Below are 57,671 nucleotides of genomic sequence, written 5' to 3'. Positions count from 1 at the left end.
TTAAAGAAATCGACTTTGGAGTCTTCGTTGACAGCGCATGGGATGAAGGAATCAACTGTTCTTGGCTAAGAACAGAGAGTTTGCTCAAGAAAGTAAAAGAAAGAATTGCTGAATATAACGAAAGAACAGGACAAAACCTTGGATGCCCTCTAAACCGTGAAGCCCTTGAAGCTGCGGGAGAGAAATACAAGGACTTACCAATACAAATTATAAACTATGAAGGTCATCAGGCCTTAAATTCACAAGAAGACTAGGGCCAGTTAAGGCCCTTCTTTTTTTCATGGTGCCAATCGGCCATCACTATTTCAGTAACTTACATTCTTATTTATTGGCACAAGTCTTGTAGTAAAAGCCCTATCACCCATTGTTTAAAGGAGTAAAACAATGAGACAGAGTAACTACAGAATTAAGACCAAGGCAAATATCATCAACTCGAAGCTTCCTGCGGCAGTAATCTCTTTAAAATTATTTACTTACTGGGCCCTCGTCATGGGAGACTGGCTCATGAAAATAAGCTAGAGATGTTTGACTAAGGTTGCCAATGTCACCCCAAAACGTATAGCATAGTCAAAGGAATGACACTTGAAAGACAATAAAGGAACGGCCATTTTGATGGAAGAAAATATTAGAAACCTATTAACCAGTGAATTGCACTGCGCTTGGTCTTATTTTGAAAGACTAACTCACGCAATTACCGATCTTTCAAAGATTGCTCAACTACCAGAGTCTAAAGATCTCACTCAGAAAATGAATTTTGATATCGTTGAGCTTCTTGAAGTTCACGTTTTTTCAAAAGAATTCATCAGTGAAAGTGTTCGAAATATCTCACTGAGAGAATTGAAATATAAATGTAAAGATACGACTGAACTTATAGAGAGAATGATACGTCTAGAATTAAATAGCGAACAAACTCTTGAGACGACAGTCAGCTTTATCAATCTTCTCTACGAATATGCCTATGAATGGCACCACCTCGTTTCCGACTTCACAGAATTAAGTATTCAACTTCCAAGAGTAAACTTAGTAGAGGCCATTGTCTCATCACCTAAGCACCTTCTTAAATTAGAAGAAGATATTAATAACTCACTAAAGGAAGAAACTGAAGATCTCCTCATTGATTCAGAACCAAGACTTCATAGTAGCGGCTTTTCCATTATCGATGGAGGAGCGCAGCTCGATGTTGAATTTATGGATGAAGAAGACTTTGACGATGAAGAGGAAGACGAAGAGGCCCAAGAAGATAGAATTATTCCTCTCTTTAAATTAGATAAGGAAAATATTATTCGCTTCCAAGGTGCTGGACTTGGCTCAATAGGAAGCCTTGAATGGCAGAGAGATAAGAAGTACGATAAACTTCTTCATGAAGGTCATGAGGCCGTTTTCGATAAAGACTTCGCTCTTGCACTCGACAAATTTAGCAAAGCTTTAAACTATAAAGAAACCGCAGAGGTACTAACTTTAATTGGTTGGGTACACTCTCTCGAAGGTCGTTTAGATAAAGCAAAATCATACTGTCTTAAGGCCATTCAAAATGATGCCGATTACGGACCTCCATACAACGATCTAGGAACATACCTTCTCAGTGAAGGCCAAGTTGAAGAGAGTTTCAAGTGGTTTGAAATGGCAAAGAAGGCCATAAACTATCAAAATAGAGAATATCCTTATATCAACTCTGGAAGAGCTTATATGACTATTAAGAACCTTCCTAAGGCCCTAGAAGAGTTCTCTAAAGCACTAACTCTAGCTCCGTATCATGAAGAATTACACGCTACTGTTGAGAGGCTCAAAAAATCGATCCATTCAAGTTCTAATGTAGATGACTTCAAAGTAAATTGGCAGAGTTCATCGGAAATAGAAACTACAGAAACAGACGACTCTCCACTTAATTAGTGCTACAATTACTGACATAATTAATTTTTTAAAAGGTTAAATATGTCAGTAGTTAAAAGAAAAGATCTCGAAAAATTTCTCAATAATCTCCTAAATATTTATGAATTCCAGGACTATGGACCGAATGGTCTTCAGATCGAAGGTGCCGAAGAGATAAGGAAAGTCGCCTTTGCCGTGTCTGCCACAAAACACTCAGTAAATGAAGCGGTTAAAGCAGGAGCTGACGCTCTCATTGTTCACCATGGACTCTTTTGGAAGTTTCATGGAACAAGACCCCTAAAAGGTCCATTTGCAAAGAGAGTCTTTCCACTTATAAAAAATGATATCAGCCTCTTTGGTTATCACCTGCCACTAGATGCTCATCTAGAAGTTGGAAATGCCGCCGGAATCTCTAAGCAATTAGAACTCACTGATATTAAACCTTTTGGTGACTACAAAGGCTCACCTACTGGACTAAAAGGAAAGCTTCCAAGGAAGTTAAAGAGAGAAGAATTAGCTAAAACTTTAGAAGGTATTCTAAATCATCAAGTTATTTTCTCCACACCAGAAGATCAAGAGACTATCAACTCCCTTGCCATTATTACTGGAGGCGCTAATAGTGAATGGTCCCAGGCCATGCGTGAAGGTGTTGACGCTTACTTAACGGGAGAAATGAGTGAGCACGATTGGCATGAAAGTGCAGAAGCAGGAGTGACGATGTTCGCAGGAGGACATAATGCCACAGAACAATTTGGTGTTCAGCAGCTCATGGAAAGCGTGCAAAAGAAGTTTTCTCTAGATTGTTTATATATCGAAAGTAAAAACCCTGCTTAGCTTATCACTGATTAGCAAAGTCTATTGGAAGAGCTCCCATATGATGGAGCTTATCCATATTCTTTGGAGTAATTCCAGTACTCACAAGTTTTCCATCTTCATGAGTAGCAATGGTTTGAGAGAGAATATTACTTCCTTCCATTCCTGTAATTTCTTGAATAGTTTTTAAAATACGATTCCCCTCTCTATCTCTTGAGAGTTGAAAAATTAAATCCACTGCCGTACTCATCTGTCTTCTCACTACATGGTAGGGAACATCGTATCCAGACATGAGAAATAGAGTTTCCATTCTATTGATACACTCTGCGGCTGAATTAGCGTGAAGAGAAGTCATACTACCGTCGTGACCAGTATTCATCGCCTGGAGAAGATCAAAGAGTTCTCCTCCTCTAATTTCTCCAAGAATAATTCTATCAGGCCTCATTCTTAAAGTATTTTTCACAAGATCTCTAACTGAAATATCACTCGCTTCAACCTTACTTCCCGCTTCTAATCTTACAAGATTTGGTGTCGAAAGATTTAGCTCCAGTGTATCTTCAATGGTAATTATTCTTTCAGCAGGACTCACCTCTTTAAGTAAGAGATTCATAAAAGTTGTCTTACCTACTCCCGTCCCTCCAGAGATAATGATATTCATTCGCGCCGACACTGCGGCCTTTATAAACTCAACCCATTTTGGATCGACACTAAATATTCCGGGTGAACTATCAAAGTCTGTAATTGTTCTTATATACTTTCTAATCGAAATAGATGGAAAGCCACTGACAAAAGGCTCCACTATCACATTTATTCTTGATCCATCAGGGAGGCTTCCATCCATGATTGGACTCTGTTGATTACATACTTTCTTATTGTAGTCAGCAATTTCTTCGATGAATTTATAAATATCCTGCTTTGTTAAAGAAACATTTAACTGAATAAATTGCCCCGCCCTTTCAACAAAGACATTTTTAGGACCATTAATAACAATTTCAGTGATACCTTTCTTAGTATTTAAATCATTGATTAATTTCCAAACTGAGTTTTCATTTGTCATAAATATCCTATACGTGATCCATTACAAAAATTTCTTTTTCATTTATTGAGCTACCATAAGCTAAGAAGTTATTTACCATCAAAAGTTTTTGCTCTTCGCTCAACTTCTCGTAAATTTGTTCGTACTTCTCCCCATTGGCAATATGTCCTTTAAGAACATCTAGTCCGAGAAAATAAATTAAGTGCTTAATTAGAATAACTAATAAATCAATTTTTACTGTACGAGCAGAAGAGAGTCTAAGAATTTCTAAAACATCATCAATATAAAAGTTACTAGAAGATGTCGATTTACCCAGAAGGTTTTGTTCAATAGAAGACATCTTTAAATAGAAGCCTAGCAGGAACCCCCTAGAATAACCTCCAATAGCAAAAGGCTTTAAGAGATCTTCGAATCCTAGAATACCATAGCAATTTCCAGTCTTCACCGAACTTGGGTACTCTCCATTAATTAAGTTTTCTATATAGAGACAAGAGAAGCGGTCACGTATTCCATGCCAGCCTGCTGACTTTAATACCTTTTCTACATTTCCAGATGTATCAACATCTTTAAAAATTTGCCTAAACAGAAGATACATTCCTCTACGTTCAATAATATGACCTGAAAGTTCCGAAAAGTTCTTGCCAGAACTTTGCATATTTACTTTAAGTAGATGAGTAAAGTCATCTGGTAAATTTGCGAAAAAATATTCCAATGATTACCTCTTATAAACTTTTCTTATATTCTAACTCGTTAAAATTTGGGCAACAAGTGACGACTTTGTTTCCCTGTTAAAAGTGCTATAATTAATTGAGGTCTTATGAGAATTCCAATTTATGAAGAACTAGTACTTGATCATTTTTCAACAGATTATCTTAAAGAAAAGATAAAGGCTTCAAAAGTAGGCTCTCTTCCCATGTATACGAGTCTACATAATGTTTCTGAAGCTGAAAGGGCCAATGTTGTCTCTAATATTGAACAAGCTCTAAAAGAGTTGCATAAGAACCCACTCTTTCCTTATCCCTACTATATTGTTAGTGAGACTCCGATTAAAGGAACTCTCATGAGCGTTTTTCAATCTGTGGATGAGCTCCCTAGTCATTATTTTAAGAAATCAAAGAGGCTAAAGAATAAAGAATTGATGCTTTTAAATAAAGTTGGTGTTCTAAATGAGAAAGTTATTAATATGAACCTCTACGAGAACCAGAAAATTATTCAAGAATCTGCAGTTGATCAACGAAGCTTATACAAACAAACAAAAGAGCTAAATTTCTATGAAGAAATTGCTTACTTAATTCAAGAGAACGAGAATTAGATATGGTAAAGAAGAAAATAATTACAAAAGAAAAACTTGATGAAATGAAGGGCTTTGAAGAGATTATGGATCTCGTAGTCAATGAGCATGAGAAAATAGAAGTCGAAAAAAAACAAAGAGAGTCAGATAAAATCAACGACTCCTATCACTTGTATAATTTTCTTGAGGATGAAGCCTCTAGATTAGAGAAGCTATCAAAGTTCTTTGGGACAAAGATTAATAATTTCAAAAATTTCAATCAAACAAAGCATATTCTAAAAAAGCAAAGCCAACAAAAGACTCTCACTAAGAGTGATCTCGCTGAATATGAAATGAAAAAAAATAGTCCACTAAATATTCAGCTTGGAAAATTATTCAACTCTCTCTTTTAAAGGTACTAACTCAAGAGTCGATCTTAGAAACTTATCTTGGCAGGCAAGTACAATATAACTCCCCTTCTCGAACTCACTTACATCTAGATACTTACAATTCGAAGGAATAGTAAAACTAGAATAGATAGGCGATGCGAACTCTCCATCATTAAAGACCATTGAATAAAGGCGATCTCCGTAAATAAGAGAAGAATCAACTAGAATACCTCTCGCTTTAGAGTCTCTCGTTTCAATATTTACCTTCTTAAAGGTTTCAGAAAAACTCACTCCCGGAAAGCTACTTTCTCGGTTAATTGGAAGCTTCTGGGACGGGCCATCGTTGTCAATTGCATGGATATAGTATCTAGACTCAAGCAAAACAAGGCTTTCATTACCACTTTTTTTGAAGTCAAAAATATCTATAATCAAATCCCCCCAACTCTCAGTTTTAAAGTTTTGAACTGATCTTTCACCACTCAAATCCCAAAAAACTGTTCGAAGTTCTTGTCTAGAGTTAAGCGCAAACGAAGCATTATACTGAGTAGAGTCCTTTCTTGAGATAAGAGTTCTATTGGAATCTAGGCTTAAACCATAGAAGAATATCTCATCTACTGAATAAGTCCCCTTTTCCAAGTAATTAATATGGAAGTACCTCTTTGAGAACTCATTCCCTGAAATAATAATTGCTTCAAGAGAGTTCGATAATTTATCTTGATCAAAGAGGTGGTCAAAGGCCAAGCTCTCTCTAGCTCCAATTGAAAACTTCTCTCTAAAATCATTTAAAAATGAAAGCGATGCTAAAGTTCTAACTTCCAAACTTACTTCACCGTTTAAAATAATAGGATTTAAAAAGTATGGTTTATTTGAAGCAACTCCATCAGGAATACGATCTATCGGGTCTCTTGTATTATCCGCTTCTGGCATGAGCCAACTCTTCATAAAAACAGGAACTTTAACTTTTCCAAATGTTAGAAAATCGACATTTAAGAATTCAAAACGAATTTCACCATTAAAGAATGGTAGTCCTTCAAAAGTTGAAATCTCTAAGAACCACTGAGAATGATCCCCGTATAAAGGCTTTCCTTCAAAGTTTACAAAACTTAAAACGAGGTGCCTCTCTTCTTTAGAAAGAGAGTAAATCATATAATCTTCAGCACCATCATTGTTAAAATCATTTTTGATGATATTAATGAGTTTTCCAATCTCAGCAATTTCGATCCTAATTCTCTTAATGCTATCCGTATGAATTTTTGCCAACTCCACAAGCGATGTTCCAGCTGTCGTTGCCTTTCTTTGAACAAAGTAATCAAGACTATGACTGTCAAATTTATTTGATACAACTTTTCTAAGTCCTGACGACATTCTTCCATTTTCAATTGAGAGAACTTCAGAGTCTTTAAAAGGTAATTTCTTAGTTTTCTTATCAGCAACCTTGAGCATATCTCTAACCAGAGCGATCTCATGGCCAAAAGTAATTCCATTCCACTTAACATCTAAACTTAAATGAGACGAAGTTCTAAAGTCAGAAATATTGGCCTTCACAAGAACACTAGAATTTTCAGTTTGAGAAACTTCTTCTTTAGAAAATTTCTTACTTAAAATAACTCTCTGCCCATCTCTGATAATTACTTCAAAATCTAATTTTGAAATATCTTTCCCAAGAGATCTAAATGAAAGATTAAAATCAAAAGTTCCATCTTCTAGAACTCTAACTTCCGAGAGAGCTTTAAATTTAAAAAGTGGGTATCCATTAGTAATATCTGTATCGAGAATTTTACTAAAGTTAACTTTTCCGTACTTCACACGCTTATTAGAGTCACTAATTGTAGCGCTCTTAAAAAGTCTATATTTAATCTCATCAAAACTCATTTCTAAATTATTTGACTTAAGTAAGGCCACAAGACCCGAAACAAAAGGAGCTGCCTGTGATGAACCTTGCTTAATTTCATAACCTGGAATTCTTAAGATTCTAGACTCTAAATTTCTCGGATAAGTACTGAGAATACTCTCTCCTGGAGCTGTTAGGTCAACTTTTCCTCCAAAATTAGAAAATTCAGGAATCTCCCCTTTATTGTCCATAGCTCCAACACAAATGACTTCATCGTATGAACAAGGGTAGACTGGTAACTTCTTATTATTATTTCCTGCAGCAACAATAATCGCAACGTTTCTCTTGATTGCAGTATCAATAGCATAGCGAACTTTCTTCGTATGAATGAGAGCTGGCCAACCAAGACTTAGATTAATGACTGAAGCTCCATTTGTTACCGCGTAGGCAATTGCATCTGCGATAATATTAGTAATGACCTGCTTCCCATAAACAAAGGTCTTCACTTTTGAGTTTAAGATTTTAAGAGGCATAATTTCAACATTCTTTGAAGCTATTCCCTTAATACCAATTCCATTATTCTCAGCTGCTGCAATAATTCCAGCAACGTGTGTTCCGTGACCAATATCATCTGTCACATCAGGATTTCCATCTAGGAAATTCCAACCGTGACAATCTTCCTTGGCCATTTCTTCTTCGCTCATACCTTTGCACTTAGGATTTAGCCAGATATTCTCTTTTAAATCAGGATGGAAAATATCCACACCTGAATCAATGACGGCCACAACAACTTTCTTCTTAGATGCTACATAATTTTCAGGTAGTCCAATATCCTGCCCTGGAACTCCTCTTACAAGCTCTCTAGTAAGTTCACCTGTTGCACGAAAAATAGGTTGCCCAATATTCTTAATTCCCCACTGCATACTCGAGAGAGGATCATTAGCAAATGAGTTTAAAGATAAAAAGAGAGAAAATAGTATTAACTTATTCACTAGATACTCTCCCTTAACCATGAGCCGTCGAACTCATTTGACTGCATCTCCATACTTGACCTAACTTCTTCTACTGGTCCGTTCCAGTACTTACCGCTAACCTTTCCAATAGAGTTACCATTGATAGGGCTTGTGAGAATATCACTCTCTTCTCTAAAACCAGTGATTTTCCCATAAATATAGATATTGTCTTTACCTATGATTTCTTTAAAGTCTTTAAATTCAAGGTAACTCTCATAGAGAATAGCAAGATCCACTAAGCATGAAACAGCAGAGTCTTTATTATTTTTAAACTTATCTTCACACTTAGCTCTCTTATCAATGAAGACTTGAAAGTTTCCACATTTAATTTTCGTGGCAATAGGAGCTCCATTTAATCGAGTTGTTGAACAATGTCTTCTGTCGTAATTCAAACGTCTATACTTCCGACCAAGTTCTGTGATTTGTTTTTCACTATAATTTAAAATATTCCATACACCTTTTTCATAGATGTTTAAGTTAACAAAAATTGAATAAAGCTTAAGAGTAGTTGCATCGTTGGCATCATCATCAGAAAAAATATCTGCACCAAATTGATCATTCAATTCTTTAATTACCTTTTTGAGTTTCTTTTCTTTAATTTTCCAACCTTCTTTTCTCACTTCCATCGCGAGAAAAGCGTCTTTATACTTCTTAGTTCCACTAGTCTCTTCAGAAAATCTAGATTCAAATCTAAAGCCTTCAGTTGAACTCACACCAGTAAAAGTTCTAGCAGGATTCTTCCACGGCTCATTCCTAAGAGTAATATGTTCAGTAATTTGATTTAAATAGTAATTAACGACATCACGACCAAATGCCCAGTTATTAGCACCTATTTGTTTTTCATGTGTATACTTATAGAAGTTTGCTTCAAACTTATCAGGAGTAAGGACACTTATCTTTCCTCTCTTTTTTAATTTCTTAAGTCTCCAATTTAAAAAAGAGTACTTAGTACTTGTGTCTCTAAAGTCATTCTCGACTCTATAAGGAGACTGATAATTTTCCAGAAGCTCTTTTTCACCTTTTTGCAAGAGTGCATTTAAAGCTGTTGCTCCCTTAAATAGGTTTGGATTCTCAACTAGATCAGGATTAATATTTACATTATACATTTCAATATTGTACTTCCCCTTAGCGCGGCTGAAATCAATACGAGTAATTGGTATATGATTGTCAACACCAAGTATAAATCCTAGCTCTCCAAGCTCTCCATTATCGATATAAACTTGAATAGTATCAGCAGTACTTCTATAGATATGAATTCTCTTAACAAGAATAGAGTTTGAATTGAGTGTAAGAGAAATTTTTGTGTTCGCCCATGAGTAACCACCTCTGCCCATAAAGCTCGGAGTTAATCTGTCAGTCATAACCAATGACTCTCCAACTCCAATCTTCTTACTTAAACTATCTACAATTATTTTCGCTTTCTCTTCTCTAATCTCTTCATCAGTGACACTTTCTAAATTCGTAAGATTTCTAAGCTCTGCTTCAACATCTCTCTTAAAAAGAGAAACTACCATATTCTTGTAAGGCTCCTTAAGAGATGCTTTTAGAGAACTTACTGGTTTTAAATGTGTATAAGTCTTAACGTAACTAACTTGACCTCTCATAGCAGCGGAGTAGCCAACAGGTAATCCTTCAAAACCAATATTTGCACCAAGTGAGACAGCAAATCCAAAAGTGTCAGCAGTTTGAACAAGGTGATCACTTCCCTGGTGATTTCCAACAACAACATCACGAGAAAGAATAAGGCTTCCGTTAACAATTGGAGAGACCCAAGCTCCTACTTGCTGCTCTAGAAACTCTCCCGTTTCAACATAGTGATCAAGACCTTCTTGAAATTCTTCTTTATAGTAATCAAGACGAGCATCATTAATATCAAAGGCCTGAAGTTCAGTATTTACTCTTCCAACTAAGTTTTCAATAACATCAGATTGAAGTTTACTTAGAAGAGAGTACTTAAACTCCTTAAAAGGAGACTCTGGATCACCGTAAGCAAAGCGTGAACCATAACCTTCAAACTTCTCTTGAAGTAATCTTCCTTCTTTAAGATTTTCTCCTGAGCTAATTTTAGAATTAAATGCAATATCATCAATATCAATTGCGAAGACCTTCATTAAACTATTTCTTCTAGAAATTAATTTTTCAATTAGTAAGTCCCCTACAACTTTAGGGTAGTGAGATTTTTGAACAATCTCCTCAAAGTCTTTTCTTTCAAATAGTTTTATTTTATTTAATATCCACTTAGCATCATCAATAGTTGGATTCATATCAGCGAGAGTAAAGTGTTTTAACTCTACTGCATTTTCTTCTATTCTTCCCGCTTTCCAGCTTAGTACATTAACACTCTCATCTAAATTTAAAAGAGCGTATGGAACAACTAGAGATCTAAGAGTTCTAGTTCTTAATGTTTTAGGTGGTACTCCAAAGGCTAAATTGTAATGATCATTAAATGTAGGAAGCATAACCATTACATCCTGGAGATCTATTGAGAATTCGGTGTCCGCAACGAGCCACCTAGAAGGAGCTCCAAAAGTATTTTCTGGGACAACCCTATTTAGAAAATTTTCTTTTTCTTCATTAGAATTAAATCTGATATTTAATTTCTTTTCATACTTCATCGAAGGAATGATAAAGCCTAGCTTTCTAAGTAAATTTCTTCTAAGAAAGAAAGTATGAAGGTTCTTATCGATTGCAATAGTGAGAACATTCCCAGTTCCTTCATCTAAAACACTGAATCTAAGAGTTCCCGATTGAGAGGCAATCGTTCCTAGAAAAACTAATCCATCTTGAGTCACAGGAAAATTATCTATCTCTGTATTTAAAATAAAATCTTCTTTATGTTTCCAAACAGCACTCTCTTCTGGGTCTAATTTAGATAAATCAAGTGGATTATAAGAATCATTTTGCAACTGCCAAGCTGTCTCAGAAGAAATTTTACCAAGCTCAGGATGAATTAAATCGTTACTTGGAATTCTTGAACTATCCAGTGGAATCAGCTCTGTTGCGGCGAAAGTACTCACACTTAGAAATGCAGTAAATAGAATGACTTTTAATAAATCCGACATTTGATAAATTCCTTCAAGTAAAATGATTTACAAGTAATAACACGCCAAGTCATCAGATTGTAGCAAGTATGTAAAATGTAATGGGTGTGTCAGAAGGTAAGTACTTAAAAAAACAGGGCCCCAAAAGGCCCTGTCGATCATTTTCTTAATTAAAGGTCAATTCCAAAGACTTCTGGAAGTAATCTATTCTCTAGGTTGTCAGCTGTTGTTCCTAGCTTCTTAGCGATATCTTCGATAAGAACTTCTTTAACTTCTGGGTTATTAGCCGCTTCGTTAAACTTAGCAAAACTTGCACCTGTTACTTTCTCAATATCACTTACTAGTGCTAACTCGTCTTCTTGAGTTAATTTTTCGCCATTTGATCTATCGATCATTTTCTCAACCTTACTTCCAAGAGTTACAAGAGAAAGTGAAGTTTTCATATCAATTGAGTAAGCAAAAGATACATCTGCTGCTTTTTTGAAGAATGCTTCTCCTTCTTTGTCAGATGCCATTAGAGAAACATCTGTTGTCTCTTCTGCATCTTCATAAAGGTAATCTGAATCAAATCCACGGTAGTAGTCTTCACCCCATGCATCAGTATACTCATAATCAACGATTTCATAATCATCACCGTAACCATCACCGATTAGGCCATTATAAAAATCATGATCACTTTCAATATCTCTAAACTCATCCGCTAGACTATAGTTTGAAGAGTAGTAATCATAATAAGTAATTGTTCTAATATATTGTAGAGAAACAGCTACATACTCACCATATTCAGCATCGTAAATAACAAACCAATCTTCACCATCATGAGAGCTTCTAACTGTATCCCACTCATCTTTTACTAATTCATTGTCGTTATAACCATCAACATCATTTAAAGAGTTAACAAAGCTTTGTGCTGAAATATAAGGACTATTCTTTGCACCGTAAGTAGAAGTGCTTCCGCCACCTCCGCCGCCACCGCCACCGCCTCCTCCTCCGCCACAGCTGGCGAGAACAGTAAGAGCTGTAAGTGCTAATAGTGATTTCTTCGTTGATTCTAATAGTGTACGCTTCATTATTTCTCCCTCTTCTTTATAAATATTGCTTTGTTAATTCCAAAGCAATTAAACTTACTTTTTTTTATTTAGTCTTGTACCCAGCATGTCGCTAGATGTTAAGATTGATTTTCATTCATTGAAAATTTTTCATTTAAAATTGATATTGCATTTAACATGCCAAGAATTAGAAGAGATTTTGGTGCTTAACTGACACTTTTACTTGGTTAGAATGTCATTAAGCACCTTGCGACGCAAAAGAAAGGTCCTAATTGTCCCTGTTATTTAGAAGGAGTGGCCCACCAACATGGCGAAACTCTTCATCTGATAAATTATTTATATCATAACCGCTTAAATGATATGTAATGAGTGCTTTGAAGTACTCATTGATTTGATGAACTTGATTTAGACCAAATGAAGAAGTGAATTCATCAATCTTAGTAGTAAGCTCTAAAGGGCTTGCCATCACATTTTTAGAGAAGTTCTTAAGTTCAGTAACGCTTAGACCAATTTTTCCAGACTCTCCGTCTAAGACAACCCCGTTAGCGAAATTGATAAAGGTACTTAATAGGAGGGCTTCAAAGTCAATATCGGAAACTCCAAAGTTTAAATAGTAATCATCCATTATCTTTCCAGAATTTTCTAATTCCTTAAAAGTTGTAAAAAATCCTTTTGCAAATGGAAGAAGACCGACCATTAAAGAGATATCTCCCTGAACTGATAGGAGATTCTCAAATGAATTCACATTAACTTTCTTATTATCTACTTTATTAGAAATAAACATTGGAGGCTCGCTGAAGATTTCATCCAAAATATTCCCTAACACCTCCCCTAAGAAAGTTTCATTTTCAGAATTAAAATCTGTCGAGGCGAGGGCCTTCTTCACTCTCTTTTGCTCAAAGAGAATAAGCGAATGACCAATATTAAAAACCTCTACAAAATCAAAAGAATTAAAAAGACCTTGCTCATTAAACTTTTCAATCCCTTCAGTCTTTGTAAATTCTCTAAGGTAACTAAAACCTAATTGAAGATTATTTAAAGTCTTCTTACCTATTCTTGTCATGGCAAGTGCGCCGTCTTTAAGAGCATCTTCTATCGTTAAGCTAGAATTAATTAAGCGTGTAAAGTTAAATTGAAGATAGGATAATCTCTCCTTAGAATCAATTTTAGCAATCTCTTCGCTTAAGTCATCAACCTGATCTTTAAAAGCAATAAGAGCATTCTTATCAAGACATTGATTGCGACTCTCTAAATCTAACTCAGGAGTAGTCGACTCTTTCTTATTAAGAAATAAATTAATATGAGAAAGACTTGGGAAAGGATTACAAAGTTCTAGTGCATCATAGTAATCCACAAATCCAAGATCGTTGAGTCTATGTTTTTTAAAGCGGTACTCTTCTTCCTGCATAGATAAGAAGCCTTCAGCAATAACTTTAAATAAGAATTGATAAGCTCCCTCTACTCCGTGTTCAGTATAAAGATCTGCAATAAATTGTCTGACTTCAGGAATATAAGGATAATCTTCCTCAAACTCAAAGAGGAGTAAATTATCTTCTGTTAGGAAATAGTAATCATGATCAGGATACTCTGGATCTTCAACATCGAAAGTCCACATACTCATCCTTCCTTTTAAGAAGAGCGAGAATTCTGCACTATTTAAAAATTCACTTTTAATTGTATCGTCAGTACATTTTGAATAGACATCAATCCAAAAAGAAAAAGAGTCTGGATCAATATCATCCTTTCTCCAAAGATCTAAATCTAAGAAAACTTGTCTCTGCTTTGGACTGAATTTCTCAAGAGCGTTCGCCACTGTTTCAGTTGGTAGTGATTTAATCGCAACATATAAAGGTTGAACCGGAAGATTAGAGAGGTCTTGCCCCGCTTCTATATAACTTTCAATAATATCAAAAGAAGTATAAGACTCAGCTTCTTTTAAAATATTTGTAATTAGGTTAGAACCATTCTTACTCATTTATTCTCCAACATATTAGATTTAGGCGGTTTTATAACAGAGATTGTCACCCATGGCCATGAGTTCTTATCCTTCCTTCTAGACTTCCCCAAGGAAAGTATTGGTAAATTTGATTTTCTACGATTCTTCCCTCATTTGGAGGAATTTCTATAAACCCACTACTAAACACAAGTTTTGAGAAATCTCCTGAGTTATTGCCGGTAGACGGTGTAGCGAAGATTATCCCCTCACAAATATTTAAAGAAACGGGAATAAAGTGAGTAAAATTCGATCCAATTTCCCAATCAGAAGAGGCCTTGACTTCAAAGGAGGTTTTGAGTCTCTTATCAACAAATTTCTCTAATAAAGGAATAATATGTCTTCTTGTATTTACAAGTGAGGAGACAGGATTTCCAGGAAGGCCAAAGATAACTTGCTCACTTTCACCAACGCCAAACCATAGGGGTTTTCCTGGTCTCTGCCTTACATGATGAAAGACTTCTCTCACTCCTAAAGACTTTAAGCTTTCGGGAATAAAATCATACTTCCCCTTTGAAACTCCCCCCGAAATAATAATAATTTTATACGAAGAGAGAATACTTGTAAGTCCCTCTAGAACTTCCTTTTCGTCATCATTGAAATGAAAGAGATTCACAGTTGCTCTAGGAAAGAAAGAAAGTATTTCTGCGCGAATGGCATGGGGATTTGATTTATAAATTTGATGATCAAGAACTTCCTTTCCCCCATCAATCAATTCGTCGCCAGTACTAATAACTGCAATATTCTTTAACTCGAGAATCTTTACCGTTTCTCTTCCAATAGAACTTAAGAGAGAAATAATTGTTGAATTTATAGAGGCTCCCTTCTCTAGAAGCTTATCTCCTTTTAGATAGTCGATTCCTTCACAGTGAATAAATTGACCGAGCTTTGGAGTGTAGTCCTTTGAAAGAAAACTAAAGCTCTCTCCACTTCCTACAACCTCTTCGTAGGGAATCACACAATCACAGCCCACAGGAACAGGAGCTCCAGTCATAACCTCAATACAATGAGTTTTATTCTCTAAAGTAAGTCTTTCAAAGCCGGCCCTGGCGATACTTTCTCTTTGAAACTTCTTTTGAGAAAAAGATGAATGAGAGATGGCAATTCCATCCATCATTGATCTATCAAAGGGAGGTTGATTTCGATTAGCAAAAATATCTTCCGCCAGAAAAAGTCCTGTCGCTTCTTCAATACTAACTTCACTAATAGCAAAGACTTCACTTGAAATTTTCGTTGATTGAATAAGCTCATGAGCTTCTTGTGCCGAGATCATTTCTACTCCGAAAGAAATTTAGTCAAACAAAAGAGCTATCTTACTCCATAATCTCACTCTTTCAAGAACACAAGAGTCACTAAAAGCTATTTAAACTCCCGAAATAGCGTTCAAAAAATGACTAATACTAGAATTTATAACTAATAAACCTGATACAGATCATACTTAATAAACTAATCTATGTTAGATTAACCCTATGCTCTAATTTAAATGAGGAAAATTGGTATGAAAACGCCAACAAAGTGTGAAAACTGCCCTTCAAATTCTAATGGAATTTTCTGTGAACTAAGCAGTCTTGAGCACGAAGATGTTGATAAGCATAAAGTCATAAATAAGTATAAGAAAGGACAAACTCTCTTTGTTCAAGGCAATCATCCATTTGGTATCTTTTGCATTTCAAAAGGAAATATAAAAGTAACCAAAGTCGGTGCTGATGGAAAAGAATCTATCGTTCGACTTTGTCATGGTGGCGATATCTTAGGACATAGATCACTTTTTACAGAAGAGCACTACACTGCAACAGCTACGGCCATTGAGGACTCTGAAGTTTGTTTTATTGATAAGAATTTCATTTTAAAGATGATTAATGAAAAACCATCAGTTTCTTTAAGTATTATTAATAAGCTCTCCACAGATATGGGGAAAGCGGAATCAAAGCTAAGCTCACTTCATCAAAAGAATGTCAGAGAGAGACTGGCTGAACTCCTACTCGTCCTTTCGAACTCCCATGGAGAGAAAATGAGCAATGGTAGCATTCGATTAAACTTAAAGCTTACTAGAGAGGAAATGGCGACGATGATTGGTACGGCCAATGAGACGTTAATTAGATTTATTTCTGAGTTCAAAGAAGAGAATCTCATCGAACAAGATGGAAAAAATATCATTATACTAGATGAAGAAAAGCTCACCGAATGGGCAAAACTTCCTTATTAATACTAGGAAAAAGTATGACCCAGAACATATTCTTATAAGCTAAACTAGAATAGAGTCTACTCATGAATAAGAAAAATGAACTTTTAAAAATTCCGGAGCCGCTGATCGATGTGATCTCAACCATCAGTAGGCCCCTTAAATATTCAAGTTCTTCTAATCTCTTCTACGCAGGCCAAATTCCTATTGTTGCTTATCTTCTTCTAGGTGGCCTTGTACACTTTACAGAAGATGGAAAAGTAACAAATACATTTACCCGCGGAAATATTATTGGACTCAAGGAATTAATGACTAATAAGCCAATAGGTGTAGATGCTCAAATACAGCCAGGAACAGAGGTCTGTTTCATAGATAGAAGTACAATTCTAGGAATTTTGGCCCAAGAAAAGTTAACTCCTTTAAAAGAGTTGGTTAATAATTTGATTAGAGTGGATACTGCGCTTCGGTAAACACTAAGTATTTAATTTTACACTAGACTTAGTCCGAGTTATTTCACATTATATTAGTATATATTATGTAAAATAATAGCTGTTTCCAGGAGGAATCATATGAAAAACGTCGTAATTTGTTGTTCACTAGAAGATGAAAACATTGAACTTCTAAAGGCCCTCAAAGGTAAATCAGCTCTAGAAGATGCTACATTGCACTTTGTTCATATCTTTGAAATTCATGTCTACACCTCAGACTTCTCTCCTTATATTTTTCCTTCAGAGGATAAATATCCAGAGATAGAAGAAGCATCTAAGAAAGTTATGAGAACTGTTGCGGAGAATGTTTGCACTCCATCAGAGCTAGAGAAGTCTCAAATTGAGTGCTACTTTGCTTATAGTCCAAAACAGAAAATCACTGAGTATCTGCAAGATGTAAATGCCGATCTAGTTATTGTCGCTTCAAAGCAAAAGCATGGAATTGAAGGACTCTTCTCAAGCTCTTTCACTGAACACTTAGTAAAGTACTCTCCATGTGATGTACATATTCTAAGAGCAAAAGAAGATCAAAAGTAAATGGAAGCGGGTTCTCTAAACACAAGTATTTCCCCTAGCGAATCCGTTCAATGTCTTCACTGTAATGAGAAAACAGATTTTCCAATCTATAGTGAAGGCAAAGTCTTCTGTTGTCACGGCTGTCAAACAATTCACTTCGCTCTACAGGCCGGTGGTCTGCTAGAGTATTATCAAGTAAGAGAAAGACTAGGGATCTCTAAAAACCTAACTCCTACGACTAAGGCCAAAGTGGACTTTAGTTACATGAATGAGCCTCAATTTAAGAATGAGTTCATTACTTCTGGAGAGAGTTCAAATCATATTAAATTCTATATTGAAGGTATTCACTGTTTGGCCTGTATCTGGTTATTAGAAAAGCTTCCCAGTATAAATGGCGAAGTGATTAGTGCTAGAATTAATTTTAGTAATTCCATTCTCGACTTAACAATTAAAAAAAATTGTAATTTAGAAACTGTAGGAAATCAAATTTCAGACCTAGGCTATAGACCACACGTTATTAAAAGTAATAGTGAGGCTCAGAAGCTACAGCAATCAGAAGAGCATAGTAAATTAATTAAAATAGGTGTAGCAGGAGCCTGTAGTGCAAATATTATGCTCTACTCTATTGCAATTTACGCCGGAGCTGGTGTTGAGTTCTCAGCTCTCTTCGGTTGGGTTAGCTTTATTTTAACACTCCCTGTGATTATTTATAGCGCAACACCATTCTACGAAAATTCATTAGCAGCACTAAAATCTAGAACGCTCAATATAGATATACCTATCTCTTTTGCCATTATTATTGGAACGGTCTTTGGTTTCTACAATCTTCTAATTGGAAGTTCTCACTACTACTTTGACTCTCTTTCCATTCTGGTTTTTCTCTTACTATCTTCGAGATTACTTGTTCAAAAATCAATTCAAAAAGGATTGAATTCCGACGGCCTTGCCACTCTCTTTGAACAAAGTTCTGTAAAGAGATGGAATAGTATAAAGAAAGAGTATGAATCAATTCACACTAAATTCATTCAACTTGGAGATCAGCTTCTCATTGAAGAAGCAAAGACAATTCCCTCTGATGGAATAAATCTAAGTGAGCTCTCTTACTTAAATAATTCACTCATCACAGGAGAGAGTCGTCCTGCAAAAGTGTCTAAAGATGAAAATCTCTTTGCAGGCTCCGTCAATCTTGGAGATAAGATTGAGATGAGAGTTGAAAAGCTCTTTGAAGACTCAACTCTTGGGAAAATAATTAGTGAGGTTGAACAAGGCCCTGAAACAAAACAAAGGATACAATCTGTCACAGATAAGATTAGTCGCTACTTTATAGCTGCTGTTTTTTCAACGTCATTTATGGCCTTCTTCTACTTTCTCTACACTCTAGGAGTAGACCCCGCCATTGAAAGAACATTGGCAATTATTATAGTGTCCTGCCCTTGCGCCCTAGGATTAGCGGCACCTCTCGCCATTGCAAGAGCAATGAATAAGGCCAGAGAAAAAGGGATTATTATAAAGAATGATTCGAGTCTAGAGGATATTGCTAGAATTAAAGATGTCTTCTTTGATAAGACAGGTACTCTCACCGATGGAAATTTTAGTGTTGTTGCCGTGACTAATGAAGCGGCCTTATCCCCTTTTCTAGAGATTATCTACTCTCTAGAGGAGAGATCAAATCACCCTATTGCTCACGCAATTCAGAAATGGACTAAGAAAAGCTCCTTGGTAGACTTCTTAGACTTTCAGGAGATTCCTGGAAGAGGAGTTTCAGGAAAGATAAATGACATGACCTACTCCCTCTTAAAGAGTTCTAATATTAGAGAGGGGAATACTGCGGTCGACTTTCTTATTGACGAAGAAATCATTTCAACAATTCACTTAAGTGATAGTTTGAAAAAAGATTCCTTACCCCTTATTTCTTATTTAAGTAATACTGCTCATAAGTCACATATACTTTCTGGCGATAACTCCCAAACAGTTAAGCAAGTAGCGAGCGCACTTAATATCGAAGAAGCTAATAGCTACTCTAATCAAACACCTGAATCAAAAGCTGATCTCATTTCTCAACATAAACAAAGTATCATGGTTGGCGATGGAGCTAACGATGCGATAGCCATGAAGAAGGCCACTGTCTCAATTGCTGTTTCAGGGGCCATGGATATCGGACTAAGGGCCTCAGACATTTACTTAACTCAAGATCCTCTAAAGAATATGATTTTTCTCATGAAACTAGCAAAATTAACCAATACTTCTATCAAGATTAATCTTATAATATCTCTTATATATAATTTAATTGGTGTAACACTTTCCATACTAGGATTTATAAGTCCATTGGGCGCAGCAATCTTAATGCCCCTTAGCTCTCTTAGTGTGGTAATTGCAACTTTAGTGAAGATAAAAGGATTAGAAAGAGCGTGAATATACTCTACGTACTTATTCCCTTAGCACTTCTACTTGGAATTTTCTTTGTAGTCGCTTTTATCTGGGCAACGAAGAAGGGTCAATTTGACGATCTAGATACACCTGCCGCCAGAATAGTTTTAGATGATGAATATAGAATAAATGATAAACAGGAAGGAAAGAAGAATGAATGAAGTAAAAATGGAGAAGTTCACTTATGATGATGTGCTCCCAAAGCTCTTTGTCTTTGCTACACTCTTATGGGGTTTTGTAGCACTACTACTTGGAGTAACAGTGGCCTTTCAGCTTGCAAGCTGGAAAGTAAATATGGGAATGGAGTGGACTACTTTTGGTAGACTGCGCCCCCTTCATACAAATGCTGCTATTTTCGCTTTTGTTGGAAATGCCATGTTTGCGGGGATTTACTACTCGACACAAAGACTGGTAAAAGCGAGACTCTTTAGCGACTTCCTAGGAAGGGTTCACTTCTGGGGCTGGCAATTAATTATTGTTGCTGCGGCCATCACACTTCCCCTTGGAATTTCTCAGGCGAAAGAATACGCTGAGCTAGAATGGCCTATTGATATAGCCATTGCCGTTGTGTGGGTTATCTTTGCTGTAAACTTCTTTGGAACACTTTATAGAAGAAGAGAGAGACATATCTACGTTTCGCTTTGGTTTTATATTGCAACAATTGTAACTGTTGCACTTCTTCACATTGTAAATGCGATTTCTCTACCAGTAGATTTGATGAAATCCTATCCTGTCTACGCAGGTGTTCAAGATGCCCTCGTCCAGTGGTGGTACGGACATAATGCTGTTGCCTTCTTCCTAACAACACCATTTCTTGGACTCATGTACTACTTTATACCAAAAGCAGTTAATAGACCTGTCTATTCATATAGACTTTCTATTATTCATTACTGGTCATTAGTATTCATTTACATTTGGGCGGGACCTCATCACCTCTTAAACACATCAGTGCCAGACTGGGTACAAACAACGGGAATGGTCTTCTCTATTATGCTATGGATGCCTAGTTGGGGTGGAATGATCAATGGACTTCTCACGCTTAGAGGGGCGTGGGATCAAGTAAGAATTGATCCTGTTTTAAAATTTCTTGCCACTTCTCTAACGTTCTACGGGATGGCCACATTTGAAGGGCCACTACTTGCAATTAAATCTGTAAGTGCCATGGCCCATTATACAGACTGGATCGTAGGACACGTTCACTCTGGAACAATTGGTTGGAACTATATGATGATCTCAGGGATCCTCTACTACCTCGTTCCAAAGATGTACGACACTAAACTTCATTCAGTAAAACTAGCAAACGCTCAGTTCTGGCTCGCAGCAGTTGGACTACTTCTTTATATGATGTCTATGTGGACAGCAGGTATTACTCAATCACTTATGTGGAGTGCAATTGATAGTACTGGAAAACTAGTTTATCCAAACTTTATTGAAACAGTAGTAAGAATCGTTCCTATGTATTGGGTAAGGGCAATTGGAGGCGTACTCGTTCTAGGTGGGTTCATTCTCATGATCTACAACCTATGGATGACAATTAAAAAATCTAAAGGAATTCAAGAGCAAGAGTTCTTAGCACCGTCCATTGCAAATGATCATGAAGAAGAGGGAGCGGCTCCTCACAGAAAGTTAGAGGGATTACCTACTCTCTTTACAGTGCTTTCAATTGTTGCAGTTTCCGTTGGTGGTGCAGTTGAAATTATTCCGTCTCTAATAAGCGATAAATTTGTAGAGAGAGACGCCGAAATAAAACCTTACTCTCCACTAGAATTAATTGGTAGAGACATTTTTATCAAAGAAGGTTGTTACACTTGTCACTCACAACAAGTAAGACCAATGGCCGATGAAGTTCTCCGCTATGGTCCTCCATCACGAGCATCTGAGTCAGTTTACGATAGACCATTCCAGTGGGGTTCTAGAAGGATTGGACCTGATATCGCAAGAGTTGGCGGTAAGTACAACGATATGTGGCACTATAGACATATGCTTAACCCACGAGAAGTGACTCCTAAGTCAATCATGCCTGTCTATCCATGGCTCTTTAAAAAGAAGTATGACCTAAAGTCACTTCCAAAGAAGTTAAAAGTCATGAAAGCACTTGGAGTGCCATACTCTGATGAGCAAATAGCTTCATCAATAGATCATGCCAGTAAGCAGGCTTTTGATATTACCAAAGGGTTAAGCGTTGACGGTGTCGATATGAGTATGCAGTCTAAAGAAATTATTCCACTCATCGCCTATCTACAGAGACTAGGTGTTGACGGAGCTAGAAGTTTAAAACTTAAGAAAGAAGCAGAGGAGAAAGAAAATGATTAAAGAAACATTAATGAATTTTGATTATTCTCTGGCACAAACGATTGTAACAATTCTATTTGTAACACTCTTTGTAGGAATGCTAATTTGGATTAATAGAAAAGGTTCTGATCGTTACTATGAAAAAGCACAGAACCTAGCTCTTGAAGAAGGAGTTAAAAGTGAAAGAAAATAATAAAGATCACTCATCTGAAGAATTACAAGTACTAGAAGGAGAGAGAGAACTTCTCCTAGATCATAACTACGATGGTATCCATGAGCTCAACTACCCTCTTCCAAGCTGGTGGATGAAAACGTGGGCCCTAACAATTGTTTTCAGTATCGCCTATGTGATGTTCTACCACTTTGCAGGGGGACCTAGTTCATCGGAAGAGCTAGCAAGAGATATGGTTAAGATCAATGAGCAAAAGGCCATTGCCGCTGCTGATGTATCAAACTTTGATATTGCTCACTATAACGAATGGAAGACTAAGAACGATGCCACCAAGATCGGCAATGAAGTCTATGAGACTAATTGCTTTAGTTGTCACGCAACTGGTGGTGGTGGAGACATTGGTCCTAACTTAACAGATGGGTATTGGATTCACTTGAAGAGTAGAACTCCAGAAGAGCTCTTTCCATTTATTAGAGATGGATTTGAAGATAAGGGAATGCCTGCATGGGGAGAAATTCTAAGTAAAGAAGAAATCTACGCGGCCATCAACCATATTATGGAGTTAAAAGGGACAACACCACCTAAGTCAAAAGAGCCACAAGGTGAAAAAGTAGAAGAGTAATAAAGGTTAGGACATGGGAAATAATAACCCAAATGAACTACATGAAGAGAGACTAGCAACTACCGATGCAGATGGGCATAGAGTCTATCTCTATCCCGAAGATGTAAAAGGGAAATGGAGAACGAGAAGAACCTGGGTATACTACTCCTTGATTTTTCTCTACCTCTTTCTTCCTTGGATAAATATTGATGGGAAGCAGTCAATTCTCTTAGATATTTCAAAAAGAGAATTTACTTTCTTTGGTATGACTCTATTAGGTCACAACGCTCCTCTACTTTTATTCGTACTACTAGCATTTGTCTTCCTCATTGGTTTTGTGACTAGCATTTGGGGAAGAGTATGGTGTGGCTGGGCCTGTCCGCAAACAGTCTTCATCGATGCTATTTTTAATAAGATTGAATTACTAGTTGAAGGTAATGCCAGAAAAAGAAAGAAGCTCGACGATTCCCCACTTAGTGTAGGCAAAGCGATTAAAAAACTTATTAAGTGGTCTCTATTTATATTTGCTTCCATGCATATCGCCCACTCCTTTATCGGCTACTTTGTCGGAGTAAGATCTCTTGTTCAAATTACTTTGAATTCACCTTTTGACAATATTGCTCTCTTTGGAGCCACCTGGACCGCCGTTGGAATTATCCTCTTTGACTTCGCTTGGTTTAAAGAACAATTCTGTCTCATTGCTTGCCCGTATGGAAGATTTCAATCAGTCATGATGGATGAGAACTCCCTTGTCATTGCCTATGACTATAACCGCGGTGAACCTAGAAGAGAGAAAGGACAAAATAAAGACGAACACGCAGACTGCGTTGATTGCTACGCCTGTGTAAAAGCTTGTCCTACAGGAATTGATATTAGACGGGGAACTCAGCTCGAATGTATCGCTTGTACAAATTGTATTGATGCCTGTGATGAAATCATGCTTAAAGTTGGAAAGCCTGAGGGTCTTATTCGCTTTGAAACTGAACAAGGATTAAAGGGACTTCCTACTAAGAGATTTTCACTCAGAAATATTTCCTACCTCGCTGTAGTTGTCCTTCTCTTTCTTGGTTTCTTCATTCAAATAGAGGGAACTAAAGAACTTGATATAGTAATGCTACGTGGAAGCAAGACTCCCTTTACAATTCTAAATACAGGAAATGATAAATTGGTGGCCAATCACTTTAAAATAAATCTCTCCTATAAAGGCAGTGGCCTAGAGAGTGTTCTTCTAAAGCAGGACAATAAAGATATTAAACTCATCGTTCCTAGAAACCCTGTCGAACTTAAAGAAGTAATGAGTCACACAAATATCTTTTTTAGATTTCCTCCTTCAATTCTTGAAAATGGAACGAAGAAAGTAAATTTAAATTTTATAAATCCTAAGAATAATAAATTGATAAAAGCTGTGGAGGTTCAACTTGTTGGACCAATTAACTAAAATTCAGTCGGCCCTACCGGTCTTTGCTCCTATGCTTGCCTTCATGATTGGACTCACAGGAAGTATCCACTGCATAGGAATGTGTGGTGGACTTGTAATGACAGTTGGCAAAGGAGCTAAGAGCAATGCTGCCTACCAATTTGGAAGACTAAGCGCCTACCTCTTTATGGCCTTTATAGCAATGCTCACTTCAACCCTTATTCAAAAAACTGGAATCACTCACTACATCCCTCTTTTAGGAGGAGTATTTCTAGGCCTTCTCTTTGTTTTCTGGGGAGCACAAAGTATTAGGGGAAAGAAATTTGAAGTTAAACTTCCCCTCTTTATTACTAAATTCTATCAGATACTCTTTAGTAAATTTAACACTAAGGATAGATCGCAAACTCTTCGCGGCTTTTCCATTGGTGCCCTCTCACTCATGCTTCCATGTGGATTTCTCTATGGAGTTCTAATCACTCTCATGACTTTCCAATCTCCACTTGTTGGATTTTTAGGAGTCATAGGTTTTTGGCTCGGAACACTTCCAGCAATGGTCTTTGCTCCGGGCTTGATGATGAAAGTCTTAGGACCAATTCAAAACTTTGCCCCCAAGGCCAGTGGCTTCTTTCTCATCTGCCTAGGAACATCAACTGTAAGTTATCGCCTATGGATGTTCTATTCCACATCCGCCGCGCACTGTCATTAGGAACGTATATGAATAAAATAAAGAAGAAATTAAGCTTTGAAGAAAGAATGTTTGATATAGTCTTCTGGACTTTTCTCGCAGTTCTACCTTTGTTAAGCGCAGGCCTAACACTCTACTTCTCATATAAGTGATTTAGCAGTACTATTTACTCTCACAAGTGAGTAATTATGACTGAAATGACGTATCGAAGACTTGGAAACTCAGGTCTCTTCCTAAGTAGCTTCTCGCTAGGCTCTTGGGTAACTTTTAAAAATCAAGTAAATGTAAAATCAGCAATTGAAATGATGTCCTATGCCTATGATCAAGGGGTCAACTTCTTTGACAACGCCGAAATATACGCGGACGGAGAATCAGAAGAAATAATGGGTGACGCTTTAAAGAAAATGAATTGGTCTCGCGACAGCTACCTCGTATCTTCAAAAGTATTTTGGGGAGGAGAAAAGCCAACCCAGAGAGGACTTTCTAGAAAACACGTTATTGAAGGATGCGACAACGCCCTTAAGAGGTTTAAGCTAGATTACCTAGACCTCTACTATTGTCACCGACCTGATGTAGATACTCCAATTATTGAAACTCTTCGAGCGATGCATACCCTTATCATGCAAGGAAAGATTCTTTACTGGGGAACGAGTGAATGGTCAGCAGAACAAATTACTGAGGCCTACACTCTCGCGGAGAGATATCACCTCACTCCACCGACAGTAGAGCAACCTCAATATAATCTTCTTCACCGTGAAAGAGTGGAAAAAGAATATAGCGGGCTCTATGAGAAATATGGAATGGGTACAACCACTTGGTCTCCATTAAGTTCAGGAATACTCACAGGGAAGTATGGCAACGGAATTCCAGAGGGCTCAAGACTCTCTCTCGATAAGTTTTCATGGCTAAAGGAAATGTACGAAACTCCTGAAGGAAAGATGAAGCTTAAGATTGCTAATGAACTACAAGATCTCGCTGTAAAGAGAGGTATTTCTCTAGCGCAACTCTCTCTCGCTTGGTGTTTAAAGAACCCTAATGTTAGTTCTGTTATTCTAGGAGCATCTAGACTTGAGCAACTTGAAGATAATTTAAAATCTTTAGATGTTTTACATCTATTAGATACAGAATTGATGGAAGAAATTGAGGTCATCACAAATAATAGACCTGAGCCACATATTGATTGGAAGAAGCACTAAATATGAAGAAAGTAGATAGCGAAAATTTCGATACAATTGTTAATACGACAAGGGGGCCATACTTATTAAAGTTTGGCTCAACCACTTGCGGACCTTGCCAAATGATGATTCCAGTCCTTGAAAAACTTGCGGCGGAAAATCCAGACTTTCCTATCTATGATATCGACACACATGAATCTCCCGAACTAGCTGAACATTTTAATATTCGCTCTGTCCCGACTATGTTCTTCTGTGAAGATAGACAAGTGATTATGGATCTAAATGGTCTCACTCCATATAAAGATCTACAATATATTATAGATAATATTAATGATCCTCACTTAAGAGAGTATGGAGAATTTAAAGTAGATAAGAAGAAGGATAACTTCATCCCCTTTCTTATCTTAGGTATTATTGTCTTCGTTCTACTTCTAATTCTTATCTAATGAAGCTTCTTATTTTTGGGGCCACAGGCCTTGTCGGCGGCTCACTATTAGAACAATTAAAGACTGCTCACGAAGTCACCATTGCCGTTAGAGACTCATCAAGAATAAAGGCCGATAACTTTAATATTAGAGTAATTAACTTTAATGACTTTGAAAGCTTTAACCTACAAGAATACGACGGAGTCTATTGTTGTCTTGGAACTACAATCGCAAAGGCCGGTTCCAAAGAGAACTTTAAGAAAGTAGACTTAGAGTTTGTGAATTTATGTTTTCAATACAGTATAAAAACAAAAGCCAATTTCTTCTGTGTCATTAGTGCTCTAGGGGCCAATAGTAAGTCTAGAGTATTTTACAATCGCATAAAGGGAGAGATGGAAGATTCTCTAATAGGAAATCAAAAGGTCATCATCGTTCGACCTTCACTCCTCTTAGGAGATAGAAGTGAATCAAGACCTTTAGAGGGGCTATCCATTGCTCTCACCAGACCTTTCTCAAAGCCCCTGAAGTTTATTTTAGGAAAGTATGCTCCTATTGAAGCAAGCACAGTGGCCAAGAGTATGATTGATCTAAGCTTAACAGGAAGAACTCAAGCTAAGATCGAGTTCTTGATTAAGCTGCCAAGTGGAACTCAGTATTAAGTTTAGAGGCCTTTAAATTATAAAAGAGCGCAATATTCTCATGTCCAAGTTTTTCATAAATATGAAAGAGAACATTATAAATATTTCTATCGTTCATCTCTCTTCCAAGTTTTACTAATTCACTTACCGCCATTGACATATTATCCATAGCAACGTGTATGAGTACTAAGTGTAATCTAGTAAGTAAGCAATCTTCCTTTACGGAAATAGCTTCATCGATATAGTGCTTGGCCAGTCGAATGACTTTTACTTGCTTAGACCTATCAGTTATTTGTAGAGAATTTCGAAAGTAGAAGATTCCCATAGCAAGACTATAGTGCTTTCTATCTTCTCCTGCTTCCTTAAAGTTTTTAAGCGCTAGATCAAACATCTCGTGAGCATCGTGATCCTTAAAACCACAAACCTCATCATGACTATTCATAATTTTAATACCAAGAACGAGGGCCTCTCTAGAGCTTAAGTAGCTCGGATGAATATTCTTCCACTTGTGTGAGATAGAGCTTTCAAGAATAGAGTCGAACTTATTAAAGTCGGACTTTGGAATGAAACCAAAGTACTTTCCAATATTTTCTGTATAGAATTTATTCACTGAATTTTCACGCATAGAATCCCCCACCTAAGCCTATTATGACAACTTAGGAGATGGGCTCAAGACTATTATTTGATAGGGGTTTTAAAGGAAATACGTCTAGGATATGAGGCAGTGATATTAAATCTACTGCCATTTAATTTTGACACTTCCTAATTTCTTCAAGTAATGAAGCATCATTTTCAGAGATAAGAGACTTAACCTTTTCTACAACGAAGCGGCTCTTTCTCATAATATTGACGAGACGGCAAAAGTTTTCACTTCCAGACTTTCTAACAATAGACCACGCGGTTACATCATACTTCGTTCCATAGATCACTTTATAAAGTAGTTCTCTATATTCGAGTTTAACAAATTGTCCTGCTTGCTTTTCTAGCTGTTCACCAATTTCTTTATTATGAATTGAAAAGTCCCAAGTTAGCTGATCTCCAGAACCTAAGTCAATTGTTCCTTCGTATGTTTTTAAAAAGGCACCTTTCTTAGTGATCTTAACCAGAACTCCTGATCTAAAACCTGTTGAATAATTGTAGCTTAATAATCCCCAGCTAATTCCCGCTAAAACTAATACAATTACTGTTACAACTAGAAAGATTTTCTTCTTCATATTTCCTCAAATTTAAAATGTAGCTCTACTATACTAAGCAATTAAAAACTCATGGTAAATAGATCCCTTACATATTATTTAAATAATATTCCTTGCGAAAGAGTGCTAGACAAAAGCACTAAGCTACTTAAATTACGTAATAATAACTCCTCAAAATTTGCTGTTATTAGAAAGTACTTATATAATTAAGCATTATTTACAGCCAATAGGAATTCGAAATGCAAACAACTGAAGTCGCCGCGGCCATTGTCGAAAGTAAAATTCCTATTCTAGGTTTAGCGCTCATCTCTGCTCTAGTTCTTGGGAAATTCTCCAAGAAAATAAAAATACCGAAAGTTACAGGCTTTATCTTTGCTGGTATTATTATTGGTCCAACTGGCTTCAACCTAATGACCACAGAGATTGCCCATAGTGTTCACTTTCTCTCAGATATTGCCATGGGATTAATTCTTTTTAATATTGGAGGAGACTTTGATAGAAACCTTATCCAAAAAATTGGGTGGAAGAATTTCAAAGAAGTTGGTGTCGCGGGTCTCTTCAATCTCCTGATTGTCTTTACACTAACATTTCTAGCTTATTCAAAAATAACAGGAGATATAAAGCTCGCTTTAATTGTTGCAAGTTTTCTCTCCTTTGTGGCCCTCGAATGTGCTCCTCCTACAACACTTCTAGTAATGAAAGAGTATAATGCAAATGGCCCACTTCAAAGATCTATTCTAACCTACCTCGCTCTTGCAACAGTAGTAGCATTAGTTGGAACTCAAGTGATAGAAGTGATTTTAAAGATTTTAAATATTTGGCCAACAGATGCTGGAATCACTCCACTTATGCAACTTGGTCTTCTTGTGTGGTCACTAGTTGGCTCCGTTATTCTAGGATTTATACTAGGATTCTTTCTCTCCTACTGGGAACAGAAAGAAAAGAAGTCTTCAGAATTTCTCATGCTCGTGGGTTCAACAATTCTCTTTGGACAAACTCTTTCCTACTTTTTAAAAACAGATCCACTTATAATATCTACCGTCATAGGCTTTACTGTTGTGAATTCAACCAATTCAGGAAAAGAGATTCATAAAGGCATTAACGAGATGGGCCTATCTATCTATGCTATTTTCTTTGTCCTGGCCGGGGCCCATATAAACCTTAGAGAGTTTACTCCCGCCGTTTTCCTAATGGCAATCGTCTATGTCATCAGTAGAACATTTGCTTTCTATTTTGGCTCGATTCTGACAGGGAAAATTATTACTTCCTTTGCTGATAAGTCTAACTACTTTGGTCTCTCAACTCTCTCACATGCAGGTATTGCTCTCGCGATAGTAAGTAAGATCATGCCAATCGACACAGAGAGCTCTAACCTACTCGTCACAATTATTATGAGTTCAATTTTTGTTTTTGAAATCCTAGGTCCTCTTCTTTTAAAGTATAGCCTCTTTGCTTCTGGGGAAGTTAAAGGTGGAAAAGGAGATGATAAGAATTTCACCAAGAAAACATCAGTGAGTGTTGGCCAGTTGATGGATAACCTACAGGAAAATTTAAATATTAAAAAAGAAGTAAGCGAAGATATTAAAAGAGATATAAAACATTATATAAAAACAGATATTATCTCTGTTAAAGAAAATGCCAGCATAGTGAACGTTCAAAAATTTATTTATCAACATAGTTATCCCTACTACCCTGTTATAAATAAAGAACAGGAATTTCTAGGAGTGATTGATCTTACTCAATTAATGGAACTTTCTAAAGAAGATGAGAACAGCTTTATCACTGCAAAATCGATAATAGCTCAATACCCGACTATTTCAAATGAGTCGAGAATCGAAGAAATTGTCGCAATATTTGAAAATAGCAAATACCATACCCTTCCAGTCACCCACTCATCTAGTGGAAAGCTCCTCGGGTCTATTAGTCAGAAAGATATTATGCAATTAATTACAGAAGAGCGCCCTAAATCAATAATAGAGTAAAAACTCAATTCCATTAAAATTCTATATGGAAATTCCGATAAATAATGAAAGGAATTAATTGTGAGTAAAGAAAAGACAACATCTCTAGAAGAAGTACAAGAAGCTAGTGAACAAAAGCAACAAGAGGCCCCTACTTCCACCAGACATGATCTACAATTTCCAAGACGCTTCTTCCATATGACCATGGGAACTGCTGCTGGGATTATTTACTATAGCTTCTTAAGTCATCAGCTTGCGGTATCTATTCTAGGAACTGCAGCCTGTATTGTTTATATTGTCGAACAAATCAGAATAAATTATCCAGAGTATGCTGCGACATTTAAAATTGTAAATAAGTACTTACTTCGGGCCGAAGAGCAACTGAAAGAATCAGCAGGAATGCCTTTTGTGATGGGTCTTCTATTGACTCTTCTAAGTTTTCCAAAAGTTGTTGCCCTTTGTGCAATCTTCACTCTAGCAATCGCTGATCCAATGTCTGCAATTATAGGAATTCGCTTCGGGAAGAATAAAATATTTAAGCGTAAAAGTCTTGAAGGTTCAGCAGCATTCTTTATCTCTACATTTTGTATCATAGTATTTGTTTTTAACACGCTCTATCTACATGATTTCTTCATGGTGGCCGTTCTAGGTTTAATTGTTTCGATTGTAATGACAGGATTAGAATTAATTCCACTTAGAATTGATGATAACCTCACCATTCCTATTGCAACGGGACTTATTACTTGGCTATTTGTAACTATTTTAGGAATCCCAATAGTTTAGAGAGAAGACTTTTCTTTGGGTAAATTCGTATCCATGTCTTTGACTTCTCTACACCTGAAGACTTTATTTTCTTTTGATCTTCAAGATTTCTTAGACACTCCATGAGATCATCATAGGTATATTTCTTATGCTCAAGAAGAAAGTCTTCATCAAAGTCTAAGTAGATTTGCTCCAATGTCATAGCATTAAAAAAAGATAATGTTTCTAAGACTTTTTCTTCTAAACTCAATTAATACCTACTCATCTAGTTACTCTTGAACTAATATTGTCCCATGAAAAACGAAACAATGAAATTAGAAATAGAGTTTCCTGCAAACTATCAATTAATAAAGAGAAAATCGAAGAAATTACTTATTTTATTGCACGGATTCGCTCAGAGTAATCAAGCCGTTCTAGAGAAATTTAAAGATGCAGTTAGTGATGAATATGACATTTTCGCTCCTAATGGACCATTTCCGATTCCAAAGATCAGGAAAGATTATATTGAAAGAAGATATGCATGGTACTTCTTTGATCGTCACACTAACACCTATGATATTGACTATAATTTTCCCGCGCAAATGATTAGTAAAATGGTTACGGAACTCGGCTATGAGAGCACTCCTAAAACAATCCTAGGCTATTCTCAGGGCGGATACCTTAGTCCCTTTGCCGCTCTTGAACTAAGAGAAGTTGAATCTATCATAGGCCTTTCTTGTACTTTCAAATGGCAATATCTTCCCGAAAAAATACCTTTTAATATTTACGCAATCCATGGAACCTCCGATGAAATGGTTGATTACAAGAACTCTAGGGAACATTTCGATATTTTAAAAGAGAGAGCAAAAGCTCAAAGTAATTATATTTCACTTCAAAATGAAACTCATGAATTAACGAACTCCTTTGTTGAGAAAGCTATAAATCTACTATAAACAATAAGTTTCCTATCTCTAGCAATAATATGTGGCGAATTTCAGAATAAAACGAGATCAATAAAATTTCACATTTTTTGCCATTTTTGCCTATCTAAAGTATTGATTATAAAGAAAAAAGAATAAAATTATACATTCACAAATTTACTCCATTTCCCATTTTGTTAATCTAACCCTAAGAAAAGGGAACAAAAACTTCTTCGATTTTGTTTGTTGTACGTCCGCTAAAAAAGTATGTAAGCCGTCACAAAATCTCAGAAAAGCCGGAATTGCTAGATCATTATTTCTAAGAGATAGATCTTGCTACCGTTATGGAGACGGTAATGGTTTTAAAAACTTCAAGGATACGAGATACCTTTCTATTACTAACGCTTTTAATTAATCTCACCTCTTGTAATGAACAAGAGTTCTATGAAAAGAAATTTTTAAATGGAGCTGGTGTTGCTGATAACGATATCCCTACAGAGATTGAAATACCTACATCAAATCCAGATAAACCTGTTGTAGATATTCCAACTGCACCAGAAGTTGAAGAGCCGATAGATCCTGTAGTTACAACTCCTACAGAACCTACGGAACCTACGGAACCAACTGATCCTGTTGTAACTGATCCAGCAGAACCAACTGATCCTGTAGTTACTGACCCAACAGATCCTACTGATCCAGTTGTTGTAGTTCCAGAAGTACCTGTGGAACCAGAAGTTCCTGTTGAGCCAACAGATCCTGTAATTTCTCTAAAGTCTGTTGTCGAAAACTTTACTCAGGCCCAAGCAAAAGAAGGAAAAGTTGATATCCTTTGGGTTATTGATGACTCTGGTTCAATGGGAGATGAGCAAAAAGCTCTTGCCTACAATTTCGATGTCTTTATTCATGAATTTCTAGAAAAGAATATAGATTTCAAAATGGCGATTACAACAACTGATGGTTCATCAAACAAGAACGGACGTTCTGTTTGTGATTTCAGAATACTTGATGCTACTGCCGCCAATAGTAATGAAAGTCAATTTGTTAAAGACTTTGCAAGTTGTATTAAAGTTGGAACCCGTGGTTCAGGTAGAGAGCAAGGATTGAAGACTTCTAAATCATTTGTTAATCGTTACGTAGAAAATTGGATGAGAAATGATGCTTACCTTGTAGTTGTCTATGTTTCAGATGAAGAGGATCAGTCAGATAGTACTGTTCAGTCTTATGTAGATAACTTCAAAGAACTCAAGAAGTCATCTGGACTTATTAAACTCTACTCTATCGTTACAAGCAAGAAGACAAGTACACAGTGGGAAACTATTGGGTATCGATATCTTGAAGCAAGTGACAAGACAGGTGGCTTAACTGCTCATATCAAGAATGACTTCTATCAAGTACTAAGAGAAATGGGTGGAAAAATTGTAAATCTAATTGATAGTTTTGCACTTTCCAACAAGCCTTTTGATGACAAAGTAGAAGTAAAAGTAAATGGTTCGGCAATAAGCTCAGGCTACACTTATGACAATCAATCAAGATCTATTAAGTTCGTTGAGGGAAATATTCCAAACGAAGGTTCTAAGATTGAAATAAGCTACGCTGTTCAAACACAGGAGTTCAATTAATGTATTCTTCTAGGGGTAGGACTTTACTATATACAATGATGGCGCTTTCTATGGGAGCGTCATCTCTTAAGGCCATGGCTGACGAGAGCGATCTCTATAAATTCCTTTGGCTTGATCCCGATAAAAAAGTCTATGTATTACAGAATAAGCTTTATAAGAAAAGTAAGACTATCTATGCTCAACTTGGATATGTTTCAAATCTTAGTGGTGAATATCAGGATACAACTGGTATCAACTTCAGATCTGGTTACTATCTTAATGAAGAGTGGGCCATTGAAGGTTTCTACAATAGCTACTCTAATAAGAATAATGATGCTTATGATAACTTACAAAGAATTAATCAAAGTGTTCCATTCATAAGAAGATTAACTTCTTCATATGGATTGATGGGTATCTGGTCTCCATTCTATGGAAAGATCAATACATTTAACAAAATCATTTACTTCGACTGGAGCTTTGGTTTAGGTGTAGCAAAAATTGATACAGAATCAAATAAAGATACAGTATCTGATCCTAATCTATCTTCTACGTTTCAAGCTGAATCTTACACTGGTGCAGTAGCAAAGACAGGACTTAGAATTCATGCTTCTAAGAGATGGTTTATTGGAATTGATCTTCAAAGATCAATGTATAAAGCCCCAGGTCCAGTTATAAATGGAGAAGCCTCGACTACGAAATTAAGAGGAACAACAGACGCAATACTCTCGGTTGGTTTTAGCTTCTAAGGAAATAAAATGAAAATAATTATAGCACTAGTTATACTATTTACATTTTCAGCTAAAGCTCACTTCGGAGTAGCTGAAAAAGTTTACTTTTCAAAAGGAAAAGATAGAAATATTACTATTTTTAATGAACTATTTAAATCTAAGTATTATTTCTCTTCTCTTCCATTTGCGGCGGAACATATTATTGAGGCCGACAAACTTGATAAAGATTTTGAAGAGAAATTGGAAATTCTTGTTCTAAAGTCTGGTACGAACTCGCTAGCAGGTCTTTCAAATAAAGACCTAATTAAGCATAACTCACCGACTTTGCAACTTATCTATGCTCTAAAAATGTTTAGAATGCAGCACTATAAAAATGCAATGACAGTAGCGGAGAGAATTCCTCTAAATAATAGATTTTCTCCTGAAGCTCTCTATGTTGCAGGAACTTCGAGAGAAATTCTTGGAGACATATCGAGAGCAAAGGATAGATTTGATAAGTGTATTAAAGTCTCTAAAGATTTCATGGGGCGAGCAGATAAAGAAAAGCTCAAGAGATACTACACTGTATTAAGTGAGTCTTGTACTATGCATATTGCAAGACTCTACTATAAGCAAAAACAATTTGCCAAGGCCATAGCAACTTACAATGAAATTCCAAAGACATCATATAGATGGCCTTACACATTAATCGAAAAAGCTTGGGCAAACTACTATTTAGAAGACTTCAATAGATCTCTTGGGCTTGTTGTCACGTATAGATCACCTCTTCTATCAAGTTACTTCTTTCCAGAGTCAGAAGTCTTGAATTCATTAAATTATTTCAGACTTTGTCTCTATGACGATAGTCTTGCGACAATTGATCAATATTATAAAGTTTATAAATCTAAGAGTGATGAACTAAAGAATATTGTTCTTCCAAATAAGAACTCTCACACTTACTTTATTAACCTTGTATTTAGCTCTTTAAAAGAAACTGAAAACCTGAATCCATATATTAGAAATCTTGTTACCCAAATAAGAAAGAAAGTAAAATTCAGTGTTGATTTAGTAAGTTTCAAGAAAGCTAAGAATGAACTTAGATACCTTAACAAGAGAAAACAGAGTGAATTTACAAAGTACCTTATTCAGCAAGTAGAAAGATCAATTAGCTGGAGAACTCAACACTTAAATCACTATGTAAAAAAAGAAATGTTCACTTTCATAAATGATATTCATAAGTATAGCTACGAGATGTTCAATATCAAGCTTGAAATCATGTCGAAGAAAAGAGACCTACTTTATAGTAATAAAACTCTTATCTCAAATAGAAGTCGAGGAAGTTTAGAAAATGTAAAAAGAACAATCGATGATGACTTCTGGAACTTTGACGGTGCATTCTGGGCCGATGAATTAGGTGATTACTCTTATGGTCTTAAGTCAAACTGCGCAGCGGTTAAAATAAATAAGAAAGTGAGCAAGAGGTAATGATGAAATATCTAATGATTTTTTTAATAAGTATCTCAACACTTGCTCAAGGAAAGAATGTCATTGTTGAGTATAAGAAATATGAGAGTTTTGACCTCGGGAATTTAGAAGTCAAAGGTCAATTACTCGCTCCAGGAGACCTCTCTGTTAAGGAACGAGACAGAAAAGTTTTTGAAAGAGCGCTCTATGAAAGATTTGACTTTAATACAGAATCAAAGAAAGACATCAGAAATTTGAGATAAGGGGTAGACAATGGAAAATCAAGTGGCTCAGGCCGTAACAGACCAATCATTCTTACAAACCTTAGCAATCTTTATGGATGAGGGTGGGATTTTCATGTGGATTATTCTCGCCACATGGACTTTTGGAATCGCCATCTCATTAGAGAGAATCAAGTCTCTCTTTAGTTATGACATCGATGGCAACTCTCTTATGAATATGATTAAGAAGCACGTTTTAAATAACGATGTGGAAAAAGCTATCCAGAGTTGCTCAAACTCAAAAGCGATATTACCAATGGTTTTAAAGTCAGGATTAAAGAGAGCAAATCAAGATAAGGATCAAATACAAGATGCTGTTGACTCTACAATTTTGGAAGTTACACCTAAAGTTGATAAGAGAATGAGCTACCTTGGTCTTGTTGCAAACGTATCAACACTAATAGGACTTCTAGGAACTATCTACGGTTTGATTGAGTCATTTGCTGCTGTTGCCAATGCCGACCCATCATCAAAAGCGAAACTCCTCGCACTTGGTATTTCTAAGGCCATGAATACCACCGCCTTTGGATTAATCTCTGCGATTAGTATTATGGTTATTCACAATATTCTCTCTAATAAGAGTGAGAAGATCATCGCTGAAATTGAAGAGTACTCTCTTAAATTAGTTGATTTACTGGGGACAAAGAAGAGAAAAATGCCACCAGTACCAAAGAGTACATCTGAAGCAGCTTAATTGATTTTCTAGGGGTAGAAATGAGAACAAGAAAAGAAAAGAAAGAAATACCAAAACTAAACCTTATTCCAATCTTGGATGCGGTATTCATATTTATCTTCTTTTTACTAATGAGTGCTCAATTTGTTGAGATCTATGAAATAGGAAGTGACGCTCCTGCCATTGCAACAATTGACACAGAAAAGAGTGATGAAAAGCCCCTCAATTTAACACTTAAAATTACTAGTTCAACTATTGAAGTAAAAACAGGTGTTGAAGGCTCGGTTCAATCAACAATTACAAAGCTTGGTGAAGATTTTGATCTTGGAAAACTAAAGAAAATACTCATCAATATTAAGTTAGCAAATATTGATGAGAGATCAATTATCATAAGTCCAAATAAGAACGTAAATTACAAAGAAATTGTAAAAATCATGGATTCAGTAACAGGTGTTGGAAAAGAAGTTCCAGAGCTTTCGGCGAAATCAAAGAAAGGAAAAATTGTAAGAACGAAGACTTTATTCGATCAAATCATTTTTGAAACTGTAATCTAGGAATTAGCAATGACTACAAAGAAGAAAAGAAGATCTGTAATTTTAAAGAAGAAGAAAGAGTTAGATATAGATATCACTTCTCTACTTGATATCTTAGTTATTCTTCTCGTTTTCTTACTTAAGAGCTATAACCCGTCAGATCTTAAGCTTGATTTAACAAAGAACCTAGAGCTTCCAGATTCAATTTCCACTCTTCATGGTAATCAATCTGTGACAATTCAAGTCAATAAGAACAGGGCCGTTTTCATCAATAATAAAGAAATCGGTAAAATATCAAAATCTAGCTCAAATATTTCTTTCTTAGAGAAGAAGTTAAAAGAATTAAAAGATCAGGGAGATAAAGAGTTAAAAGAATTTAAGTCTAGAAACCTCTCTTCGGTTGAGCAAGACCTAATAAAGAGTAAGGAAAAGTCAAATAAGCAGATAAATATTGTCCTAGATCAAACTCTCTCATATGCAGATATGCAAAAAGTTATGCATGCAAGTGCAACAGCAGGATTTCCAAAGTTTAAATTTATTGTAAAGGGTGGAAATTAAGATATGAAGTATCTTCTAGTGATCACATTCATTATCACTCTTTGCTTTCCTGCTTATGGAGAGCAGAAGGCCTCTTTTGAAAAACAAAAGAGAAATAAGCTTATTAATATGATTCACGGAGAAATTAAGACAATTAAGAAAATTGGTAGAAGAGGACCAAATCTAGAGTATAGACTGCTAGAGCTCTATTCAGAAAATTTAAAAATTATCAAAGAAGAAGAGAATAACAACTTCTTAAAAAATAAGAATCCAAAATTAAAGAAATCCTACTTCTTTAAGCAATCAGTTTCACTTAATAAGAAAGTAGAAAAACTAGGACTCTATATTACTAAGAAATGGCCAAACTATAGAAGTAATGGAGCTATTTTCTACACACTTGCTCTCAATGAGAGAGATTTTAACAAGAGTAAGAAAACTGAGTACTATCTTTTAAAGTCATTGAGAGTCGCTCCTCATGCCTCACCTATTGTCCACAGTATAAAAACTGCCCTTGCAGAGCTCTACTATAATGATAAGAAATATAGAAAAGCGATCAAGTACTATGTTGATGTCATCAAAAATGAAGGTGATGAATGGTATGCAAAGCACCATTACAACTTTGCATGGTGTCTTTTAAAAGTTAAGAAACTAGCAATGGGACTAGATCATATTCTAAAAGCTTATCAGATTAGTAAGAGTCCAAGATACGTTACTGTCGAATCTCAAGTACTCGATGCAATCAGTATATTCTATATTCAAAATGATAAAATTGACGAAGGTGTTACGTTCTACTTAGAGAATGTAGTTAAACCTGGTGAATATATTACAAAGATGGCCACAAGAGCGCAGACAGCAAAGAAATTTCCAGAAGTGAATAATATTGTTGTTAGAGGATTAAATGCAGCAAAAGAGAGAAAGCAGTTTGACGAGCAAGTACTCTACTATAACTATCAATTGGAGTTTTATAGAACTTACAAACAAGAGTCACTACACTTAGAAGCCTCTAAGGCCCTTTCTAATATTTTTAACTTAAAGCATTTAACTGGAGAAGAATTAGAAATATCTGTTAAATCAATTAAGTCATATGTTGGTTTTCTTCAAGTAAAACTAGCGAAAAGAGACCAATTTACAAGTGCTTCATTGAATGACGAAAAATTAAATAATGTTCTAACTTACTTCAATATCCTTATTAATATCGATAGAGAAAATAAGAATGAGTATCTCTTTTTTCAAGGTGAAACTCTTTATTCTGTTAAATTATTTCAAAGAGCTTATAAGAAGTACTCTTTAGTTCTAGAAATTATCAAGAAAGAAAAACAAAAGAAAGTATGGAACGAAGTTTTCTCTAAGAAAGTGATTAATTCACTACTTGCTACTCTTACAAAGCTAGAAGAAGAAGGATTATCTAATTATAAGTATAAGACTTATGTCTATAGTAATCATGTAAGTCTTTGGCCTAAAGACCAAAAGAGTCAACTTATTTATCCAAAGCTATTTACACTCTACTTTAAGAATTTAAAAATACTAAATTCAGTAAATGTAGTAAAGGCCTATAATCAAAACTTCCCTGCAGACTTAAAGTCTCAAAAAGGAATGTTTGCAAAAGTATTTGATTACTATGTATCAAAGAAAGATATTCAAAAGATTTCTTATTGGATTGGGGAGTTTAACAAAGGTTTTTTATCTTTTGAAAAAGTTTATATTAAGAAGTCTGTAGTTATCCTTGCTGGACTTCTCTTTAACGAGATAGATAAGAAGGTTGATGCTAAAGATTACGCCTCTGCAGAGAAGAGCTACTTAAGTATTTTAGAAAATGAGAGTTACCCACTTAAAATTAAAATACAGACAGCTTTTAGACTTTCACTATTAAGCCTAAAAATCACTAATATTAATCAATCGTGGAAGTGGCTAAAGTACAGCTTAAAGATTGATAATCAAGGTGAAATTTTCAAAGAGATCACAACAATAGACAAAATAATCACTGAATATGCACAAGCTCAAGAATTTAAAAAAGCCCTATCTCTTAGCTATAGAGCAATTGCAAAATACTGTAGTAATAATTTCCCATTAAAAAATAGTCTATATAAGAAAGCTATTACATTTGCCATCGTAGAGAATAATTATAAGGCCATTGATACATTACAAAACACACAAAGAAAATGTGGTATTGATGAAAATATTATTGCAAAGGATATTGAAAGATTTTCAAGAGAATTTGCCATTGAGGGAAATATTAAGAAGCTAACGTTCTACATGAGAAAATTTCCTCGCTTCATTCAAAGCTCGCTGATTACGACTATTGCTGAAAATCATTACTGGCAGGCAAATGCTAAAAATCAAGAGGCACAGGCGAAGAAGATGCTAGATATATTGAAACTCTATCAATCTCCAGCCATCTATAAAATAATGGCCTATAACGCCTACCTACTAAAATTTAGAAATTCTAAGTACTCTTTTTCAGGGGGAACTTTCAATGGAGATCTATTTAGTAAGGAAATTGAAAATAATTTCTCTAAAATAAAGCAAATTGTAAATTCTGGTCTAGAAATTCAGAAGCTAAAACATCCAATTATCACACCAAAGGTTAGTCACTTTATAGCTAATCAATATAAAGACTTCTTAAAAGAAGTTAAGGCCTTCCGTCCCAATGGATTTAATAAAGAAGAAACAGCAATGTTTTTAAAGCAAATGACTCCACTTTATTCGAAAGTAGAAAATGAAGTGAATTCATTTAATAAACAAACCACTAAGACTATTTCAGGAAATAACATTCTCTCCTATGAAAACTATAGATTATTTGACGATCAAGACTTTAAATCAGAAATACTAATGAGATACCCTGCATCACAATTAGTAATATCTCTAGATAATCAAGGGATTAAATAATGAAAGTGGCGATTCTACTTACGATATTCTTAGCTGTTAGTTGTGGTTCACACAAGATTAATAGCCATCTTCAATCTAAGAATGATGCTTTCTCTGAAGAATCTTTTATGAGGTTTGGTAATACTCGCTTAAGTAAAATAAGTGAAGAGAACTTCTTAAATAAGTCTCTTTCAAAGTGTTATAATGGAGATTTCAAAAGCTCTCTACAAGACCTGCAGAGTAATATTAATAAGTATAGAGAGGATAAGAAGTATTGGCTCTTCATTGGTATTTGTTACCAGCTCTATGGCAACCAGTTAAAAGCAAATTACTTCTACGACTATGCTCTTTCGGGAGAGAACTTAATACAAGCTTCTATTTATAATAACAAAGCTCTTGTTGCTCTTAAATCGAGTAACTTTGAAGATGCTCACACACTCTTAGAGAAGTCGATTAAACTCTCTCCAAACTCTAAAGTGCCAAAATACAACTTGGCCCAAGTCTATATAAAATTTAATCATCTTGAAAAAGCAAGAACTCTTATTCACCCTCTTGTAACAAGTAACCCAAACGATATAGACCTCATCCTTTCAATGATGACAATTGAAATTGCAGAGGGAAATTTCACTAAAGCTTACTCGTGGGCAAAGAGATTTAACGATGAGAACTTAAAGAGAGAAGATATTTCTCTCTACGTTGCTCTACTCTACTATGAGCTAAAAAGGTACGAAGAGGCGAAAGCGATCATTGGTGGACAAAGGGCCACTATTATTGAAGAAATTAAATCTGCTACAAATGCACTTTCAAATAAAATAAATATTGAGTTAGAAAGAATTAAGGAAGAGAAGGACAGCAAGGATGCAAATGTCAAAAAAGGGGTAAAACGTGTTGCTGTCAAAAACTAAAGACTACAGTCGACTAAAGTTAATCGGTCACAATCTTGAGTTCACTTTAACCAAGAAGAAGCTTCTTGTTGGTTCAAGTGAGAAATGTGACATCATCATTGAAGATAGTAGTATCTCTGCATACCACGCTATCTTAATTCTCAACCTTGAAGGTGGAGCAAAAATAATTGATCTTGAAAGTAATAATGGAACATTTATCAATTCAGAGAGAGTTGAAAGTGGTGTTGCCTATCCAGGTGACCATATTCAATTTTCTAATGAAATATTTAATTTAGATGAAATCATTGATGAAATTCAACGGAATGATGCGATCATTGAAGATGAGGATATGGATATTCAAACAATCCAGGAATTGGAGGGACAACACCCTACCCCGGTTTTACCTCCAGTTCCTGGCCTTGTTATTATTGATGGGGAATATTGTGATATTAAATTTGATGAAGAGGATTATACTCCTATTCAAAAACTCAGCCTCATGGATAATCTCGACACAGACAATTTCATTGAAGTCGATGAGACGAAAGAATTTACTCCTATAGCGAGAAAGAATGATGCTAAAGCTGTTCAAATTACAGTACTCTCTATGGGAACGGCCTTATCAATTGACTACTTTCCATTAAAGAGTGGGGAGCTCAGAGTTTCGGCCCATGATAGAAAGAAAGATACCTTCCAACTTCCAAGTTTTGATAGCGAAGAAAATATTCCTTTCCTAGATATTTCAGATAGTAAAATTCTTATTAAGGAAATCAAAGACCACAAATGCTCTTCTCTATTAACTGGAGAGGCCATTGAGAACAACTACCATTTAAAGCAAGATGAAATAATTTCTTACGATCATGGAACCACACAGGTTCTTATCCAAATTTCTGATGCCCCTCCACACCTTAGAAACACTCCTTTCTTTGGTAGAGATAGAGAATTTAAAAAGCAAACAGCAAAAGTCTTCTCAGTAGCTATGAGTTTAATGTTACTTCTTCTATTCATTGATCTTCCGGAGCAAGAAGAAGAGAAGAAAGTTGCCGTTATCTACAGACCTGCAGTAAAAGCAGAAGAAAAGAATAACTCTAAGACTTCAAGTGAAGTTAGTAAGACTGAAGTTGACACTGGAGTAAAGAAAGAAAAGCAAGACGACAAGAAGCCACAATTTGCGAAGAAGCAAGACACACAAAAACCAAGTAAGACAAAACAAGCATCAAAGCCAGTGAAAGAGCAAATGAAAGCGGCCGCTAAGTCAAAGAATGTTAAAAGCAAAAGACAGATGAAATCATTCAAATTCAAAATGAATAAATCAATGGCCTCATTCTTTGGAAGCACAGGTTCTAACTCGGCAAAGGTTGTTAAGAACTCAAATTCCAATGCTGCTGCTCTTGGAAACTCAGCAAAGAGTGCGACAACTTCTGATATAAAAGCGGCCAACAGTAATGCCGCTTCAGGACTTGGACAAGACTTTAAAGGAAGCTTTGATTCCTCATCAGGTTCAAAAGGACTTGCTAATAAGTCAGGAATTGACACCACTTATACTGATCAAAAAGCTGTTGTTCTTGGTTCAATGGACCCAGAGCTTTTAAGAAAAATTCTAAGAGAGTACCTTCCACAATTTAAGCACTGCTACCAACAAGAGCTTGAGTATAGAAACGAGCATGCCAAAGGTGTTATGGACCTACACTTTAGAATTAACTCTCAAGGTAAAGCACAGAGAATGAAGATCAAGACAAAGGGATCAAAATTCTCTGACAAAGGTACAAACTGTATGACAGGAGTACTTCAAATGATTCAATTTCCAAAGCCTAAAGGTGGCGGAGTTGTAGATGTTAAGCAACCTCTTAACTTCCTTTCAGAAAAATCTAAAATTTAATTGATTGTAGACCTTCAAGGATGAAGGTCTTTTTTTAAACTAACTCGTGAATGTCTTTTCTAATACTCTTATTACCTTGAATCTCTGCCATGATCTTATTAACACCATAGAGAACAGATGTGTGATCTCGGTTAAAGAGTCTCGCAATTCTAGAAAGGGAGAGACCATTTCGGTCTTTTAAAATATACATACAGACGTGACGAGCAAAAGAGACTTCTTTCTTTCTATTCTTTGAAAAGAGATCCTCAATATCAACTTTATAGAACTCACAAACACGAGCAATTATTTTCTTAGAATTAATAGTCTTATCTAACACTGGCCCAAGAATTTTAAGCTCTTTCAAAGCAATCTTAATATCAACATTACTGCTAAATGTTTCGCTATAACTCTTAAGTTTCAATAATGCACTCTCAAGTCCGTAAACATGGTAGTGAAAGCAATCAACTAATAGGTCTTTTACATCTGGACTCAAATCATACTTATGAATATAAGAGAGATTATCTAAAATTTTAGAAGCTAAATCTCTATCAATTTTATTAATTTTTTCAACGAGAGCACTACCCGCTCTTGTAGCAAACTTAGGAGAGGTCATTTTCATATGTTTTGGAAGAACAGATCCCGCCATCACAATTTGTACACCACTTCTCTTTAAGAGATCAAAGTTACGTGTAAATTTATCTTGTAAACCAAGGTCATAAGTAATTTCATCTAGATCATCTATAAAGACAGTATGAATCGAAGAGATATCCTCCATTTCCCCATCAAAATTGTAGATAAATTCCTTACCATGAAAGTAGCAAATTTTCTTAGAAGTCTTTTCAAATAATGCGTTCGCCGCCCCATAGAGTAAGTGGCTCTTACCTAGCCCACTTAAAGAGCAGATATAGATAATTGGAAACTCTAAGGATGTCTGCTTAGTCATGGCCTCTAAAATCTTAAACGCCCTATTATTAGACTCTCCACAAATGAAATTCTTAAAGAGCTTACTTCTATCCACATTTATAGGTAGAGAGTATTTTCTATTTTGAGAAATTACCCTTGGACTCTTGGCCGAGCGAATACTTCTAACATTATGTGGAGCTGAAATTGAGAGCGACTCATTAGAAATATAAGAAAGAAGGTCTAGTTGACTCTCATCTTGAGTCTTATTTCTTACCAGCTCTTTATTAATCAATGTTGCTCTAGGGCTATTGTGTCTGTTTGCCATATATCCTTAATTCAATACTTCTTTAACTGGGGGCGCTTTCCAAGGTTTATGATTTTAGTCACTTATAATATTTCGTCAAATACTTTCTCAAATAGTTTTCCAAATAGGTGCGTTATGACCTAGTGACAATACGCTCCATCTAACACACTGAAATAACACTCCATAAATTGGCATCAATTTAGCAAAATTAATCCATGAAATAGGCAAGATGCCTAAAGGAGGAAGTCATGAAGATTTTATGCCTATTTATCCTAGTAATGAGTGCATCATGTACGACGAATAAAGCGCTAAGGAATGCGAAAATAAAAGACCTCGGTCCAACGAGTATTTCTTCTATCAATTTAGGAAGCTTTCAATCTTTAAAATAAAGTAGATCATTTCCACAACAATGGAGAATTGAATAAGTAATACTCCTACTTTATTTAAGGAGTACTGAAACCTTCTGAGAATCATTTTCTCCAAAAAAGTGATTAGGAAAACGAGACTTAAGAGGAGGAGTAAATCGAAACTCTTAAGTAGTAATAATCTCAGATGGAGACCAATTAAGAGATTTGCCATAAATAAGAAAATTGTAAAAATACAGTTAAATAATGTACTTCTCTTATAGAGGAAGAATTTCTTCCTCTCTTTTAATTCTAAATTTTCTTCTATCTCACTCATTAGCTCTCGATATGTATGTATTTATTTGATAATATCATAGAAATGATTATACCAAATAATATCAAAAATATTGTCATTCTAACTGGAGCAGGAATATCTGCTGAGTCAGGAATAAAAACTTTCAGAGACCACAATGGTTTTTGGGAAGAGTACGATATTATGGATGTTGCTTCAATAAATGGTTTTAAAAATAATCCCGAATTAGTCTTCAATTTCTACAATGCTAGAAGAGCACAATTACAAACTCCAGAAGTCTCCCCAAACCCAGCTCACCTTGCTCTAGCAGAGCTTGAAAATAAGTTTCAAGGCAAAGTCACAATCATCACTCAAAATGTAGACGATCTACATGAGAGAGCTGGCTCTCAGAATATTATTCATATGCACGGAGAGCTTTTAAAAATGCATTGTATTAAAACTCTCAAAGTCTACAGTATAGAGGGAGTTCTAAATGAAAGTACAATTTGCTCTTGCTGTAAGCAGTCAGGAAATTTAAGACCTCATATCGTTTGGTTTGGTGAGATACCTTACCGCTTAGATGAGATTAGTGAACTTCTAGAAGAGTGTGACTTATTTATATCAATAGGAACGTCGGGAGAAGTCTATCCTGCAGCAACGTTTGTAGCCGCGGCCAAGGAAAGTGGTGCTATGACTATTGAGCAAAACCTTACTTCAACAAATCTTTCTAGATCCTTTGATTCTCAATTAACGGGAGAATCAAGTATTCAAGTGCCAAGACTCGTGAAAATTATTTTAACCCCCTAGGGACATCTCCCCAAAAGTAGCCAACTCTAAAAGTAAAAGTATATTGCTCAAATGCAGTTTTATAATATCTTGGCCCCATCATTAGAAAAATTCGATCTGTTAGAAAGACACTATAAGCGATATCAAATTTTCGAACTTCTCTAGTCTTTGTCGTCTTTAGCCCATGCCCATCATCAAGCCTATAGATCGCTCCCCCAAAACCTGCGGTAAAAACGAGCTGTCCCCCAGGGGTAAAGAACTCAATCTTTAAGTTTCCAAGCCCAGAAAGACGTCTATATTTTAGATCATACACATTAGTCGTTGTTGTCGGGCTAGTTGCCGCCACTCCTGCTTGGAACTCAAAGCGGTCCAAATGAATACTAGGAGAGAGTTTAACAATATAGTCCCAGCTCCTATAACCCTTAGGATGTTCTAATTGCCTAATAGAAGCAGATATACTTCCTAGCTTTTCTTTCAGTTCATACTTATTGCCCTCAAGACCTGCATCAATATCAGAATATTTCAAATGAGCTGTTCCAGCATTAAATATCGAGCACGAAGAATTTAATAGGAGAATGAGAAGAAGAGCTATAGCCTTTTTTAACTTAATCACAACTTAGAGAATTTCCATAAATTTCTTACTATATTTCTTTAGTTTCGCTCTACCTACCCCGTGCAATTCAGAGAACTCCTCTACTGACGTTGGTCTCTGCTTTACGATTTCTAATAAAGTTGTATCGTGAAATATCTTATAGGCCGGAACTTTCTTAGTCTTTGCTATTGATCTTCTTAACTCCCTAAGCTTATCAAATAAGCGTCTCTCTTCAGAGTCTAGAGAGATTGCAGGACTCGCAGTATAACTCTTTACCTTTCTTACCCTGGGAGCTCTCTTCTTTCTAACTTTCTTTGTGGCCTTCTTTGCTCTTGGAGGTGTTGTCCTAGAGAGATCTGTTCGCATAAAGACCTTATCTTCTCCTTCAAGAACTCTAAGACTCCTCTTAGTTAGCTTAACAGCAGAACCCTTATCAAACCTTACCTCTACAAGCCCCGAGGCAAGAGCTACTCTATGAATATCTCTCCACTTTAGAATACTAACTCCAGAACCTTGTCCGAAGTGAGCGAGACTCATATAGTCTTTAAATTTAAAGTCCTCCTCACCCAATAAGAAAGAAAAAATAATTTCAATATTCATTCTCTGATCAAGTCTATAAATAGAGCTTAGGTAGAGAATCATCTCATCAGTAATATCTAATAATTCCTTTCCCTCTAAGGCCCCTTGGCAAATATCGCAATTCCCACAATATTCAGGGTAGTCTTCATCTAAGAAGTTTAGAACCACTTCTCTTCGGCATCTCGTTGTTTCACAGAGTCCTAGCATTAGATCAATATGATGCTCTTCCACTCTTCTTTGAACAATACTTCTAGTGCCCTTTCGAATGAGGTGCTTTAAAACCGCGGCGTCTCTCTTGCAGTAGACCATCCATGCACAGGCACTAAGTCCATCTCTTCCGGCCCTTCCCGTTTCTTGATAATAGGACTCAACGCTCTTGGGAAGATCCATATGGGCCACAAAGCGAACGTCTGGTTTATCTATCCCCATTCCAAAAGCAATGGTTGCAACAATAATCACTCCCTCATTGGACAAGAATTCATGTTGAACCTTTCGTCTTTTCACAGCACTCATTCCCGCATGATAGCCATAGGCGGTGAAACCGTTTTCAACTAGAAAAGCCGCAGTCTCTTCAACTTTTCTTCTAGAGAGACAGTAGATAATTCCAGCATCATCAACATCAAATCGTTCGAGAAAATTTAGAAGCTGTATTTGTGGGTCATCATTCTTTAATTCAATTTCGTAGGAGATATTCTCTCTATCAAAACTACTTAAGAAAACCCTCGCATTTTCTAGAGATAATTCTCTGGCGATAGTTTTTCTTGAATCAATATCGGCCGTTGCCGTGAGAGCAATTCTAGGAACACTTTCAAATGCCTGCTTTAAAACCGAGAGGTTCATATACTCTGGTCTAAAGTCAGGGCCCCACTTTGATACGCAGTGAGCTTCGTCAATGGCGATTACAGAAACTTTTAGTGATGAGAGAAGTTTTAAAGTATAAGGTTGTAGTAAGCGCTCTGGAGCGAGATAGAGAAGATCAATCTCTTCATTGATCAGCTCCTCTTCAATCATTCTTCCCTCATCTCTTGAGAGAGAGCTATTTAAGTAAGCTGCTCTCACACCCATTTCGTTAAGAGTAGATACTTGATCTTCCATTAAAGAAATAAGAGGAGAGATAACAATTCCCACACCATCTCTAACGAGGGCCGGAATCTGGTAACATAGAGATTTTCCACCACCAGTTGGCATAAGGGCCAGCACATCTCGCCCCTCCAAAATTTCAGTAATAATTTTCTCTTGATGATGACGAAATTCGCTATGACCAAAGACTGTCTTTAAGACTTCAAGAGCGCTGCTCTTATATTGGTCAGAGTTGAAAAATGAAAAACTTAAATTTTCCTGTTGATTAGAGTCTGTCATAGTAAAATGGTAACATGTGTGAAGACCCTAGTACCAGAGAGATATACTAAAATATTTTAAGAAGCTAAGCTTGTGCGCGGCATCTCTGTAAGAAGATGTAAGATACTCGTTTCAAGGAGTGGATTAGCCTCTCGAAGGGCTTCTCTATCGACGAATAATTTAAGATCACCTTTCGTATTGATGAGTGTTTGTGAAGGCATAAGCTTTTGCCAACTCTTTTCCTCTTGTGTGTACTTTAGTACAAAGTAATCTTTATCCGCTGAAATCGTTCCACTGAAGTTGAACTTTCTCCAGTCGGAAGAGTCTAGCAATAGCTGAAAATCTTCATCAGAAACATCGTGAAAGTACTCATTCCAAATATCTAATTCATACTCTTCATAACGACTTGCGACCGAGTGATAATTCTTCCAGAAAAAAAGGTGAAAGAGCACCACACCACTTGACCAAACTTGCCACATATATCCATCTTTTGAAGAGAGAGTTAGAAATGAACCGAGGGTCAATACTGAAAGTATCTGAAGAAACCGCGCGAAAGGAGGTAATTTAGTCATCGCACTTATAAGAAGAAATGCATAAGTTAAGTGAAAAAATATCTGTTCGATATCCATAAAGCCCAACGCTTGAGATTGGCTAATCTGCCTCACTATATTTTAACACACTTCTTTGAAGAAACTTAAATATGCTCTTTATTGCCCTCCAAAGTGGAGGGCCTATTATCTTATTTTTCCAAAATTGCCGTAACGCCCATTCCACCTGCGGTACAAATTGAGATAAGTCCCTTACCTGAGCCTTTTTGATCTAACATTTTTGCTAGAGACGTTACAATTCGAGTCCCTGTTGCTGCGAAAGGATGCCCTAGAGCAACACTTCCACCCTTTACATTTAGTTTAGCTCTATCGATTGAACCAAGTGCCGAGTCTAGACCTAGCTTCTCCTTGCAGAAAGCTTCATCTTCCCAGGCCTTAAGAGTACAGAGAACTTGAGCAGAGAAGGCTTCATGAATTTCGTAGAAATCAAAATCTTGCAGAGTCATTCCTGCATTTTTTAACATCTTTGGAACTGCGTAGGCCGGTGCCATTAGTAGTCCTTCATCATCAATATAATTTACAGCTGCAGATTGTGAATAAGTTAAGTAGGCCATCACCTTTAAGTTATTTTCTTTTGCGTACTCCTCACTACAAAGAAAAATACATGAAGCTCCATCAGAGAGAGGAGAACTATTCCCAGCAGTCAAAGTTCCATTTGCACTCTTATCAAAGGCGGTTCTTAGCTTATTTAATTTCTCTAGCGATGTATCACCGCGCACGATATTATCTTTCTTCGTTCCTGCACACGGTGTGATTAAGTCATCAAAGAAACCTTCTTGATAAGCGGCTTCTGCTTTTTGATGTGACTCAAATGCTAGTTGATCTTGTTCAAAGCGAGAAATCTGCCATCTCTTTGCCATATCTTCACAACTCTCTCCCATAGACTTACCTGTTCTCGCCTCTTTCACAGCAGGGAGCTTTGGTAGAAGCTCTTTTGGAGAGAAGCCTTTTAAGACTGAAAGTTTTTGTCCCATAGTCTTCGCTCCATTTAAGCGAAGTAATCTATCAGAAAATTTCTTAGAGAACTCAATTGGCACATCACTATTTGTATCTACGCCACCAGCAATAGCGCAATCGATTTGGCCGAGAGCAATTTTATTTCCTAGAAGAATAGCTGCTTCTAGTGAAGTTCCACAGGCCATTTGAACGTCAAAGGCCGGAGTAGAAAAAGAGAGACCACTCTCTATCGCACACTCTCTAGCTAGAGAGAAATCAGCCGCGTGCTTTGACACAGCTCCAAGAGAAACTTCACCAACAGCTTTTCCTTCAAGAGAGAGTTTTTTAACCAAGGCTTTTAATGCAGTACTCATTAATTCCTTATTAGAAAGTCCCATATACTTAGAACCTGAGCGGCAAAATGGAATTCTTGCTCCATCAATAATACAAACTTTTTTAATTTCAGACATAATAACCTCGTAAATAACTATAGTTTTAATAGTAGTATTTTTTATCAATAAATTTCATCCATACACCGATAAGTTAGTATGGAAGACATAACAGTAGAATCAATCAAAGAAGAAGTTTGGAAGAAGAAAGCGACCCTATTTGGAATAGGTGTGGCAACTGTCGTTCTCTTCATCAGGTTTCTAACTGAGACGCTCTTTGTACAGTCTAATTCAAAATCCTATTATATCACCCTTTTTTCTGCATTTGTTTTTCTTTGCCTATATCTCTATGTGAAAAAAGCAAAAAAATATGAAAATGCCGTCTTCTACACTTTAATCTTCTCCTTCACTTTTATTTTCTCTAGAGCAAGTCTAACTGGAGGTTTCTCTTCTCCCGCCATGGCATGGTATCCAGTTGTTCCAATAATTTCTTCCTTTATACTTACAAGAAAACATACGTATATTATTTGTGCCATATCAGTATTCTCAATCATTCTAACGTCTCAATTCTCTCTTGTTGATCATCTTCATATGACAGCAGAAATACTCAATACTGCTTCTAAAATACTTATCTATTCATCAGTTATTCTTATAAGTACTACCTTCTGTCTTACCCATGAAAAAAAGAGAAGCGAAATGAGAAAGAAGTTAGATGAGCAGAGAATTAATATTCTTAGCTCTTCTAGAAATACAGAACTTGGGGAGCTCGCTTCCAGCATTGCCCATGAAATCAATAATCCTCTTACTGTTGTAAAAGTGAAGGCAAGAAAACTAAAATCACTTAAGCAAGATGATGCTGAAGTAAGAGACTTAATAGAGAAAATAATTAATATGACCGAGAGAATTGGTAAGATTGTAAAATCAATGAAGAATTTATCTAAATCTCAAATTGATGAAAAGACAATCGCTAGAGAAACTTTCTCTTATATATTTGAGAGCGTTCTTACTCTATGTGAAACAAAGATGAAGTATTCCAATATTCAATTCAAGTTGGTTAATAAAGTTGAGAATATGGATCAATATCAAATCCCAATTCAGCTCGGGCATGTCATTTTAAATATAGTGAATAATGCCTATGACGCTGTCTTAGAAGTCGACAAGAAGTGGATAGAAATTAATATTAGAAAAATTGATGCCCTACTTGAATTTAGAATTAGTGATAGTGGACAAGGAATACAAAGTACAGAAGTAGATAAGATATTCAATCCTTTCTATACAGACAAGTCTCATAGAACAGGTCTAGGACTTAGTATTAGTAAGAATAATATCTCAAATCTTGGCGGCGAGCTCTCGCTGGATACTAGTGTAGAGGCAACGACTTTTGTTATAACAATCCCCGCTATTACAGTGAAAAATCTAAGCAATATGCCTAAGGTTGGATAACAAATAACACAAATCAAATAAAGAACTCATTCAGACCACATAATGATCTAGTAGAATCTATATTGTAGAGAAGCTTTTAAGGGGAGTTATATGAATTTTCTGGCAACACTTTACCATTACATTTTAGAGCTATGCACCTATATTCTTTTGACTCTTGATAAGAGAGACGAAGAATTTTGTCTACTTATTGAAAGTGGTGACCCAAACTCTTTTTCAATTATCGCGGCAGAGTAACAATTGATGGAAAGTCCGTTCCGATAAAATCCACGCCCATTTGAACGAATGCCTCTAGCTCTTCAACCTTATTCACGTTCCAAACTGTCACTTTATAATTATGATGATGACAGAGTTCAACTAGAGCCTGGTCTACAGTTGAAACAGAAATTGAAATCCCATCAGCTCTTGCATTCTCAATGATATTTACAGCATTCACAGGAAGTCCATAAAGAAGACAAGCTGTTCTTATTTTTGGATCGATCTCTTTTACTTTCTTTATGATCCTATGATTAAAAGACTTAACAATTATCTTTTGATGAATCTCTCTTTCACTAATTAATGTAGTTAATAATTTCTCACAACCAACTGCTTTAACTTCTATAAAGAGAGTAAAAGAATAATCATTTAAAAGATCTAAAACTTCTTCAAGATAAGGAATCCTCTCTCCATTTCCAGCGTCTAGCTCTCTCATGTCTACACTAGAGGCCTCTCTAACAAGTCCCGTCCCATTCGTTGTCCGATCTAAAGTATCATCGTGAATGACAACGAGTCGATTATCAGCACTTAAGTGAATATCAATCTCAATAGCACTAAGTCCAAGATCTAAAGCGTATTTAATACCATCAATTGTATTCTCAGGTCTTTCACCCTTTGCGCCTCTATGTCCAAGCATTCTTGTATCGCTAAACAACTTAATCTCCTTAACCATTTTCTCTATCTTACATAAGAAAACTCTAAAAGAAAACTTACCCTCTTGTAGTTAAGTTTTTTTAAACACATAATATCTATATGAAAAAATTGATCTTAATTATCATCTTATTTTCGCAGACACTATTCGCTCAGGAGAGGTCTACTTATTCTTTTTCTCTCGGAGGCGGAGTCGCCTTTAAACAAAATATTAGAAATGATAATCAATATGATAAATCAGATAAGAATACTGAGATACGTGCTATCCCAATGGCACAGATAAAATTAGGTCCAGTCTCCATTGCAGGTCCCAATGTAAAAGTTGATCTTCCAAGCTATAAATTTATCTCTCCCTATATCGCAGTGAAGAGATCTGGAGAGAGATACTATGGTCCAGGTATGGATTGGAGAAAAGACTCATGGTTTGTAGAGGCAGGACTTAATGTCATGATGTTCAAACTCTCCTACTCTAGAGATGTACAAAGTCGCTCCCACGGAGAAGTCATTGATCTTGCCTATAATGGAAGATTTTTTCTTGGACCGGTTATCTTAAACTATACTTTCTCTCACTCATTTTATGACCGAAAATTTACTAATTACTACTATGGTGTAAAGACAAACGAAGTGACGACAACTCGCCCTTTCTATTCACCTGGAGCAAGTGGAACAAATAGCTTTGCCCTAAGCCCCATATGGCTCATCAATAAGAATTGGAGTTGGTTCAACTCAGCAAAGGCAACTTTCTTAGAAAGTGAAATCAAAGACTCTCCAACTGTCGCTAGAGATTGGTACTTAACAATGGTTTCCGGAATTACTTATCGATTTAATTAGGTTATTGAGAGTTTATTTAAAATATCAACAATTCTCTTGTAACTAGGTAATTTAAACTCTTCATAGAGTCTGTGAAAGATACCTTTCCTCGTGACAATATCTTCTAATTCTTCAGAACTATGCTCCAAGATATGATAAGCGTATTTTTCAATAACAATAAACACAATCGCCATTGGAGATATTCCGGCAGAATAATTTCCAGCAAACCCTACACCAGTTGTTGTTCCATGATGCTGCTTAATAAGAATATCCACTCCTGATGGCGTTTTTGGGAAAGACTGAATTAAATTCGCGGCCATATTCGCATGGTTTAAAACAAGATCTCCTGCCTCTAATTCGAGATTCTTCACATCTTCATTAGAGAATATCTTTAGATGAGATTCGTTTCTCAAATAAATATCGTGAAAGAAGCTTAAGTATGTCATCTTCTCTTGTTGTAAACTAAGTTGCTCCCCAGTTCCCCAGTCCATTAGAGGAGCAACCTCATGGCAAAGAGCAGAAGTCAGATAATTTCTCTTATAAGCATAGCTTCCCGGATTATCTAAAATATCTTTTATCAAACCAGACATCTCTCTATGTCCCTCAATAGACTTCGACATTGCAGCTATGGCAACATTTGAAAGTCGAACAGTATGATCAGTTACTCCTACTGCATCAATAAGATTTTGACTAATGCTATAGGTATCTGAATTAATTTCGTGAACACTACGCCCGCTCTTAGCAACATTCACAATTTTTTCAAGTGACTGCTGGAGTAGTTCATTTAACAAGTGAGTATGCTCTTCTTTTCTAATATAAAAGAACTGAACATTATTTTCCTCATACTTTTGAACTGCGGACTTATCAATAGAATCATCTTTATTAATTCTCTTAATAAATTTCTCTTCAGTCTTTGTTTGCAATTTTATATAAATATCACAAGAGGCAATATCCATTAGATAAAAGTTTTGAATTGCCAGAGGAACATAATCTGGTAACTTCATCTGTCTTAGCTGATCTGGACTAATTTTTAATAATTTAATGATTAATCGCTTCAACTCTTCAATACGAAAACGATCAGGAAGTACTTCAAAAATACCAGAAGGAAACTCAAAGTCTCCCAACACAATGACAGGAATTTTAGAGCGAATATCATAGAGATAATTCATTATCGTATTGGCCATTTCAATACTTTCATCATCAACTTTAAATTTATTTCTTACGATAATGAGATTAGGTCTTTCATGATCAATAATCTGCTTGGCATCGAAAGTCTTATAAGTACTTAGAATTTTGGCATCAAAGTCTAACGACAACCCGTCACCAAGCAACTTTAAAACTCTATCGTTAGACTCAATTAGTAATAATTTTAACATATTAGTATTATAGTATAATTCAGCGCCAAGAAATATTCATTTTAACTAAATTCTTAGATTACAATAAGATTTATGAAATTTATCCAAAAGAGCAAAGACTTTCACCAGAAATACCCGAACTTATTGATCGCCATTTTCTTCATATCAGGATTTCTCTTCGATGTGGCCACACTTGGACAAGTTGATGAATTTGGAAACTTCCTAGGTCACACTATCTACTTGTCACTCCTTATTCTAAGTTATGTCTACCTTGAGAAAGAGTACAAGAAGTCTTGGCTTCAGAAGTTTTCAGAATATCAAAGAGATATTTTTCATTTTCTAGCGGGAGGGCTATTGAGTGGTTTTGCTATTTTCTTTTTTAAGAGTAGCTCTCTTTCTAGTTCTGGAATATTCATCGTCATTGTCCTGCTGATTCTTCTTGCCAATGAATCCCCCCTCTTCCAAGCAAGAGGAAGCCTTATAAAGTTAACCCTTGTTCAATTTTGCATTAGTGCCTATTTTATAATCTATATTCCTGTACTCATTGGTTTTATAGGGAGTTTTATTTTCTTTTTAACAATTACTCTCGCGGCGATAACTCTTCCAATCCTCTTGCAAAGACTAAAACATCCAGCGACTAACGAATCTAAAATTATTTCAGCTGCTATGAGTGTTTTTTTAATCATTGGTTACTTTACTAATATTCTCCCTCCTGTTCCTCTCAGTGTGAAGGAAATTGGCGTCTATCATAAAATTGTAAAACTAGAAAATTCTTATAATCTCTACAGTGAAAGCTCTTTTACCAACTTCTTTGGTTTTAGTGACACAAGCTTTAAGGCCCAACCGGGCGACAGCGTCTACGTCTTTGCAAGAGTATTCGCCCCTAAAGGACTTAGTGAGAAGCTCTATATTCAATGGGAGAAGTGGGACAAGATTTGGAAAATAAGTGACCGCATTCCTCTTTCCATTCAGGGGGGCAATACTTGGGGTTACAGGGCCTATGCTTACAAGAAGAATTACACCAATGGTTTCTGGAGAGCAAAGGTCATGAGCTCAGATAATAGAGAAATTGGAAGAGTAGATTTCTCGATTAGCTCTGTTCCTGAGAAAAAACGAGAGTGGACAATAGACGTGAAAGACTAGTGCCATAAGGGCATTGGTTTCACTTTGCATTCAAAACGCATCGCATCTAGTAGCTAATTTCACAAGAACAACTGTGGCACTATTATTGCTCTAATTAATCTACCATATTTTTAAAGAGTAGAAGTAGTGTCAAAACGAATCTGTTTATTATTGTTTTTCTTCAGTCTCGCCTCCATAGGAGCGATTAGGGAGAACTTTCACCTACAGGCAAATCTAGAGCAGATCAACCTCCCTATAACTAAAACCTTTTCCATAAGGGCCAAGTCAATAAATCACCTAACTGTAAAGTCGACCAAGAGTATTACGATTAAAGAAATATATTTGGAATTCTCTGATGGCACTTTCTTAGTCTTAGATATAAAGAAAATGAATGGAGAGGAAATAGGAAAATGGTCTCTCAGTAAAAAACATATTAAGACCATTACTTTTACCGCCAGAACAAACTCTATTTCTCATAATAAGCTAGAGTTTGTTCTTACAAGATAGTCTAAACTTCTTTTCTAGAAAAGAGCGCTCCAAAAATAGCGAAGAGAATAATGAAAGTTACAAAGTAATGACTAAAGAAAGCGAGACTATCCATAGTAAAACTTGCTCCCGCTAAGAACTCTTTTGAGTAAGCATCCATCACCTGCATTCTTGGAAAGAAGAAGTAGAGAGACAAGTTAATCACCTTCATAAAGGAGAGGTCTGTAAAGAGGGCTTCTGGGCCCTGGCTGACTAAATAAGAGCCTGTTGCCGCAGTATAAGTTCTAAAGAACATCAAAATAATAAACGCATAGAGCTTTGGAACATAGAGAGAAATAAGAGCAGAGAAAGTAATTAATGTGAGCATATTTGCTCCCATTGAAATAGTGGCAAAGAAAAGTGATCCATTAATAAATGAAGTTGAGGTCGTCAAAGAGAATAGGAGAACTGTGTAACCAACAGAGAGAAGAAAAAATAGGAGAGCAATAATCCACGCTCCTAAAACTCTTGAAATAAGAAATTCAATTCTTCTAATCGGAAAGGCTAGAATCTGAGAAATTGAAGATGACTCAAAGTCTGATTTAATACAGCCGAGGCCAAGAAGAATTGAGGTGATTGTTGAGATGGAAGAAATCACAAAGAACATAATAAAGAACCCTTTGTCCCCAAGACCTGCAGCTCCTCCAATATTAAAATTTGTATTAATAAAGTCTAATAATATATTGGCGAGAGTTATTACTCCAAGAGTAAAAATAAAAATAAAGAGTAGTGCCTTATTTCTATATTCCTTTGCTATTGTATTCTCTGTTAGTATTCTTATAATTGAAAAATTCATTAACTTTCCTTTACTAATTTATAAAAGTATTCCTCTAAACTTTCACTCTGAATAAGCTCTGAAATTTTACCACTTACAATGAGTTCTCCCTTATTTAGAATTGCCATTGAGT

Annotated in this window: 59 protein-coding genes (2 of these 59 only partly in view); 40 read left to right on the top strand and 19 right to left on the bottom strand. The window is 36.0% G+C overall.

All coding sequences use genetic code 11. The annotated features are described in order from the left end of the window. The 4 genes from CES88_RS01620 to CES88_RS01605 form a co-directional block, all read left to right on the top strand. Positions 1 to 254, top strand: the end of a protein-coding gene (locus CES88_RS01620; protein WP_290730002.1) for a hypothetical protein. 691 nt of this gene lie to the left of the window's left edge; the window shows 254 of its 945 coding nt (coding positions 692–945); its start codon lies off the left edge, out of view; its stop codon occupies positions 252 to 254. Between the two features lie 130 nt (positions 255 to 384). Continuing rightward, the gene (locus tag CES88_RS01615; protein ID WP_290730000.1) at positions 385 to 519 is read left to right on the top strand and encodes a hypothetical protein; all 135 of its coding nucleotides are present in this window, start codon (positions 385 to 387) and stop codon (positions 517 to 519) included. Between the two features lie 63 nt (positions 520 to 582). Next, entirely contained in the window at positions 583 to 1,890 is a 1,308-nt protein-coding gene (locus CES88_RS01610) for a hypothetical protein (protein ID WP_290729998.1), read from the top strand. Between the two features lie 42 nt (positions 1,891 to 1,932). Further along, complete coding sequence (locus CES88_RS01605) at positions 1,933 to 2,703, top strand: Nif3-like dinuclear metal center hexameric protein (protein WP_290729996.1); 771 nt, start codon at positions 1,933 to 1,935, stop codon at positions 2,701 to 2,703. 4 nt (positions 2,704 to 2,707) lie between these two features. On the opposite strand, the gene CES88_RS01600 is transcribed toward CES88_RS01605, so the two are convergent. Together CES88_RS01600 and CES88_RS01595 are read right to left on the bottom strand one after the other, a co-directional pair. Next, the gene (locus CES88_RS01600) at positions 2,708 to 3,739 is read right to left on the bottom strand and encodes an ATPase, T2SS/T4P/T4SS family (protein ID WP_290729994.1); all 1,032 of its coding nucleotides are present in this window, start codon (positions 3,737 to 3,739) and stop codon (positions 2,708 to 2,710) included. Between the two features lie 7 nt (positions 3,740 to 3,746). Continuing rightward, a complete protein-coding gene (locus tag CES88_RS01595) occupies positions 3,747 to 4,430 on the bottom strand; it encodes a hypothetical protein (RefSeq protein WP_290729992.1) in 684 nt (227 codons plus the stop codon). 105 nt (positions 4,431 to 4,535) lie between these two features. Between CES88_RS01595 and CES88_RS01590 the strand changes: the two genes are divergently transcribed. Further along, entirely contained in the window at positions 4,536 to 5,030 is a 495-nt protein-coding gene (locus tag CES88_RS01590; RefSeq protein WP_290729990.1) for a hypothetical protein, read from the top strand. A gap of 2 nt (positions 5,031 to 5,032) precedes the next feature. After that, entirely contained in the window at positions 5,033 to 5,401 is a 369-nt protein-coding gene (locus CES88_RS01585) for a hypothetical protein (protein WP_290729988.1), read from the top strand. On the opposite strand, the gene CES88_RS01580 is transcribed toward CES88_RS01585, so the two are convergent. The 5 genes from CES88_RS01580 to CES88_RS01560 all read right to left on the bottom strand — a co-directional run bounded on the left by CES88_RS01580 (position 5,381) and on the right by CES88_RS01560 (position 15,577). After that, positions 5,381 to 8,200: a S8 family peptidase gene (locus tag CES88_RS01580; protein ID WP_290729986.1), complete on the bottom strand. Its 2,820-nt coding sequence runs from the start codon at positions 8,198 to 8,200 to the stop codon at positions 5,381 to 5,383. The genes CES88_RS01585 and CES88_RS01580 overlap by 21 nt on opposite strands. Further along, on the bottom strand, positions 8,200 to 11,283 hold the full coding sequence (locus CES88_RS01575; RefSeq protein WP_290729984.1) for a hypothetical protein: 3,084 nt from the start codon (positions 11,281 to 11,283) through the stop codon (positions 8,200 to 8,202). Before CES88_RS01575 ends, CES88_RS01580 begins: the two co-directional genes overlap by 1 nt. Before the next feature lie 149 nt (positions 11,284 to 11,432). Continuing rightward, positions 11,433 to 12,332: a hypothetical protein gene (locus tag CES88_RS01570; RefSeq protein WP_290729982.1), complete on the bottom strand. Its 900-nt coding sequence runs from the start codon at positions 12,330 to 12,332 to the stop codon at positions 11,433 to 11,435. A gap of 247 nt (positions 12,333 to 12,579) precedes the next feature. After that, the gene (locus CES88_RS01565; RefSeq protein ID WP_290729980.1) at positions 12,580 to 14,286 is read right to left on the bottom strand and encodes a DUF6178 family protein; all 1,707 of its coding nucleotides are present in this window, start codon (positions 14,284 to 14,286) and stop codon (positions 12,580 to 12,582) included. A 46-nt stretch (positions 14,287 to 14,332) separates the two neighbouring features. Beyond that, positions 14,333 to 15,577, bottom strand: coding sequence for a molybdopterin molybdotransferase MoeA (locus tag CES88_RS01560; RefSeq protein ID WP_290729979.1), 1,245 nt, complete (start codon positions 15,575 to 15,577; stop codon positions 14,333 to 14,335). A gap of 225 nt (positions 15,578 to 15,802) precedes the next feature. Between CES88_RS01560 and CES88_RS01555 the strand changes: the two genes are divergently transcribed. The 14 genes from CES88_RS01555 (at position 15,803) to CES88_RS01490 (ending at position 27,343) form a co-directional block, all read left to right on the top strand. Next, positions 15,803 to 16,510: a Crp/Fnr family transcriptional regulator gene (locus CES88_RS01555; RefSeq protein WP_290729976.1), complete on the top strand. Its 708-nt coding sequence runs from the start codon at positions 15,803 to 15,805 to the stop codon at positions 16,508 to 16,510. A 62-nt stretch (positions 16,511 to 16,572) separates the two neighbouring features. Next, the gene (locus tag CES88_RS01550; protein WP_290729974.1) at positions 16,573 to 16,956 is read left to right on the top strand and encodes a cyclic nucleotide-binding domain-containing protein; all 384 of its coding nucleotides are present in this window, start codon (positions 16,573 to 16,575) and stop codon (positions 16,954 to 16,956) included. A 99-nt stretch (positions 16,957 to 17,055) separates the two neighbouring features. Beyond that, positions 17,056 to 17,511, top strand: a complete 456-nt coding sequence (locus CES88_RS01545) for a universal stress protein (protein ID WP_290729973.1) — start codon at positions 17,056 to 17,058, stop codon at positions 17,509 to 17,511. Then, a complete protein-coding gene (locus CES88_RS01540; protein WP_290729972.1) occupies positions 17,512 to 19,902 on the top strand; it encodes a heavy metal translocating P-type ATPase in 2,391 nt (796 codons plus the stop codon). Then, positions 19,899 to 20,078 (top strand): cbb3-type cytochrome oxidase assembly protein CcoS, encoded by a 180-nt coding sequence (gene ccoS, locus CES88_RS01535; RefSeq protein WP_290729971.1) that lies wholly within the window; start codon positions 19,899 to 19,901, stop codon positions 20,076 to 20,078. The genes CES88_RS01540 and ccoS overlap by 4 nt, the downstream gene beginning before the upstream one ends. After that, positions 20,071 to 22,230, top strand: a complete 2,160-nt coding sequence (ccoN, locus tag CES88_RS01530) for a cytochrome-c oxidase, cbb3-type subunit I (protein WP_290729970.1) — start codon at positions 20,071 to 20,073, stop codon at positions 22,228 to 22,230. Before ccoS ends, ccoN begins: the two co-directional genes overlap by 8 nt. Beyond that, on the top strand, positions 22,223 to 22,402 hold the full coding sequence (locus CES88_RS01525) for a cbb3-type cytochrome c oxidase subunit 3 (protein WP_290729969.1): 180 nt from the start codon (positions 22,223 to 22,225) through the stop codon (positions 22,400 to 22,402). The genes ccoN and CES88_RS01525 overlap by 8 nt, the downstream gene beginning before the upstream one ends. Beyond that, on the top strand, positions 22,389 to 23,003 hold the full coding sequence (locus CES88_RS01520; RefSeq protein ID WP_290729968.1) for a cbb3-type cytochrome c oxidase N-terminal domain-containing protein: 615 nt from the start codon (positions 22,389 to 22,391) through the stop codon (positions 23,001 to 23,003). Before CES88_RS01525 ends, CES88_RS01520 begins: the two co-directional genes overlap by 14 nt. A gap of 13 nt (positions 23,004 to 23,016) precedes the next feature. Continuing rightward, positions 23,017 to 24,420, top strand: coding sequence for a cytochrome c oxidase accessory protein CcoG (gene ccoG, locus CES88_RS01515; protein WP_290729967.1), 1,404 nt, complete (start codon positions 23,017 to 23,019; stop codon positions 24,418 to 24,420). Continuing rightward, positions 24,404 to 25,105, top strand: coding sequence for a sulfite exporter TauE/SafE family protein (locus CES88_RS01510; protein ID WP_290729966.1), 702 nt, complete (start codon positions 24,404 to 24,406; stop codon positions 25,103 to 25,105). The genes ccoG and CES88_RS01510 overlap by 17 nt, the downstream gene beginning before the upstream one ends. 8 nt (positions 25,106 to 25,113) lie before the next feature. Further along, positions 25,114 to 25,236, top strand: a complete 123-nt coding sequence (locus CES88_RS01505) for a hypothetical protein (protein ID WP_290729965.1) — start codon at positions 25,114 to 25,116, stop codon at positions 25,234 to 25,236. A 45-nt stretch (positions 25,237 to 25,281) separates the two neighbouring features. Continuing rightward, positions 25,282 to 26,280 (top strand): aldo/keto reductase, encoded by a 999-nt coding sequence (locus CES88_RS01500; protein WP_365992769.1) that lies wholly within the window; start codon positions 25,282 to 25,284, stop codon positions 26,278 to 26,280. Between the two features lie 2 nt (positions 26,281 to 26,282). Beyond that, a complete protein-coding gene (locus tag CES88_RS01495) occupies positions 26,283 to 26,705 on the top strand; it encodes a thioredoxin family protein (RefSeq protein WP_290729963.1) in 423 nt (140 codons plus the stop codon). Continuing rightward, positions 26,705 to 27,343: an NAD(P)H-binding protein gene (locus CES88_RS01490; RefSeq protein ID WP_290729962.1), complete on the top strand. Its 639-nt coding sequence runs from the start codon at positions 26,705 to 26,707 to the stop codon at positions 27,341 to 27,343. The genes CES88_RS01495 and CES88_RS01490 overlap by 1 nt, the downstream gene beginning before the upstream one ends. Here CES88_RS01490 and CES88_RS01485 read toward each other — a convergent pair. Both CES88_RS01485 and CES88_RS01480 read right to left on the bottom strand, forming a co-directional pair. After that, a complete protein-coding gene (locus CES88_RS01485; RefSeq protein ID WP_290729961.1) occupies positions 27,315 to 27,947 on the bottom strand; it encodes a hypothetical protein in 633 nt (210 codons plus the stop codon). The genes CES88_RS01490 and CES88_RS01485 overlap by 29 nt on opposite strands. A 121-nt stretch (positions 27,948 to 28,068) precedes the next feature. Further along, positions 28,069 to 28,536, bottom strand: a complete 468-nt coding sequence (locus tag CES88_RS01480; RefSeq protein ID WP_290729960.1) for a hypothetical protein — start codon at positions 28,534 to 28,536, stop codon at positions 28,069 to 28,071. A 218-nt stretch (positions 28,537 to 28,754) separates the two neighbouring features. Here CES88_RS01480 and CES88_RS01475 point away from each other — a divergent pair, with 218 nt between their 5' ends. Together CES88_RS01475 and CES88_RS01470 are read left to right on the top strand one after the other, a co-directional pair. Further along, a complete protein-coding gene (locus tag CES88_RS01475; protein WP_290729959.1) occupies positions 28,755 to 30,497 on the top strand; it encodes a cation:proton antiporter in 1,743 nt (580 codons plus the stop codon). A gap of 60 nt (positions 30,498 to 30,557) precedes the next feature. After that, positions 30,558 to 31,259: a diacylglycerol/polyprenol kinase family protein gene (locus tag CES88_RS01470; RefSeq protein WP_290729958.1), complete on the top strand. Its 702-nt coding sequence runs from the start codon at positions 30,558 to 30,560 to the stop codon at positions 31,257 to 31,259. Here CES88_RS01470 and CES88_RS01465 read toward each other — a convergent pair. Continuing rightward, positions 31,234 to 31,488 carry a hypothetical protein gene (locus CES88_RS01465; protein ID WP_290729957.1) on the bottom strand — a complete coding sequence of 85 codons (255 nt, stop codon included), beginning with the start codon at positions 31,486 to 31,488 and terminating at the stop codon, positions 31,234 to 31,236. The genes CES88_RS01470 and CES88_RS01465 overlap by 26 nt on opposite strands. 43 nt (positions 31,489 to 31,531) lie before the next feature. Here CES88_RS01465 and CES88_RS01460 point away from each other — a divergent pair, with 43 nt between their 5' ends. From CES88_RS01460 to CES88_RS01410, 11 genes are all read left to right on the top strand, one after another. Next, complete coding sequence (locus tag CES88_RS01460; protein ID WP_290729956.1) at positions 31,532 to 32,170, top strand: hypothetical protein; 639 nt, start codon at positions 31,532 to 31,534, stop codon at positions 32,168 to 32,170. Between the two features lie 323 nt (positions 32,171 to 32,493). After that, entirely contained in the window at positions 32,494 to 33,756 is a 1,263-nt protein-coding gene (locus tag CES88_RS01455; protein WP_290729955.1) for a hypothetical protein, read from the top strand. Beyond that, the gene (locus CES88_RS01450; RefSeq protein WP_290729953.1) at positions 33,756 to 34,481 is read left to right on the top strand and encodes an outer membrane beta-barrel domain-containing protein; all 726 of its coding nucleotides are present in this window, start codon (positions 33,756 to 33,758) and stop codon (positions 34,479 to 34,481) included. The genes CES88_RS01455 and CES88_RS01450 overlap by 1 nt, the downstream gene beginning before the upstream one ends. A gap of 9 nt (positions 34,482 to 34,490) precedes the next feature. Beyond that, positions 34,491 to 35,927 carry a hypothetical protein gene (locus tag CES88_RS01445; RefSeq protein ID WP_290729951.1) on the top strand — a complete coding sequence of 479 codons (1,437 nt, stop codon included), beginning with the start codon at positions 34,491 to 34,493 and terminating at the stop codon, positions 35,925 to 35,927. Beyond that, a complete protein-coding gene (locus tag CES88_RS01440) occupies positions 35,927 to 36,169 on the top strand; it encodes a hypothetical protein (protein ID WP_290729949.1) in 243 nt (80 codons plus the stop codon). Before CES88_RS01445 ends, CES88_RS01440 begins: the two co-directional genes overlap by 1 nt. A gap of 10 nt (positions 36,170 to 36,179) precedes the next feature. Beyond that, complete coding sequence (locus CES88_RS01435; RefSeq protein WP_290729947.1) at positions 36,180 to 36,881, top strand: MotA/TolQ/ExbB proton channel family protein; 702 nt, start codon at positions 36,180 to 36,182, stop codon at positions 36,879 to 36,881. A 20-nt stretch (positions 36,882 to 36,901) separates the two neighbouring features. After that, positions 36,902 to 37,414: a biopolymer transporter ExbD gene (locus CES88_RS01430; RefSeq protein ID WP_290729945.1), complete on the top strand. Its 513-nt coding sequence runs from the start codon at positions 36,902 to 36,904 to the stop codon at positions 37,412 to 37,414. A gap of 9 nt (positions 37,415 to 37,423) precedes the next feature. Next, on the top strand, positions 37,424 to 37,951 hold the full coding sequence (locus CES88_RS01425) for a biopolymer transporter ExbD (protein ID WP_290729943.1): 528 nt from the start codon (positions 37,424 to 37,426) through the stop codon (positions 37,949 to 37,951). A gap of 3 nt (positions 37,952 to 37,954) precedes the next feature. Beyond that, positions 37,955 to 40,816: a hypothetical protein gene (locus CES88_RS01420; RefSeq protein ID WP_290729941.1), complete on the top strand. Its 2,862-nt coding sequence runs from the start codon at positions 37,955 to 37,957 to the stop codon at positions 40,814 to 40,816. Further along, positions 40,816 to 41,700, top strand: a complete 885-nt coding sequence (locus tag CES88_RS01415) for a tetratricopeptide repeat protein (protein WP_290729939.1) — start codon at positions 40,816 to 40,818, stop codon at positions 41,698 to 41,700. Before CES88_RS01420 ends, CES88_RS01415 begins: the two co-directional genes overlap by 1 nt. After that, the gene (locus CES88_RS01410; protein ID WP_290729937.1) at positions 41,681 to 43,555 is read left to right on the top strand and encodes an AgmX/PglI C-terminal domain-containing protein; all 1,875 of its coding nucleotides are present in this window, start codon (positions 41,681 to 41,683) and stop codon (positions 43,553 to 43,555) included. Before CES88_RS01415 ends, CES88_RS01410 begins: the two co-directional genes overlap by 20 nt. Before the next feature lie 34 nt (positions 43,556 to 43,589). Here CES88_RS01410 and CES88_RS01405 read toward each other — a convergent pair whose 3' ends face one another. After that, positions 43,590 to 44,762, bottom strand: coding sequence for a DnaA/Hda family protein (locus CES88_RS01405; RefSeq protein WP_290729935.1), 1,173 nt, complete (start codon positions 44,760 to 44,762; stop codon positions 43,590 to 43,592). A gap of 227 nt (positions 44,763 to 44,989) precedes the next feature. Between CES88_RS01405 and CES88_RS01400 the strand changes: the two genes are divergently transcribed. Together CES88_RS01400 and CES88_RS01395 are read left to right on the top strand one after the other, a co-directional pair. After that, positions 44,990 to 45,130 carry a hypothetical protein gene (locus CES88_RS01400; protein WP_290729933.1) on the top strand — a complete coding sequence of 47 codons (141 nt, stop codon included), beginning with the start codon at positions 44,990 to 44,992 and terminating at the stop codon, positions 45,128 to 45,130. A 307-nt stretch (positions 45,131 to 45,437) separates the two neighbouring features. Beyond that, complete coding sequence (locus CES88_RS01395) at positions 45,438 to 46,184, top strand: NAD-dependent deacylase (protein WP_290729931.1); 747 nt, start codon at positions 45,438 to 45,440, stop codon at positions 46,182 to 46,184. Here CES88_RS01395 and CES88_RS01390 read toward each other — a convergent pair. From CES88_RS01390 to CES88_RS01375, 4 genes are all read right to left on the bottom strand, one after another. Further along, entirely contained in the window at positions 46,168 to 46,776 is a 609-nt protein-coding gene (locus CES88_RS01390) for a hypothetical protein (protein WP_290729929.1), read from the bottom strand. The genes CES88_RS01395 and CES88_RS01390 overlap by 17 nt on opposite strands. Positions 46,777 to 46,779: 3 nt before the next feature. Continuing rightward, positions 46,780 to 48,693, bottom strand: a complete 1,914-nt coding sequence (gene recQ / locus CES88_RS01385; protein WP_290729927.1) for a DNA helicase RecQ — start codon at positions 48,691 to 48,693, stop codon at positions 46,780 to 46,782. A 56-nt stretch (positions 48,694 to 48,749) separates the two neighbouring features. Next, on the bottom strand, positions 48,750 to 49,244 hold the full coding sequence (locus tag CES88_RS01380; protein ID WP_290729925.1) for a hypothetical protein: 495 nt from the start codon (positions 49,242 to 49,244) through the stop codon (positions 48,750 to 48,752). Positions 49,245 to 49,411: 167 nt separating this feature from the next. Next, complete coding sequence (locus tag CES88_RS01375) at positions 49,412 to 50,686, bottom strand: acetyl-CoA C-acetyltransferase (protein WP_290729924.1); 1,275 nt, start codon at positions 50,684 to 50,686, stop codon at positions 49,412 to 49,414. Positions 50,687 to 50,764: 78 nt separating this feature from the next. Between CES88_RS01375 and CES88_RS01370 the strand changes: the two genes are divergently transcribed. Both CES88_RS01370 and CES88_RS01365 read left to right on the top strand, forming a co-directional pair. Then, the gene (locus CES88_RS01370) at positions 50,765 to 52,048 is read left to right on the top strand and encodes a HAMP domain-containing sensor histidine kinase (protein ID WP_290729922.1); all 1,284 of its coding nucleotides are present in this window, start codon (positions 50,765 to 50,767) and stop codon (positions 52,046 to 52,048) included. A gap of 90 nt (positions 52,049 to 52,138) precedes the next feature. Further along, positions 52,139 to 52,282, top strand: coding sequence for a hypothetical protein (locus CES88_RS01365; RefSeq protein ID WP_290729920.1), 144 nt, complete (start codon positions 52,139 to 52,141; stop codon positions 52,280 to 52,282). Here CES88_RS01365 and CES88_RS01360 read toward each other — a convergent pair. After that, positions 52,266 to 52,955 carry a glycerophosphodiester phosphodiesterase family protein gene (locus CES88_RS01360; protein ID WP_290729918.1) on the bottom strand — a complete coding sequence of 230 codons (690 nt, stop codon included), beginning with the start codon at positions 52,953 to 52,955 and terminating at the stop codon, positions 52,266 to 52,268. The two genes, CES88_RS01365 and CES88_RS01360, sit on opposite strands and share 17 nt — an antisense overlap. 98 nt (positions 52,956 to 53,053) lie before the next feature. Here CES88_RS01360 and CES88_RS01355 point away from each other — a divergent pair, with 98 nt between their 5' ends. Further along, entirely contained in the window at positions 53,054 to 53,782 is a 729-nt protein-coding gene (locus CES88_RS01355; RefSeq protein ID WP_290729916.1) for a MipA/OmpV family protein, read from the top strand. Here CES88_RS01355 and CES88_RS01350 read toward each other — a convergent pair. Further along, positions 53,779 to 55,137, bottom strand: coding sequence for a hypothetical protein (locus CES88_RS01350; RefSeq protein WP_290729914.1), 1,359 nt, complete (start codon positions 55,135 to 55,137; stop codon positions 53,779 to 53,781). The two genes, CES88_RS01355 and CES88_RS01350, sit on opposite strands and share 4 nt — an antisense overlap. 72 nt (positions 55,138 to 55,209) lie before the next feature. On the opposite strand from CES88_RS01350, the gene CES88_RS01345 reads away from it, so the two are divergent. Further along, complete coding sequence (locus CES88_RS01345) at positions 55,210 to 56,259, top strand: DUF2914 domain-containing protein (RefSeq protein ID WP_290729912.1); 1,050 nt, start codon at positions 55,210 to 55,212, stop codon at positions 56,257 to 56,259. 126 nt (positions 56,260 to 56,385) lie between these two features. After that, the gene (locus CES88_RS01340; protein ID WP_290729910.1) at positions 56,386 to 56,745 is read left to right on the top strand and encodes a hypothetical protein; all 360 of its coding nucleotides are present in this window, start codon (positions 56,386 to 56,388) and stop codon (positions 56,743 to 56,745) included. A 1-nt stretch (position 56,746) separates the two neighbouring features. On the opposite strand, the gene CES88_RS01335 is transcribed toward CES88_RS01340, so the two are convergent. Further along, positions 56,747 to 57,559, bottom strand: coding sequence for a hypothetical protein (locus tag CES88_RS01335; RefSeq protein ID WP_290729908.1), 813 nt, complete (start codon positions 57,557 to 57,559; stop codon positions 56,747 to 56,749). Further along, positions 57,559 to 57,671, bottom strand: the end of a protein-coding gene (locus CES88_RS01330) for an ABC transporter ATP-binding protein (protein WP_290729906.1). It continues 595 nt past the right edge of the window; the window shows 113 of its 708 coding nt (coding positions 596–708); its start codon lies off the right edge, out of view; the stop codon is at positions 57,559 to 57,561. Before CES88_RS01330 ends, CES88_RS01335 begins: the two co-directional genes overlap by 1 nt.

It is taken from the genome of Halobacteriovorax sp. JY17 (genome assembly GCF_002753895.1).
Lineage (GTDB): Bacteria > Bdellovibrionota > Bacteriovoracia > Bacteriovoracales > Bacteriovoracaceae > Halobacteriovorax.
This window is presented reverse-complemented; position numbering and strand designations above follow the sequence as displayed.

Coding starts and splice junctions, on each gene's coding strand:
- CES88_RS01505 (WP_290729965.1), top strand. CDS start 25,114: ATGAATAAAATAAAGAAGAAATTAAGCTTTGAAGAAAGAATGTTTGAT.
- CES88_RS01450 (WP_290729953.1), top strand. CDS start 33,756: ATGTATTCTTCTAGGGGTAGGACTTTACTATATACAATGATGGCGCTT.
- CES88_RS01365 (WP_290729920.1), top strand. CDS start 52,139: ATGAATTTTCTGGCAACACTTTACCATTACATTTTAGAGCTATGCACC.
- CES88_RS01440 (WP_290729949.1), top strand. CDS start 35,927: ATGATGAAATATCTAATGATTTTTTTAATAAGTATCTCAACACTTGCT.
- CES88_RS01485 (WP_290729961.1), bottom strand. CDS start 27,947: ATGCGTGAAAATTCAGTGAATAAATTCTATACAGAAAATATTGGAAAG.
- CES88_RS01380 (WP_290729925.1), bottom strand. CDS start 49,244: ATGACTAAATTACCTCCTTTCGCGCGGTTTCTTCAGATACTTTCAGTA.
- CES88_RS01435 (WP_290729947.1), top strand. CDS start 36,180: ATGGAAAATCAAGTGGCTCAGGCCGTAACAGACCAATCATTCTTACAA.
- ccoN (WP_290729970.1), top strand. CDS start 20,071: ATGAATGAAGTAAAAATGGAGAAGTTCACTTATGATGATGTGCTCCCA.
- CES88_RS01475 (WP_290729959.1), top strand. CDS start 28,755: ATGCAAACAACTGAAGTCGCCGCGGCCATTGTCGAAAGTAAAATTCCT.
- CES88_RS01490 (WP_290729962.1), top strand. CDS start 26,705: ATGAAGCTTCTTATTTTTGGGGCCACAGGCCTTGTCGGCGGCTCACTA.
- CES88_RS01565 (WP_290729980.1), bottom strand. CDS start 14,286: ATGAGTAAGAATGGTTCTAACCTAATTACAAATATTTTAAAAGAAGCT.
- CES88_RS01425 (WP_290729943.1), top strand. CDS start 37,424: ATGACTACAAAGAAGAAAAGAAGATCTGTAATTTTAAAGAAGAAGAAA.
- CES88_RS01560 (WP_290729979.1), bottom strand. CDS start 15,577: ATGATCTCGGCACAAGAAGCTCATGAGCTTATTCAATCAACGAAAATT.
- CES88_RS01350 (WP_290729914.1), bottom strand. CDS start 55,137: ATGTTAAAATTATTACTAATTGAGTCTAACGATAGAGTTTTAAAGTTG.
- CES88_RS01585 (WP_290729988.1), top strand. CDS start 5,033: ATGGTAAAGAAGAAAATAATTACAAAAGAAAAACTTGATGAAATGAAG.
- ccoG (WP_290729967.1), top strand. CDS start 23,017: ATGGGAAATAATAACCCAAATGAACTACATGAAGAGAGACTAGCAACT.
- CES88_RS01375 (WP_290729924.1), bottom strand. CDS start 50,686: ATGTCTGAAATTAAAAAAGTTTGTATTATTGATGGAGCAAGAATTCCA.
- CES88_RS01460 (WP_290729956.1), top strand. CDS start 31,532: ATGAAAAACGAAACAATGAAATTAGAAATAGAGTTTCCTGCAAACTAT.
- CES88_RS01570 (WP_290729982.1), bottom strand. CDS start 12,332: ATGAAGCGTACACTATTAGAATCAACGAAGAAATCACTATTAGCACTT.
- CES88_RS01455 (WP_290729955.1), top strand. CDS start 32,494: ATGGTTTTAAAAACTTCAAGGATACGAGATACCTTTCTATTACTAACG.
- recQ (WP_290729927.1), bottom strand. CDS start 48,693: ATGACAGACTCTAATCAACAGGAAAATTTAAGTTTTTCATTTTTCAAC.
- CES88_RS01590 (WP_290729990.1), top strand. CDS start 4,536: ATGAGAATTCCAATTTATGAAGAACTAGTACTTGATCATTTTTCAACA.
- CES88_RS01500 (WP_365992769.1), top strand. CDS start 25,282: ATGACGTATCGAAGACTTGGAAACTCAGGTCTCTTCCTAAGTAGCTTC.
- CES88_RS01345 (WP_290729912.1), top strand. CDS start 55,210: ATGAAATTTATCCAAAAGAGCAAAGACTTTCACCAGAAATACCCGAAC.
- CES88_RS01615 (WP_290730000.1), top strand. CDS start 385: ATGAGACAGAGTAACTACAGAATTAAGACCAAGGCAAATATCATCAAC.
- CES88_RS01575 (WP_290729984.1), bottom strand. CDS start 11,283: ATGTCGGATTTATTAAAAGTCATTCTATTTACTGCATTTCTAAGTGTG.
- CES88_RS01370 (WP_290729922.1), top strand. CDS start 50,765: ATGGAAGACATAACAGTAGAATCAATCAAAGAAGAAGTTTGGAAGAAG.
- CES88_RS01335 (WP_290729908.1), bottom strand. CDS start 57,559: ATGAATTTTTCAATTATAAGAATACTAACAGAGAATACAATAGCAAAG.
- CES88_RS01555 (WP_290729976.1), top strand. CDS start 15,803: ATGAAAACGCCAACAAAGTGTGAAAACTGCCCTTCAAATTCTAATGGA.
- CES88_RS01600 (WP_290729994.1), bottom strand. CDS start 3,739: ATGACAAATGAAAACTCAGTTTGGAAATTAATCAATGATTTAAATACT.
- CES88_RS01430 (WP_290729945.1), top strand. CDS start 36,902: ATGAGAACAAGAAAAGAAAAGAAAGAAATACCAAAACTAAACCTTATT.
- CES88_RS01525 (WP_290729969.1), top strand. CDS start 22,223: ATGATTAAAGAAACATTAATGAATTTTGATTATTCTCTGGCACAAACG.
- CES88_RS01415 (WP_290729939.1), top strand. CDS start 40,816: ATGAAAGTGGCGATTCTACTTACGATATTCTTAGCTGTTAGTTGTGGT.
- CES88_RS01545 (WP_290729973.1), top strand. CDS start 17,056: ATGAAAAACGTCGTAATTTGTTGTTCACTAGAAGATGAAAACATTGAA.
- CES88_RS01495 (WP_290729963.1), top strand. CDS start 26,283: ATGAAGAAAGTAGATAGCGAAAATTTCGATACAATTGTTAATACGACA.
- CES88_RS01395 (WP_290729931.1), top strand. CDS start 45,438: ATGTATTTATTTGATAATATCATAGAAATGATTATACCAAATAATATC.
- CES88_RS01355 (WP_290729916.1), top strand. CDS start 53,054: ATGAAAAAATTGATCTTAATTATCATCTTATTTTCGCAGACACTATTC.
- CES88_RS01550 (WP_290729974.1), top strand. CDS start 16,573: ATGAATAAGAAAAATGAACTTTTAAAAATTCCGGAGCCGCTGATCGAT.
- CES88_RS01405 (WP_290729935.1), bottom strand. CDS start 44,762: ATGGCAAACAGACACAATAGCCCTAGAGCAACATTGATTAATAAAGAG.
- CES88_RS01605 (WP_290729996.1), top strand. CDS start 1,933: ATGTCAGTAGTTAAAAGAAAAGATCTCGAAAAATTTCTCAATAATCTC.
- CES88_RS01420 (WP_290729941.1), top strand. CDS start 37,955: ATGAAGTATCTTCTAGTGATCACATTCATTATCACTCTTTGCTTTCCT.
- CES88_RS01445 (WP_290729951.1), top strand. CDS start 34,491: ATGAAAATAATTATAGCACTAGTTATACTATTTACATTTTCAGCTAAA.
- CES88_RS01400 (WP_290729933.1), top strand. CDS start 44,990: ATGAAGATTTTATGCCTATTTATCCTAGTAATGAGTGCATCATGTACG.
- CES88_RS01540 (WP_290729972.1), top strand. CDS start 17,512: ATGGAAGCGGGTTCTCTAAACACAAGTATTTCCCCTAGCGAATCCGTT.
- CES88_RS01480 (WP_290729960.1), bottom strand. CDS start 28,536: ATGAAGAAGAAAATCTTTCTAGTTGTAACAGTAATTGTATTAGTTTTA.